This window comes from Arthrobacter horti (assembly GCF_030731045.1).
In the GTDB taxonomy this organism is placed as follows: Bacteria; Actinomycetota; Actinomycetes; order Actinomycetales; family Micrococcaceae; genus Arthrobacter_E; species Arthrobacter_E nanjingensis.
Map to the genome: position 1 here is coordinate 55,555 of NZ_JAVALS010000005.1, position 57,671 is coordinate 113,225.

Here is a 57,671-nt window from a genome sequence, read left to right on the forward strand (position 1 = left end):
AGCACCACGGTGTCCACGCGGCGGGTGCTCTCCAGGACTTCCGGGCCCTTGATCAGGATGCCGAGCTGGGCGCCGCGGCCGGTGCCGACCAAGAGCGCCGTAGGCGTGGCGAGGCCGAGGGCGCATGGGCAGGCGATGATCAGGACCGCGACGGCGGCGGTGAAGGCCGCGGCAACGGGCTGGCCGAGCAGGAGCCAGGCGGCGAGCGTCGCGAGGGCGATGCCGATGACCACGGGGACGAAGACCCCGGAGATGCGGTCCGCGAGGCGCTGGACCTCGGCCTTGCCGGACTGGGCTTCCTCCACCAGGCGGGCCATCTGGGCGAGCTGGGTGTCATTGCCGACGCGGGTGGCACGGACCAAGAGCCGGCCCGAGGTGTTGACGGTGGCTCCGGTGACAGCGTCGCCGGGTCCGACATCCACGGGGACGGACTCGCCGGTGATCATGGACGCGTCCACGGCGGAGGCGCCGTCCAGGACGGTGCCGTCGGTGGCGATCTTCTCGCCCGGGCGCACGACGAACTCCTCCCCCACGCGGAGGTCGTCCACCGGCACGCGGTGCTCGACGCCGTCGCGCAGGACGGTGACGTCCTTGGCTCCCAGCTCCATGAGGGCGCGGAGGGCGGCGCCCGCCTGGCGCTTGGAGCGCTTCTCGAAGTAGCGGCCGGCCAGGATGAACATGGTCACGCCGGCGGCGACTTCCAGGTAGATGTTGCCCGCACCGTCGCTCGGGGACACCGTGAATTCGAATTCGTGACGCATGCCCAGCATGCCGGCGGTGCCGAAGAAGAGGGCGTAGAGGGACCAGAGGTAGGCGGCCAAGGTGCCGACGGAGACCAGGGTGTCCATGGTCGCGGCGCCATGGCGGAGGTTGGCCCAGGCGGCCCGGTGGAACGGCCAGGCGCCCCAGAGGATGACGGGTGTGGCGAGGAGCAGGGAGACCCACTGCCAGCCGGTGAACTGGATGGCCGGGACCATGGAGAGCACGATCACCGGAACGGCCAGCGCGATGGAGACCTGGAGGCGGCGGCGCAGAGAGTTCAGTTCGGTGTCGTCCTGAGGTTTCTCCTCCTCATGGACGGTGGCGCCGTAGCCGGCCTGCTCCACAGTGTTGATGAGCAGCGCGACGTCGAAGCCGCCCGGGGCGGTCACGCGCGCCTTCTCGGTGGCGTAGTTGACCGTGGCCGCCACGCCGTTCACCTTGTTGAGCTTGCGCTCGATGCGGTTGGCACAGGACGCGCAGGTCATGCCCGTGATGTCGAGTTCCACCTCGGTGGCCGTGCTGCTCATCGTCGTTCCCCTCTCAACAGAATCATACCCCCTAGGGGTATTTCCTGTTCAACATACCCCCAGGGGGTATGCGAGGGCAAGGGGTGTCGTCGATCGATTGCTCCGAGGGTGTCGTTTTGAGCGCTCAGAACGTCACCTACGGAACAGTCGATGCGCGGCAGCGGCGCAGTCGCCATGCAGCGCACGTCTAGCGATTGTTTTGCCGCCCGATCCTGCGATCGACCATTCTGTGGAGGCCTCGTGCGCAGCGATGGTCCTGAGCAGCGTGATCTCGATAGTGATCGAATCCATTTGGAATAGGACCCGCGGTTTTTGAGAGTCAGCGTGGCTAATCTTGAGCCATGATCCGAGAATTGACCAGGAAACCATGGCCGGAACTAGCGTCGACTGCGCCGCTCTTACCCGGCGGTGCCAAGAAGTTCGTCCCTTCGCTCGTTGCCGTGCTTGAGGCCATAAGTGACGGACCAAACGGCCTGTCCCAGACAGTCGATCCCGAGCAAGTTCAAAGGCAAATCGGCGTCCTGGGGTTCACACAACGTGCAGGGGATTCAATCGAGCTGACGGCATCTGGCAAGGATTGGATCTCTACATCCAACATGCATGAACTCTTCCTCATCATGCATAGCCGTCTCGCCTACTTTGGCGAACTTCTCGCACGGGTCGCAACCAGTCCCGCCACCATTGAGGACCTGCGGCGTGATGCCAAAGACAGGTATCTGATGTCCTGGTCAAGTCTCGACCAGGTTCGTCGTCGCACGTCGTGGCTTCAAGCACTCGGCCTGATTGAACTTTGGCCCGACCATCTGTTTCGAGTCACCACCGTAGGAACGCAAGTACTTGAGGAAATCGACCTCGCCGACCCTAATGATATTCAGGCCGCGATACTCGAATCGCAGTCGTCAACATCTCTTCCGGCCACCCCACCGATACTTGCCGCAGCACTCGAAGAATGTGCTCCGTCAGCACGTTCGCTCAGCTGGTCGTACATGACCAAAAATCCGGTTGAAACCCTGAGCCTGATCACTCGCGAGGCGCTGCCTGGAGCGACGAAGGTGCAGATCTTGGAACAGGTGGCCCGCCACTGCGATATTAGCGAGAGTTCCGCAAAGAGCGCGGTCGACTCAGCCGGCTTGCTCGGACTCTACGAATTTACCGGTAAGCTCGAGGTCACTGCGACTCCGCTGGGCCGAGAATGGCTGGACAATGCTACGGAGCTCAACTTGGTTCGGTTGCTCCATCTTCGATTTCATGCGTTCGGAGAAGTCCTTCAGCACCTGAGTGAGTCCCCAAGATCTGCCGGGGAGATCCACCGCCGACTGTTCGCCCACACTGAGTCAGGTCCAAACCAGAGCCGAACCGCCAACGTACTGCGCCGATTGAGCGCTGCAGAAGCCGTCTCTTCGATCGGCTACTCTCGGTACATCATCACCGGGGTTGGGGCTGCGCTGCTGGCAGAACTTCCGATGGCAGATCTTGACCCGCTCTCGTCTGACGAGCGCCAAATGGCTGAATCGGGCGAACCCTCGGGCCAGGAGCTCGATGCTCTTGTTAATGAGCTTGAAGAGTCATCCCGGGACTCAGCACACCCGGAACGCTTTGAGAAGGCTTGCGCAGCAGCCTTCCTTCGCCTTGGAGTCGACGCGCAACACCTCGGTGGAGCAGGGCGCACAGACGTCGTTGTCACCGTCAGATCGGGCCTGCAAGTCGTCGCTCGAGCGATTGTAGATGCCAAGTCGTCGGCTGGTCAGCTCAATGAGAACTCGGTCAAGTTTGAGGTTCTCAAGGAACACGCCACAAAACACAAAGCCGGATCGATAGCGGTTATCGCCCCAACCTTCGATGGAAGCGGTCGACTCGTCGACTGGGCCGAGTCAAGCGGCGTGGTTCTTTTCACGGCCGCCGAACTCGGACTTCTCCTGCGCTCTCATGACGAATATCCCTTCTCTGCGTCTGAAGTTGCAAAGCTCCTCGAACCACAAGGACGCGAAGAAGTCCAGGCCGAGCGAGAGGAATCGTTCGCGCACCTGAATCTGTTTGGTGAAGTGCTCGATGAGCTGTCCGCCGAAGCGAAACAGCCGGACCCTGAGCCAATTTCGGCAAGAGACATTGGCCGGGCGATGCGCCGCACAGGGGCTTCCATCTCGGATGACTCAGTGGCTGCTGTCCTCAATTTCCTCTCAGTGCCCGAGATCATGGCTGTACAGACAGAACCAAAGGGAACGTATACGCTACCGTCGTCGCGCTCGGTCGCTGCCATGCGACTGCGCGCAATCGCACAGGTCATTGAGGGGAAGCCCATCGGAAAATCCGAGGCAACTCAACTCAATTAACGCGCGCGACTCTCATCGACTGCTCCGTACGATGCCGAAATCCCCCGAAAATCAGGGAGAACGGCGTCCTACGGAGCAGTCGATGAGTGGAAAGTGACCTACTCCCCCAGCACCTCGGCGGCCTCGAGCCACTCCATCTCCAGGGTCTCCTTCTCCTCCAGCACCTCGTTCAGCTGAACATTCAGAGAGCCGAGCGCGTCGAAGTCGCCCTTCTCCGACGCCGTGGCCATCTGCGCGTGCAGCTTCTCCTCCTGCTGGGACAGCTTGGACAGCTGGCGTTCCACGCGGTTGACCACCTTGCGTGCCTCGCGCTTCTCCGCCTCGCTGGCGCCCGACGCCGCCGCCCCGGCACTGGCTGCGGCGGCACCGGAGCCGCCACCCGCCGCCGTCGGCGATCCCTTCGCGGAGCCACCGCCCGCCAGCATCGCCTCGCGCAGCTCCAGGTACTGGTCCACGCCCCGCGGCAGGCCGCGCAGCTTGCCGTCACCCAGCAGCGCCAGCTGGTGGTCCGTGACGCGCTCCAGCAGGTAGCGGTCGTGGCTGACCACCACGAGCGTGCCGGGCCAGCCGTCCAGCACGTCCTCCACCGCGGCCAGGGTGTCCGTGTCCAGGTCGTTCGTGGGCTCGTCCAGCATCAGTACGTTCGGCTCCCCCACCAGCAGGCGCAGCAGCTGCAGACGCCGCCGCTCACCACCGGAGAGGTCCCTGATCTGCGTCCACTGCTTGGAGTTCGTGAAGCCCAGCTGCTCCACGAGCTGCCCGGCCGTGAGCTCCTTGCCGCCGATGGAGAAGGAGCGCTTCTCCCGCTCGATCAGCTCCACCACGCGCAGATCGTCCACCTCGGCCAGCTCGTGCACTTCCTGGCTCAGCACGGCCGGCACCACGGTCTTGCCGCGCTTGACCTTGCCGCTGGTGGGCTTCACCTCGCCGGAGAGCAGCCGCAGCAGCGTCGACTTGCCCGCGCCGTTCACGCCCACCAGGCCCAGGCGCTCGCCCGGCGCCAGGCGCAGCGTCACGTTGTCGAACAGCGGCGCCCCGGCGTCCTCCGCACCCGGCTCCATGCGCCGCGCCAGCGTCACGTTCTCCAGGTCCAGCACGTCCTTGCCCAGGCGCGCCGTCGCCATCTTGTTCAGCGCCAGCGTGTCACGCGGCGCCGGCACGTCCTCAATCAGCGCGTTCGCGGCCTCGATGCGGAACTTCGGCTTGGAGGTCCGGGCCGGGGCGCCGCGCCGCAGCCACGCGAGCTCCTTCTTCACCAGCTGCTGCCGCTTGGCCTCCACCACGGCGGCCGTCCGGTCACGCTCGGCGCGCGCCAGCACGTAGGCCGCATAGCCGCCTTCGAAGGGGTCCACGATCCCGTCGTGGACCTCCCAGGTCTTGGTGCAGATCTCATCCAGGAACCAGCGGTCGTGCGTGACCACCAGGAACGCGCCCTCATTGGCACGCCAGCGCGCCTTCAGGTGCCGTGCCAGCCAGGCCACGCCCTCGACGTCGAGGTGGTTGGTGGGCTCGTCCAGCATGATCACGTCGTGCTCGCCGATCAGCAGCTTGGCCAGCGCCACGCGGCGCTTCTGCCCGCCCGAGAGGCTGTGGACGTTGGCGTGCCAGTCGACGTCGCCCACCAGGCCGCCCATGATCTCGCGGATCTTGGGGTCGGCGGCCCACTCGTGGTCCGCCATGTCCCCCACGATCGCCTGGCCCACCGTGTCATCCGCGTCCAGCACATCCTGCTGGTCCAGGTACCCCACCCGCAGGCCGCGGCGCTGGGTGACCCGGCCGTCGTCGGGCGTCGCGCGCTGCGCCAGGAAGCGCATGAGCGTGGACTTGCCGTCGCCGTTGCGGCCCACGATGCCGATCCGGTCGCCGTCCTCCAGCCCCACCGTGACCCCGTCCAGGACGGTGCGGGTGCCGAAGGACACGGCGAGGTTCTCGCCGCCCAGAAGATGTGCCACAGTACTGCTTTCGCTTGAATCGATCGATGAATGTCTAGTGAACGGCGCTCAATGAACCCGGGCGCCCGCGCCCGGCGAGTCCACGGCCAACGCCGCGTGCCCCTCGTGCCGGAGCGCCTCCGCCAGGGCGTGTGCCGCAGACGCGTCCTCGCACAGGAACGCCAGCGTCGGCCCGGACCCGGACACCAGGCCCGCGAGCGCCCCAAGGGACTCCCCCAGGCCGAGCACGTCGCGCAGCTCCGGCGCGAGTTCGACGGCGGCCCGCTGGAGGTCGTTGACCATCAGCGTGGAGAGCGCATGGGCGTCCGCACTGCGCAGCGCGGCGAGGATGGCCGCGTCCACGGTGTGCGGCTCCGGAGCGTCGAAGCCTTCGGCGTCGCGCAACCGGTCAAGGGTCCGGAACACCTCCGGTGTGGACAGGCCGAACTCCGCCGGCACCACCACCCAGTGGACCAGGCCGTGCACCAGCGCCGTGGTGAGCTCATCGCCCACCCCCAGGCCCACGGCCGCACCGCCCAGCAGGCAGAACGGGACGTCGGCCCCCAGTTCGGTGCCCAGGGTCGCGAGCTCCTCACGGGTCAGTCCGCAGCCCCACAGTTCGTTGCACGCCACCAGCGTGGCCGCGGCGTCCGCCGAACCGCCCGCCATGCCGCCCGCCACCGGGATCCTCTTGGTGATCTCCAGGTCCAGGGCGGGCTCCAGACCGGCGTGCGCCGCCAGCAGCGCGGCCGCCCGGTGGGCCAGATTGCGTTCGTCCAGCGGGATGGAGTCCGGGTCCACGTCCAGACCGTCCGCGATGGTGACGCTCAGGCCGATCCCGGGATCCAGGCGCCGCGTGGCCCGCACGTCCTCCCGCAGGGAGACCGCCAGGAACACACTCGCCAGCGAGTGGTAGCCGTCCTCCCTGAGCGGCCCGACGTGCAGGGAGACGTTGATCTTCCCCGGCGCGGAGGCCAGGGCCGTGTCCCGGCTCATGCTTCCAGCGGGATCTTCGCCTCGGCGATCCGGGCGAAGGCCTTCACGTCCAGGACCTCGCCACGGGCGCTCGGGTCCACGTTCGCCAGGCGCAACAGGCGCTCGGCCTCGGCCCCGCTGCCGGCCCAGCCGGACAGGGCGGCGCGCAGGGTCTTGCGGCGCTGGGCGAAGGCGGCGTCGATGACGGCGAACACCTGTTCCCGGGACGCCCGCGTGGCGGGCGGGTCCTGCCGTTCGAACCCCACCAGGCCGGAATGGATCTTGGGCGCCGGCCAGAACACGTTCATGCCGATCACGCCGGCCTTGCGCATGGTGCCGTACCAGGCGGCCTTCACGGACGGCACGCCGTAGATCTTGGACCCGGGGCCGGCGGCGAGCCGGTCGGCCACCTCGTCCTGGACCATGACCAGGCCGTGGCGCAGGGACGGGAAGTGCTCCAGGAGGTGCAGGACCACTGGCACGGCCACGTTGTACGGCAGATTGGCCACCAGCGCCGTGGGATCGTGCGGCAGTTCCGTGACCTTCAGGGCGTCCTGGTTGATGAGCGTGAACCGCTCGGTGGCACCGGGGCGGAACTCCTCCACGGTGGTGGGCAGCTTCGCGGCCAGCACCGGGTCGATCTCCACGGCCACCACGCGCGCTGCGGCGTCGATCAGGCCGAGGGTCAGGCTGCCCAGGCCCGGGCCGACCTCCAGCACGGTCTCCGCGGGGTCCAGCTCGGCTGCTCCCACGATGCGCCGGATGGTGTTCCCATCGATCACGAAGTTCTGGCCCAGCGTCTTGGTGGGGCGCACGCCGATGCTCTCGGCCAGGCGCCGGATGTCCGCCGCGCCGAGCAGGGGTGCGGTCTGGGCTCCGGGATCCGGGGTCTGCGATGCGTCACTCACCCGTCAATCCTACCGAGCCCCGCCAAAACGACGACGGCGTCCGGCGCCTTCCGTGAAGAAGGCACCGGACGCCGTCGGTTCAGTCGGTCGACCGGGGGTCAGGCGGCCCAGCCGCAGCCCCACGGGGACAGCCCGCGCTGGGCGTAGACGCGGTTGGCGATGTCGATCTGCTGCGCGCGGGTCGCCAGGCTGGCGTTCGGGGCGTAGGCGCCACCGCCGTTGCCGAGCCAGGTCTGGATGTCGAACTGCAGGCCGCCGTAGTAACCGTTGCCAGTGTTGATGGCCCAGTTGCCACCGGACTCACACTGGGCGATGCGGTCCCACATGCCACCGTTGACGTTGCTGCCGCCGGCGGTGGTCACGGGACCGGCCGGAGCGGCCGGTGCGACCTTGGTGCCCACGTGGACCTCCTCGGAGACCGGCTGGGCCAGGACCTTGCTGGAGACCTGCGTGCGGGTGGCTTCCTTGCCATCGACGATCACCAGCCGGAAGGTCTTCTGCACGGAACCCTTGACGCCCTCCTTGGTCACTTTCTGGGTGCCCTGGTCCATCGAGCTGTCATCGATCTTGACGGTGTCGAAGTCGATGTCCTCGGTGGTGGTGGCGGTCTGGTCCTTGTCCACGTTGCTCACCTTGATGGTCATGTCCGAGGTGACAGGGGTGCTCGCGGGAAGCGCGGACACGTCGTTCTTCGCGAGGGTGACGTTGGCCTCCTTGAGGACGTCACCCACGGTGGCGGCGGTGGTGGTGAGCTTGCTGCCCTTGCCCCGGACGATCAGATTGACCTTCTTGGGGGTGGAGATGTTCAAGCTGCTGCCCTGGACGTTCAGCTCGGTGTCGGCCGGGAGGGAGACCCGTGCGGCGTCGGCGACGCCGAGCTGCTTGACGAGTCCACCGACGGTGCTCTCGTGGGTGTCCACCTCACGTGCCGCGCCGTCGAGGGTCACGGCCACGGACTTGGCCCGGTTGATCCTGACCTCGGTGCCGTTCTGCACGCCGCTGCTCAGAGCGGGCGTGACCTCATCACGGGAGGCGAGATCGATGTTCGCACTCTTCACAACCTGTTCGACGTTGCCGCCGAACGTCTGGACGGAGCTCACACGGCCGTCGAGGTTGATCTTCACGGTCTTGTTGTTGACCACGAATGCGAGGAGGCCTCCGACGAGCGCGAGTACCACCGCGATCTGGACACCGACCTTGACGGGGCTGATTTTGCCGCCTGTTGCGAAGAAATTGTTCACTGCTATCCGAACTACTGGTACGTCCGGGCACGGGGAATCGGGGCCTCGCAAGGCAAGACCTGATGGCGAGCGCATGTGTCAGACACACGCGTCACCACGTTTCACAACGAAGTGCTTTCGTCCGCAGGCCTTCCCCGACCCCGGCTGTCTGATATCCACTGTAACCGAAGCGTTATAAAACGGCCAAGCCCGCCGTCGTCCAGCGAGACCGGAATGTGATATTCCTCCCGCCTGGACGGTCGGTGAAACCGGTCGCGGGACGCTTTTGCGGCCCGGACGTTTCCACTGGTCAGAGGCCGCTTACCGGCTGTCAGTCCCAGCTGCCGTACGCGGCCACCGTGTTGCGCGCGACGTCGGCGCACAATTCGTCCAGATCAGCCTCCAAAGCCTCCGCCATGGCGCGCATCGTATAGGGAATCATGTAACTCGCGTTGGGGCGGCCGCGGTGCGGATGAGGGGTCAGGAACGGCGAGTCGGTCTCCACCAGGATCAGGTCACGGCGAGCCAGGCTGAGCGCCTGCCGCAGGTGGTCATTGGCTTTGAATCCCACGGGGCCGGCGAAGGACATGAACCAGCCGTGCTCATTGCAGATCGAGGCCAGGGACTCGTCGCCGGAGAAACAGTGGAACACCACGCGGGACGGCTGCTCCTCCTCGAGGAGAATACGGACCACGTCGTCGTGAGCGTCCCGGTCGTGGATCTGCAGCGTCAGGCCGAGCCGGCGGGCGATGTCGATGTGGCGGCGGAAGGAATAGTGCTGGATCGCCTGCTCCTCCTCACCCGCGGTGCGGAAGTAGTCCAGGCCGGTCTCCCCGATGGCGCGGACGCGGGGGTGGGCCGCGAGCGTCTCGATCTCCTCCAGGGCCGCCTCCAGTTCCCCGCGGGCCGCGTAGAGCGGGGCGTCATTGGGGTGGATCGCCAGCGCACCCAGCAAGCGGGAGTCCTCATCCAGGGCCTGCACGGTGAACCGGGCCGATTCGAGGTCGCACGCCACCTGCACGGCCGCCTGCACACCCACGGCCGCGGCCGCGTCCAGGGCGTCTTTAACGGAGACCTCCACCAGTCCGTCGCGGAAGTTCAGGTGAGTGTGGTTGTCCATGACCGGGACGGCGAGCGGCTCGGGCGCCGGCGGGTACTCCAGGCGCCTCTTGCGCCCCGACTCATCCTTCGCCGAGCGCACCGATCCGCCCGACGCGTCCGGGGCCGCGTCGTCGTCGGTCCAGCGGTAGGCGAGAGGAGTCTCAGAGGCGCACATAGGAACAAGGGTAGTTCCCCTGCGGCACCCTCCCCTGAGTAGACTGGGACGACAGTGAGCCCCGTCACAGCACGTCAGGCGCGTGCGGGGCTACGCGGCGGAGCATGGGGAGGTTTTCGTGGCCGAAGCGGTTTCCGGTGAGAGGTCCCGGGAGGATGTCCGGCCGTTGCCGTCCGGCGAGTTCGCGGCCGCGGCCCAGGCGATCCTGGACGCCGTCAACGGCGTGATCGACGGCAAACAGGAGACCGCCGCCACCGCTCTCATGGTCCTCCTCGCCCAGGGCCACCTTCTGCTGGAGGACGTCCCGGGCGTCGGGAAGACCATGCTGGCCAAGACCCTGGCCCGCGCCGTCCACGGCAGCGTCTCCCGCATCCAGTTCACCCCGGACCTGCTGCCCTCCGATGTCACGGGCGTGTCCATGTACAACCAGGCCACCGGCACGTTCGAATTCCGGCCCGGCCCGGTGTTCGCCAATCTGGTGATCGGGGACGAGATCAACCGGGCCTCCGCCAAGACCCAGTCCGCGCTCCTGGAGTGCATGGAGGAGAACCAGGTCAGCGTGGACGGGAAGATCTACCTCCTGAGCGCGCCGTTCATGGTCCTCGCCACCCAGAACCCTGTGGAGATGGAAGGCACCTTCCCGCTCCCGGAGGCCCAGCGGGACCGCTTCATGGCACGCATCGCCATGGGCTACCCGGACCGGGCCGCGGAGCTGGACATGCTCCAGGCCCATCAGAACAGCTCACCTCTTGAGCGGCTCAAGCCCGTGGTGGACACCGCCATGCTCCGCCGCATGATCAGCACGGTCCACGCCGTCCACGTCTCGGACCCGGTCCGCGAGTACGTGGTGGACCTCGGCCGTGCCACGCGGGAACATCCGGAGATCACCCTGGGAGCCAGCCCTCGCGCCATGCTGCACGTACTCCGCGCGGCCAAGGCACGCGCCGCGCTGGGCGGTCAGGAGTTCGTGCTCCCGGACGATGTGGCCGGCGTCGCGCACAGCGTGCTGTCCCACCGGCTGATGGTGGACCGCCGTGCGGCCCTGAACGGCCGCGACGCCGGCGCCATCCTCAAGGAGATCCTCCTCCGGCTCCCCGTTGATCCGGCGGCGGGCCGGGAGTCGGCCCGCCGTGCCGCCGGGGTCCGCTGAGAACCATCCGGAGCGGCTGATCAGCATGGCACTCACCGCACTGAAACCGTCCCGCATCCTCACCCGCAGGGGCATGGGGTTCCTCCTCACCGGGCTGGCGTGCCTGGCGGGCGCCGCGTTCATGGGGCGACGTGACCTGCTCTCGCTCTCCATCTTCCTGATGGCGCTGCCGATGCTGGCCGCGGCCGCGCTGAGCCGCCGCCAGGGGCGCTTCCGGGTGCGGCGCGAGTTCACTCCGGCGTCGGAAGGGGCGACGACCGTGCGCCTGACTGTGGAGTCGTTGCCGCGCGTCGTGGGCGGACCGGGTCCGGCCCGGCAGAGCGGAGCGCTCGAATCGACCATGCTGGAGCAGCTCCCGAAGGAACTCGGCGGTTCGCCTCGCTTTCAGTACCCGTCCCGGGGGTCCCGCGGCGGCCCGGTGTCCGCCTATGAGTACGTCCTGGTCCCACCGCATCGCGGGCTGTTCCGGGTGGGCGGCGTCCTCGCCGAGTTCCGGGACCCCTTCTCCCTGGCCCACCGCCGGCACCGGGTGGACCCCGGCACGGAACTGGCCGTGGCACCCGCCCTGGTGGACGCCTCACCCGGCCTCGTGGAGCTGGTCCGCGGGCATTCCGGGGCAGGGGTGGGCGGCAGCCAGTCCACCAGCTGGGTGGCGAGCGCCAGCGAGAACGACGTCATGGTGCGCGAGTACCGCCACGGGGACGCGCTGCGCCGGGTGCACTGGCCGTCCACGGCCCGGCGCGGCGAACTCATGGTGCGTCACGAGGAGGGCGGTGCCCTGCCCCGCGTGACGCTGGTCCTGGACCGCCGGGCGGCCGCGCACTCCGGCGGGGATCTGGCGGGCCTTCCGGTGCCTGCCGCGGCCGAGGCCCTGAGGACGTCCATCACCTTCGAATGGCAGATCAAGACCTGCCTCTCCCTCGCCGTCGGGCTGTCCGCCTGGGGCCACGAGCTCCAGCTGCTGGACCACGCCCTCTCCCCTGCGTTCCTCGGATCCCGGGGCACGGCGCGGCCGGAGGCCGGGCTGCTGAGGGCCGCCGACGTCCACGAATCCCTTCCCGGGCTGCTGGCCGCCGTGGAACTCGACGATCGGCCGCACCCTCTGGACGCCGGCGGGTCCGGGAACCTGGTGGTGGTGTTCACCGGCCGGCTGAGCCTGGCGGATGCTGAGGATCTCGCCGCCGGTGTCCTCTCCGGCCCCGGCGTGGAGTCCTCCTGGAGCGGGGCCGCCGGGCCGGTCCAGGCCACGGTGATCTCCTGCTGGCCCGGGCCTCCCGCGGCGCCCGTCAAGGAGCTGCTCGAGTCGTCCGGCTGGAGGGTCCTCTGGGCCCGGCCGGACTCGGATCCGGGGCAGGCGGAAGGTCCCCGGGAGCACACGCCATGACCGTCCAGCGCAGCACGGACCGCTTCCGGCCCGGGGCGGTGTACCTGCCAGTCAGCGTCTTCATCGCCTTCGCCCTCGCAATGGCCGCTGCGGGCCTGTCCGCAGTGATCTTCAGCTGGTCCTGGTACCTGCCGGTCCTGGCATGTCTACTGGCCACCACCGCGGTCACCGCGGGCACACGGTTCTTCACCGCCTCCGTCTGGATCCCCTACGCGGCAGGCCTGCTGGCTCTCGGGCTGGCACTCACCGCCGCATTCCAGAGCGGGACGGCGCTTCTGGGATTCCTCCCCACCCCGGGAAGCTGGAAGGGGTTCTGGGGCCTGCTCGGCGAGGCACTGAACACCGTGCAGCACGAGGTGGTGCCGGTCAATCCCGGGCCCGGCATCACGTATCTGACGGCTGCGACGGTGGGCGTGTTCGCCCTGGTCACAGACTGGATCGTTCTGCGGGCACGTACGCCGCTCGCCTCCGCGGGCCCCTTGCTGGCGGTGCTCCTGGTGCCGGCGTTCCTCAGTTACAGCAGCGTGGGATCGTGGGAATTCGCCGGGACGGCGCTGGGTTTCGTCATGATCCTGGCCGCCGCACGCCGCAGCCACCGGGCCGTGGATGCGGAGGAACGGCGCAGGAACAGTGGTCAGGACCAGGGATTCGGGGCCCCGCGGGGCGGGCTGGGCCCCGCCTGGGTCCTGAGCGCGGCGGCTGTGATCCTCACCCTGCTGCTCCCCCCTTTCATCCCCGGCTTCACGGACGGTGTGTTCCCGCAGGGCTCCCGCCTGGGTTCGCTGGGGCGGGCCAGCGGCCTGAACCCCCTGCTGTCCCTGAACAGCAACCTCCGCCAGACGGGCAACGGCACCGTGATCAGCCTCTTCACGGACGCACCCGGCGCCCCGTACCTCCGGCTGACCACCATCGACTCCTTCAGCGGGGACCGATGGGAGCCGGACAACCGGGACGCGTTCCTGCTCTCGCCCATCTCTCAGATGATCTCCGCCGGGTCCGGCGCTCCGGACGGCGACCACGGTTCGGTGCAGAGCGTCACCGAGATCCACACCGGGGACTTCACCAGCCCGTACCTGCTGGTCCCGCCGGGCACCGCCGATGTGTTCGGCGTGACCGGGGAGTGGGGCTATGACCCGGACAATCTGGCCGTGAAGAGCCGGGACACGGGAACCAGCGCCGCGCAGAACTTCCTGGCGGACTCCTCCGTCCCGGACTGGACCGCGGACGGTCTGCGGGCCCTGCCCCAGGCACGGATCGACGTGCCGGACCGCTTCCTGGCGCTCCCCCGCACGGTCCCTCCGCTGGTCAGCCAGACAGCCCAGCAGCTCACGCGGAACGCGGTGACCCCCTTCGACAAGGCCTTGGCGCTGCAGGACTACTTCCACGGCGCGGCGTTCAGCTACTCCATCACCGCACCCGCGGAGAAGGGGTACGACGGCACCGGCATGAACGTCCTGGAGCAGTTCCTGAAGGCCAAGAGCGGCTACTGCATCCACTACGCCACCGCCATGGCCGTCATGGCCCGGCTCGCCGGGATCCCCAGCAGGGTCGCCGTGGGGTTCGCGCCCGGTCACGCGACCGGGGAGGTCCGGCAGGGGCAGGGCGGCGGCAACACGATGGTGGGCTATTCTGTGGCCGCCAAGGACGCCCACGCCTGGCCCGAACTCTACTTCCAGGGCGCCGGATGGATCCGCTTCGAACCGACGCCGTCCCGGGGCGTGATCCCGGGCTACGCCTTCGGCCCCACACCCGCGGACCCCGGTGCCGACGTTCCGGTGGACCCCCGCCCCAGTGTGAGCACGGCGCCGCTTCCGGCCGGTCCCACCCCCACCGCCACGCCGACCCCCACCACCCAGGCCGCAGCCCGCCCGGTCTCCGCCTGGGAAGGGATCGACTGGCCCGAGCTGGGCTGGGGCCTCGCCGCCGGCGTCGTCGTCCTGCTGCTCGCCGCAGCGCCCCGGATGCTGCGGTCGCTCCAGCGACGACGGCGGCTCTCGCCACAGCAGACGGCCGCGGCCCTGAGCATCGGAGCCATGGAGGAGCTGCTCGCCACGGCGGCCGACCGCGGGATCCGGGCCGGGCCGGCGGAGACCCCGAGGTCGTTCGGCGCACGGCTGGCCAGGCCGCTCGGGCCCGATGGCCACGCCGCCGTGCAGGAGCTGGTGCGCGAATACGAACAGGCACGGTACGGTTCCCCCACGGCGGAGGCGGACCCGGGCCCCGACGCCGCGGCCGCCACCGCGGCCGGGAGGATCGCCGCCGTCGGGCAGGAGCTCGACGCCGGCGCCGGGCCGGTCACCAGGGCGCGCGCCCGCTGGTTCCCGCCCTCGCTGTTCCGGCGCGGCTGAGCTCAGCAGGCGCTGAGCCGCACCCTATTTAACGGGCTGATTTAACGGGCAGAGCCCCCACCGTCACCGGTGGGGGCTCAGCTTCGCAGAGGAGACTCTGCGTCGCGGCCGCGGATCAGACCGCGTACGGGTCGGCGATGCCGATGTACTGCGTGGTGGTGTACTCGGCGATGCCTTCGGCGCCGCCTTCACGGCCCAGACCGGACTGCTTCACGCCACCGAACGGGGCCGCGGCGTTGGAGATGACACCGGCGTTGAAGCCGACCATGCCGAACTCGATCTGCTCGGCCACGCGGAACATGCGGGCGTAGTCACGGGTGTAGACGTAGGACGCCAGGCCGTACTCGCTCGCGTTCGCCAGCTTGATGGCCTGCTCCTCGGAGGAGAACGTGGTGACCGGGGCCACCGGGCCGAAGATCTCGGAGAGGAGGATGTCGGCGTCGTTCGGGACGTTGGACAGGACGGTGGGGGCGTAGAAGTAGCCGTCACCCTCCACCGCGGCACCGCCGGTGGCGACGGTCGCGCCCTGGGCCACGGCCGCCTCGACCAGTGCGTGGACGTCGGCGCGGGCGCCGGAGTCGATGAGCGGACCCACGTTGGTCTCGGTCTCGGTGCCGCGGCCGGTGTTCAGGGCGCCCATGGCGGCGGCGAACTTGGCGGTGAACTCCTCGGCCACGGACTCGTGGACCAGGAAGCGGTTGGCGGCGGTGCAGGCCTCGCCCATGTTGCGCATCTTGGCGGCCATGGCGCCCTCGACGGCCTTGTCCAGATCAGCGTCCTCGAAGACCAGGAACGGGGCGTTGCCACCGAGCTCCATGGAGGTGCGCAGGACGTTGTTGGCGGCATCGGAGATGAGGCGCTTGCCCACCGCGGTGGACCCGGTGAAGGAGACCTTGCGGAGGCGGGAGTCCTTCATGATGGGGCCGGAGATGGAGGAGGCGCTGGACGAGGACACCACGTTCACCACGCCCGCGGGGACGCCGGCCTCGATCAGGGTGGCCACGAACAGCTGCGTGGTCAGCGGGGTGAACTTGGCGGGCTTGATCACCATGGTGCAGCCGGCGGCGATGGCCGGTGCGATCTTGCGGGTGGCCATGGCCAGCGGGAAGTTCCAGGGCGTGATCAGCAGGCACGGGCCCACCGGCTTGCGCTGCACCAGGATCTTGTTCTTGCCCTCGGGGGTGGTGAGGTAGCGGCCGTAGTCTCGGACGGTCTCCTCGGAGAACCAGCGCAGGAACTCGGCGCCGTAGGTGACCTCACCGCGGGCCTCGGCGAGCGGCTTGCCCATCTCGAGGGTCATCAGGAGGGCGAAGTCCTCGGCACGTTCGGTCACCAGATCGAAGGCACGGCGCAGGATCTCGGCACGCTCGCGCGGGGCGGTGCGGGCCCAGGAGGCCTGGACGGCGTCCGCGGCGTCGAGGGCGGCCATGGCGTCCTCGCTGGTGCCGTCGGCGATGCTCAGCAGGACCTTGCCGGTGGCCGGATCCTCGACGTCGAAGGTCTTGCCGGAGGAGGAGGCGCGCCATTCACCGTTGATGAACAGACCGGTGGGGACCTTGGCGAGGAGCTCGGCCTCGCGCTCGGCGGTGATCGCGGAAGTCATGGTGACTCCTTCAATGCTTGGGGGTGGGGACCAATGGGCCTTCCCGGAAGACCCTTCCCTGCCAAGCTATCGCCGCCCTGTGACGCACGTCTACGCAAGGGTGCACTAGCGATCCCCCGGTTCACTGTGCAGATGCACAGCGTTCCCTGTCCCCGCGAGAGTGCTCTTCATCGCAGTCGCATCGCCTCGCACTGCGATCTTCTGCCCTTTCGCGGAGAGCGGGGGTCAGGAGCGGGCCGCGAGGACCGCCTGATACAGCTCGCGCTTGCTCACACCCTGGGCCTCCGCGACGACAGCGACCGCCTCCTTGAGCCGCATGCCGCCCTCGGTGAGGGCCGCGACGGCGTCGAGCTGGTCCTCCGGCCGGCTCGCCTCGGGTGCGCCCGCGCCGCCGACCACGACGGCGATCTCGCCGCGCACCTCGCCGGAGGCCGCCCAGTCGAGCAGTTCCCCGAGAGATCCGCGGATCACTTCCTCATAGGTCTTGGTCAGCTCGCGGCACACGGCGGCGCCGCGTCCGGTCCCGAACACCTCGGCGAGCGCGCCCAGCATCGCCTCCAGCCGGTGCGGAGCCTCGAAGAACACCATGGTGCGCCGTTCGGCGGCCAGGTCCCGGAGGGTGGAGAGGCGCTCCCCGTTCTTGCGGGGCAGGAAGCCTTCGAAGGTGAAGCGGTCGGTCGGCAGCCCGGAGAGCGCCAGGGCGGTCAGCACGGCGGAGGGGCCCGGCACGGCCGTGACCAGGACACCGGCCTCGACGGCGGCGGAGACCAGGCGGAAGCCCGGGTCGGAGACGGCGGGCATGCCGGCGTCGGAGACCACCAGGATGGTCTGGCCGTCCCGGACCATCTCCAGCAGTTCCTCGGCGCGCTCCCGTTCGTTGTGCTCGTGGTAGCTGATGACCCGTCCGGACACCGTCAGGCCCAGGCCCTGGACCAGCCGGTGCAGGCGGCGGGTGTCCTCGGCGGCCACCACATCCGCACTCTCCAGGAGTTCGCAGAGCCGGGGCGACGCATCGCCCAGATTTCCGATCGGGGTGGCCGCCAGGACCACCCGCCCCTCACCCTGCACCGCGCTCTCAGACATGGGATCCAGGGTACCGCTGTGGAAGGCCCGGCCGGTCCACGCGTACCGCCCGGTAGCATGACTACGTGACGCAGACCGATCCCGCCGCACTTCAGGACGGCACCGCAGGTGCCCCCTCGGCCGGGCCGGACTCCACCACCGGCTCCGGGCGGCCGCTCGCCCTGCGAAGCCGCCGGCGTCGTCGTCCGTCCGCACCGGGAACCTCCGGCTGGATCCTGGACCCCCGCGAGGCGTTCACAGAAGCCTCGCTCCGCGAGCGCCTCCTCGGCCCCGTGCAGTCCTGGCGTGACTACTCCCCCAGCCTGCGGCTCTGGTTCTGGCTGGGCCCCGTCCTCACGGCGGTCCTGGGCGGAGTGCTGCGCTTCGTCCGCCTCGGCGATCCGCACTCCCTGGTGTTCGACGAGACCTACTACGTCAAGGACGCCTACTCGCTGCTCCAGTCCGGCTTTGAACGCAATTGGGCCGGTGAGGCCAACGCCGCATTCAACAGGGGCGACCCCAGCCTGATCCAGAGCAGCGCCGAATACGTGGTCCACCCGCCCCTGGGCAAGTGGATGATCGCCTGGGGCATGGACCTCTTCGGCCAGGGGAACACCTTCGGCTCGCGCTTCTCCTCCGCCGTGGTGGGCACCCTGTCCATCCTGATCCTGGCCCTCGTGGCCCAGAAGCTCTTCTCCTCCGTCACCCTCGGCACCGTGGCGGGCCTTCTCATCGCCGTGGACGGCACGCACCTGGTCATGTCCCGGATCGGGATCCTGGACATCTTCCTGGAGTTCTGGGTCCTGGTGGTGTTCGCGTTCCTGCTGCTGGACCGCCAGGACGGACGACGGCGGCTGGCCGCCCGCCTGGCGCGCCTCGCCGCCGCGTCGCCCACCGGCGTCCCGGACGACGCCGTGCTGCGCTGGGGCCCCGGGCTGGGCTTCCGCTGGTGGCGGCTTGCGGCGTCGGCGGCCATGGGTGCTGCCGTGGGCATCAAGTGGTCCGGGCTGTTCTTCCTGGCCGTGTTCGGCCTGCTCATGGTCCTGTGGGACATGAACGCCCGGCGCGTGGCCGGTGTGAAGCACTGGGCCGTGGGCGCCACGGTCCGGGACGGCATCCCGGCGTTCTTCCTCTACCTGGGCACCGCCACGGCCGTCTACCTCTCCACCTGGACCGGCTGGTTCCTCAGCTCCGACGCCTACAACCGGCGCTGGGCGGAGCAGAATCCCGGGCAGGGCGTCCTGTGGCTCCCGGCTCCGCTGCGGTCTCTGTGGCAGTACCACGAGCAGGCGTACGCCTTCCACCAGAGCCTGTCCGCGGACCACCCGTACAAGGCCAGTTCCTGGACCTGGCTGGTGCTGGGCCGCCCCACGTCCTTCTACTACCAGTCCCCGCAGTGCGGCGCCGCCAAGTGCTCGGAGGCCATCCTCAGTGTCGGCAACCCGCTCATCTGGTGGGGCGGCACGATCGCCCTGGTGGTGCTCCTGTTCGTCTGGGCCGGCCGCCGCGACTGGCGGGCCGGGGCCATCCTGGCCGGCATGGCGGGCGGCTACCTGCCCTGGTTCATGTACCCGGACCGCACCACCTTCTTCTTCTACGCCGTGGCCTTCGAACCGTTCCTGATCCTGGCGCTGTGCTACGGGCTGGGGCTGTTCCTGGGCAAGCGCCAGGACCCGCCGTGGCGACGGCGGGCGGGCTTCCTGGTGGTGGCGGTCTTCCTGGCCGCCGTGCTGGCCCTCTCCGCCTTCTTCTACCCCATCTGGACGGCTGAGACCATCAGCTACAACGACTGGCATCTGCGCATGTGGATGCCCTCCTGGATCTGACACCCGGATCCGAGACGACAGGAACCGCACCCCTGATGAGCACCTTGACCGAGTTCACCACCCCGCTGCTGTCCGATCTGGACCCGGCCTGGAATGTCACGGACATCCTGCTGGAACGTGTCCGGGCCACCCCGGACCGCCCGGTGTACGCGGTGCATGACACTGCCCGGAAGAGCACCGCCCAGAACAGCGGCACCGCCCGGCCGGCCGGTGAGCTGGACGGCTGGAGCACCCTGAGCGCCGAGGAGTTCCTGCGCAGGGTCCGCGCCCTGTCGAAGGGACTCATCGCGGGCGGCCTGGAGCCGGGCGACGCCGTGGCCGTCATGTCCCGCACCCGCTTCGAGTGGACCCTGGCCGACTTCGCCATCTGGCATGCCGGCGGTGTGACCGTGCCGATCTACGAGACCTCCTCGGCCAGCCAGATCGAATGGATCCTGGAGGACTCCGGGGCCCGGCGGGTCTTCGTCGAGGACGCCGCGAAGGCGGAACTCGTGACCGCGGTCGCGGAGGGCTCGGAGCTGCTGGGCAGCACTCCCCTGCAGGTCATCAGAATGGACGACGGCGGGGCGCTCCCCACGCTGCAGAGCGTCGCCAATGCGGGAACCGGCGTCTCCGACGCCGAGCTGGAGCGGCACCGCAGCGCCGCGTCCCTCGCGGACACTGCCTCGATCGTCTACACCTCCGGCACCACCGGAAAGCCGAAGGGCTGCGAGATCAGCCACGGCAACTTCGCCCTGGTGGCGGAGAACATCGTGCCCACGCTGGGCGAGTTCACGCTCGCCCCAGGCGCCCGCACCCTGATGTTCCTGCCGCTGGCCCACGTCCTGGCGCGCGCCGTGCAGGTCATCTGCCTGCACGCCGGGATTCTGGTGGGGCACAGCAGCTCGGCCGCGGAACTCATGACGGACATGCAGACCCTGAAGCCCACCTTCCTGCTCGCTGTGCCGCGGATCTTCGAGAAGGTCCTGGCCGGAGCCGAGCAGAAGGCCGTGTCCTCCGGGAAGGGGAGGCTGTTCCAGCAGGCGTTCAGCACCGCCGTCGACTTCGCCCGTGCCACCCAGCAGCGGGAGCAGGGCCACGGAGACGGCCCGGGGCTCGCACTCCGGCTGCGGCACCGGGTCTTCGACCGGCTTCTCTACCCCAGGGTCCGTGCGGCCTTCGGCGGCCGGATCACCCACACCGTCTCCGGCGCCAGTGTGCTGAACCGGCACGAGTCGGAGTTCTTCCTGGGTGCCGGGATCCCCATTCTGGAGGGTTACGGCCTGACGGAGACCACCGCCCCGGCCGCCGTGAACCTGCCGGCCCGCAACCGCCTCGGCACCGTGGGTCTGCCCATCCCCGGCACGTCCGTGCGGATCGCGGAGGACGGGGAGGTGCTCATCAAGGGCATCGGTGTCTTCAAGGGCTACCACAACAACCCGCAGGCGGACTTCGACGCCTTCGTGGACGGCTGGTTCGCCACGGGTGATCTGGGCTCCCTGGACGCTGACGGATACCTGACCATCACGGGCCGCAAGAAGGACCTGATCGTCACGGCCGGTGGGAAGAACGTGGCGCCGGAACCGCTCGAGGAGACCATCCGGCAGAACCCCCTGGTGGAGCACGTGGTGGTCATCGGGGAAGGCAGGCCGTTCGTGTCCGCCCTGATCGCCCTGGACCCGGAGGGCGTCACCGCCTGGGGCGGGCAGCACGGCCATCCGGACCTCACCCCGGCCCAGGCCGCGGAACTGCCCGCGGTGCGCGAGTCCCTGCAGCACTCCGTGGACCAGGCCAACACCCAGGTCTCCAAGGCGGAGAGCATCCGCAAGTTCGCCGTCCTGGACGCCGAACTGTCTGTGGACTCTGGGCACCTGACCCCGTCGCTGAAGCTGCGGCGCGACGCCGTCGTCACCGACTTCTCCACCGAGATCGAACGGCTCTACGCCAAGTAGCCGCCCGCCGCGCAGGGCCGCCTGGCCCGGAACGACGAAGGAGCCCGCCCCGTGACCGGGGCGGGCTCCTTGTTCAAGGACAGGTGACGCTCACTCCCCCGCGACGGCGGCCTGCTGGGCTGCCAGCCGCTCGGCGATGACCGTCTTGCGGGCCTCACGGCGCCGCTTGGTGGGCCAGGTGACGATCAGGGTCACCAAAGCGGTCAGGAACACCAGACCGCCGATGGTGGCGGCGGCGTCCATCCAGAACTGGCCCGGGAACAGCCGGATCAGCGTGTCCTGCAAGGAGAACGTCCACGTGCCGTTGGCGAAGAAGATCTCGTGGAAGTCCGTGAAGAAGCGGTCCCAGCCCAGGAAGCCCAGCACGCCGAGCGTCAGGATCAGCACCAGCGTCACGATCGAGGCGGAGAAGAAGGCGTGACGGAGGGAACCGTCCCGGCGGCTGCCCAGGTACCAGATGGCGATGACGGCCAGGACGGCCAGGAAGCCGCCGACCGTCCACGTGGTCATGGTGACGGCCTTGACGTCCGCCATATGGGAGATCTCCGCGTCCCGGAACAGCTTGGACCCGCTGGCGGTGACCAGGTCACCGAGGTAACGCGGTCCGGAGAAGTTGCTCAGGTAGTCCACCGCGTAGGAGCCGTACGTGATGCGGTCCTCCTGGCTGAAGCCGTAGCCGTCCGCCGGGAACCCCGGGCGGATGTACTCGAGCCACAGGAAGAGCGGAGTGGCCACCACGCGGACCGCGGTGATCAGCAGCAGGAGGGGCAGGAAGACCGCGGAGAGCACCTTGACCACCCGGGGACCGACCGGTTTGGCCGCCAAGGCTGCGTCCCGCGCGGCCTGACGGCGCTGCACCTCGTCCTCGGGCCCTCTGAGGCTGAGAGCGCTCGTGGGGAGCTTCTCCTGATGAGGCGTCGGCGTCCCGGACACGGCCGGGTCCTCCGGATGCGCGACGGCGGGCACGCCGCCCTCTTCGCCGGCGGCCGGCGCCTCGTCCGCGAGGAACTGCGGACTGTCATCCGCCAAGGGGACCTTGGGCGAACGGGCCGCCGCGCCGTCGTCGTCGGGTGCCTGCTCCCCCGGGCTCTGAACACCGGAGTCCCGGGGGTCTGAAGCCTCGCCGTCAGGGTCGGCGTCGCCGGAGGGCGAGTCACCGGAGGGCGAGTCACCGGAGGGCAAGTCACCGGAGGGCAAGTCACCGGAGGCCTTGGCACCCTTCATCCAGTCGAACGCGGGTTCCTCGGAATCTTGGGCGGCGTCCCACTCGGGTTCGTTCGGATTCTTCTCGCTCACGGTCTTCCACTTCTCGTCCGGCCTGTCCATCAGGCTGCAAGGGGCACTTGGTTCTTGAGTAAAAGTACCCGGCAACCCTGTCAAGAAGAGGCAAGCCGGCGGCGTGGTCGCTGATCAGTGGCCGGATTGTTGCGTGAGCGTTATGCACCGAAGGGGCGGGTGTCTCCACCCGCCCCTTCAGGGATCACTTGACCACGGTGCCGTACTGGGCCCACGGGATGTTCCAGTCGCCGTAGCCTTCGTCCGGCCGGATGGGCGGGCCTGCAGTGTTCTTGAAGCGGACCACATCGCCGGGCTTCATATTGGTGAAGAACCAGTCCGCGTCGGCCGGGAGCAGACCCACACAACCGTGGGAGATGTTGCGCTGTCCGATGGCCTGGACACCGCCGTCCAGGACCTGGTGGACGTACACGCCGCTCCAGGTCAGACGGTTGGCGTAATTCACATCGGTGGGCTTGTAGTACCGCGGGTCGCCCGGCTTCAGGCCGATGCTCTCCGCGGTGAAGTGGGAGACCCGCTGCTGCTCGAGGATCACGGTGTCACCGGAAGGCGACGGCATGTCGTCCGCGCCGGTGCTGACCGGCGCCGAGTGCACCACCTTGCCGTCCTCGTAGACGTTCATCGTGAGGGCCTCGCCGTCCACCACGGCCACCCTCTGCGGACCGACCTTGAAGGTGCTCGTCTTGGCGAAGTTGCCGATCTGACCATTGCCGAACGGCACACCGAACAGCTGCTGGTCCAGGGTCACGGTGCTGCCGGAGGCCCACAGGGTCTCCGGACGGATGCGCACCAGGGTGTCCGAGTACCAGTGCCACTTGACCTTCTGCCCCGCACTCGAGGTGACGGTCACGGCCTTCTCGATCCCGGCCTTGAACTGATCGCCCACCGGCTCGGAGAAGGTCAGCTGAATCGGCTGGCCGGCGCCGATGGTGTCGCCGAGGGTGCCGACCAGAAGTGTGGTGTCCGCCTCGTTCTTGGTGACCACGGTGGTGAAGCTGCTGCTCTTGGCCACGGCGTCCCCGTGTTCGTCCACGGCGCTGTAGCTCAGCGTGTACTTCGTGTTGAACGCGAGCTTGGCCGTGGCCTTCCACGTGGTGTTCCCGGAACCGTAGCTGCCGGCCACCGGGGTGCCGCCCGCGGGGACCAGCCGCACGTCCTTGAGAGTGCCGTACAACGCGCTGATCACGGGCGCCGTCACCGGGTTGACCTCCTTGGCACCGTCCACGGGCTCGACGCTCAGCTGGACGGGCTTGGCGGGGGCCTGCGTGGTGGGGGCGGCGGACGGCCCGGCCAGGAAGGTCGTCTTGCCGAGCCACTGGGGCGCGGTGAGAGCGCCGATGCCGCCCAACACGATGACGGCCCCGAGAATGCAGAGACCGACGATCTTGCCGACGCGGCCCTTGCGAGGACTGGAGTTCATGGATTCCCCCGGAGAGGGTGGTCCGGGCGCCCGGACACACCTCGATGGTCAGTGGTTTCTATCAGACCATTTTAGAACGGCCGTGGCCCCCGTCCCGACGAGGAACAGGGGCCACGACGCGACTCAGTACCGGTAGTGATCCGGCTTGAACGGGCCGGCCACGTCCACGTCCAGGTACTCGGCCTGTTCCTTGGAGAGCTCGGTCAGCTCCACACCCAGGGCGTCCAGGTGGAGGCGGGCCACCTTCTCGTCCAGGATCTTCGGCAGCACGTAGACCTGGTTCTCGTACTCGCGCTCACCCTCCGGCTGGTCCTTCTTGGTCCAGAGCTCGATCTGGGCGATCGTCTGGTTGCTGAAGGAGTTGCTCATGACGAAGGACGGGTGGCCCGTGGCGTTGCCCAGGTTCAGGAGGCGGCCTTCGGAGAGCACGATGATGGAGCGCTCGTTCTCCGTGCCGGAGTCGAAGACCCACTCGTGGACCTGCGGCTTGATCTCCACGCGCTTCACGCCGCGGATGCGGGCCAGGCCGGCCATGTCGATCTCGTTGTCGAAGTGGCCGATGTTGCCCACGATGGCCTTGTCCTTCATCCCGGCCATGTCGGAGGCCATGATGACGTCCTTGTTGCCGGTGGTGGTGATGAAGAGGTCACCCTCGGTCAGGACGTTCTCCAGCTTCGCCACCTGGTAGCCGTCCATGGCGGCCTGCAACGCACAGATCGGGTCGATCTCGGTGACGATCACGCGGGCGCCCTGGCCGCGCATGGCCTCCGCGGCGCCCTTTCCGACGTCGCCGTAGCCGCAGACGACGGCGACCTTGCCGCCGATCAGGACGTCGGTGGCGCGGTTGATGCCGTCCGGGAGGGAGTGGCGGATGCCGTACTTGTTGTCGAACTTGCTCTTGGTCACCGAGTCGTTGACGTTGATGGCCGGGAAGAGCAGGCGGCCCTGCTCGGCGAGCTGGTACAGGCGGTGCACGCCCGTGGTGGTCTCCTCCGTGACGCCCTTGATGCGGGCGGCCAGGCGGGTGAACTTCTGCGGGTCGGCGGCCAGGGAGGCGCGCAGGACGTCCAGGATGATCCGGTACTCCTCCGGGTCCTCCTCGGTGGCGCCCGGGACAGCGCCGGCGGCCTCGAACTCCACACCCTTGTGCAGCAGGAGGGTGGCGTCGCCGCCGTCGTCCAGGATCATGTTGGGGCCCAGCTCGGGGTTCGTCTCGGCGCCCGGCCAGGTGAGGATCTGCTCGGCCGTCCACCAGTACTCCTGAAGGGTCTCACCCTTCCAGGCGAAGACCGGGACGCCCTGGGGATCCTCCGGGGTTCCGGTGCCCACCACGATGGCGGCGGCGGCCTCGTCCTGGGTGGAGAAGATGTTGCAGCTGGCCCAGCGGACCTCGGCGCCCAGGGCGGTGAGGGTCTCGATCAGAACGGCGGTCTGGACCGTCATGTGCAGGGAGCCGGCGATGCGGGCGCCCTTGAGCGGCTGGCTCTCGCCGAACTCGGCACGCAGCGCCATGAGACCGGGCATCTCGTGCTCGGCCAGGCGGATCTGGTGGCGGCCGGCCTCGGCCAGGGAGATGTCGGCGATCTTGTAATCGAACGTCATGGGGCGGTCTTTCCGTTCTGCGTCAGCGGGGTGGTGAAGTATCGGGAGGCTCAGTCGGCGGAGCGGGAGGCGTCGCGCAGGGCGTCCGGAAGCAGCAGGGGGATGCCGTCCTCGATCGGGTAGCGGGGGGCATCGGCCCCGGTCCCGGCGACCAGCTCACCGCCCTCCTGGTGCAGCGGTTCCCCGTTCTCGGGGCTGCGCAGGATGCTCAACAGCTCAGGTCTCAGCAAGGACATGTGTCGCTCCAAAAAATCATCGGCCATGCCACGTCGGCAAGGCGGCCAGTCCCAGACTACCCGCCGGACGGCTCAGGACCCGAGGCGATGACGGCCGGAGAGGCCTCTCAGAAGACCAGGGATCAGGGCTCGCGCAGGGCGCGCAGGTGACCTCGCCGCGTGCCCTCGGCACCGGCCGGGGGTTCCAGCAGCGGCGGGCGCAGACGCTGCGGAATGACGGCGTCGTCGATCGATTCCGGGGCGTCCGGGCGCTCCTCGCGCACGGCGTCCGCCAGCGCGGACAGTTCGTCCCCTTCCGGGCGCACCAAGCGCCGCTCCGTGTCCGCGGTGCCCGGGAGGGCGATGCGCAGCACTTCCCAGCCGCGCGGGACGGTCAGGCGCTGGGCGTGCTGGACGCAGAGGTCGTAGCTGTGGGGCTCGGGGTAGACGGCCAACGGGCCCAGAACCGCGGTCGAATCCGCGTACACGTACGTCAACGTCGCCATCGCCGCTTCACGGCAGGCCGAACGCGAACACATCCTCAGGGCACCCACAACGCACCAGAGTACCGCGTCCGCCGGCCATTTCGGCGCAAGGGCTCCCTCAGGTCTAGAGTCGATGCATGCGGTCCGGTCCAGACGTCCCTTCGTCCAGCTTCTCCTTCCCGGAGGACGGCAGCGGCGCGGCCTCCCGGCGGGACTTCCGGCACCGCCGCCGCAACCGCCATGGGCGCGGGTTCCGCGGCGACGTCTTCCTCCCCACCCTGCCCGGGTACCGGACCCGCTCCGACCGTTTCGACGACATGGTCCTGGACACCGCGGAGCGCCTGCACGATTTGCAGGGCAAGATCCTGGACGGCGTGCTGTTCGCGGTGGAGGAGATCCCCCCGGGCCTTGAGGAGCTCCTGGCGAACGGCCTTCCGGCGCCCCTCGGGAACAGCACCCCCGCGCTCGGCGAGGAACCGGCCCGCGTGACGGTCTACCGGCGCGTGGTGGAGCAGAACTGCCCGGTCAAGGAGCAGCTCCCGGACCTGGTCCACGATGTGGTGGTGGAGCACACCGCCCAGTTGCTCGGAGTGGCCCCGGAGACCTTGGACCCGTACTACCACCGGGGGTTCTGAGACGCTGAGCGCCCGCTGAACCACGCCGCGAGCGCGGTGCGGTTCCCCACCTCGGCCTTCGCCATCGCCCGGCCCACGTGGTTCTCCACGGTCCGCTCCGAGAGCACCAGCCGGTGGGCGATCGCGGCGTTGCTCAGGCCATCGGCCACGAGTGCGGCCACCTCGGTCTCACGCGGTGTCAGGTCTCCCGGGCTGCGGGCATCCACGGCGCGGAGCTCGTCCGCGGCGTCGGCGAATGCCAGCCGCTCCCCCGCCGCCCACAGGGCGTCCACCTCGGCCGCAGGCAGGGCACGCAGCGCCGTCTCCCGGATCAGGGCCATGTCCTTCATGGTCACCGGGTGGTACCTCCCGCCGGCCCCTTGACGGCGGCTCGCGGACCCGGCCGCCCGCAGTGCCGCGCGGAGATCCTGAGTCAGCGCCAGGGAGGCGAGACGACCCAGGGCGATCCCCATGAGCGAGATGTCGCCGATCCGCCGGAACCGGTCGATGGCGTCGAACAGGCGGCGCCGGGCCGCCGTCGTCCGTCCCAGTTCTGACACCGCCAGCCCCGCATAGGTCTGGATCTGTCCCTGTGACCACACGTCGCCGGCCTCCTCCGCCAGGCTGAGCGCCCTCTCCAGCACGGCCAGCCCCTCCTCATTCCGCCCGGCGAGAACCAGGCCGGTCCCCCGGGTGCCGATGGCCCGTGACTGCCCCGCCACGTCGCCGAGCGCCACATACCTCTCGAGCGCCCGGGCGCCGGAGTCCCGGGAAGCATCGAAGTGACCGGCCAGGAAATTCGCGACGGCGCCGAAGAAGTGGGCGGAGGCGGCCGCGTCCCCGTCCGCTGGGAGCAACCGGAGCGCCTCCGCGAGGGCCTCCAGGGCGTCCTCCCAGCGCTGGTTGCTGATCAGCATCCAGACCCGCGTGAGCAGCACGGCACCGCGCGCCTCGTCCGGGTCCGGCCGCGCCGTGAGGAAGCGGCCGGTCCGTTGCAGGCATTCGTCCTGCGCCACCCGGAACCAGAGCTCGCCCGTGGCCGCCAGCAGCTCCATGCCACGGCGCACGTCCGCCGCCAGGGCGTGGTCCAGGGCCGTACGGAGTTCTGGGAGCAGGTCCGTCGCGGAAGCGTACCCGGAGCGCTGCATCACCGACGGGTAGACGCCGGAGCCGAAGCGGCGGTGCAGCCAGTTCAGGTGACGGTCCCGTGCGGCGGCGAGTTCCCCGGGCGCGGCCATGCGGGAACGGGCGAAATCACGCACACTCTCGAGTTCGCGGAACCTCGTGGCCCCGCGGTCCGTGGACGTCTGGAGCAGCGAACGGGACACCAGATCCTCCAGATCGGACAGGGTGGCGCCCGCCACATCGGCCGCCGACGACGCGGAGAACGGGCTCGCGAACACCGAGGCGTTCACCAGCACGGAGGCCAGGTGCGGGCTCAGCTCCCGGGTGCTCGCCTCGATGCAGGCCGTCAGCGTCCGGTGCCGCTCCGGGTTCGCACTGTTCACGCCGAGCGCCTCGAAGGAGCCTTCCAGGAGCGGCAGCATCTCCCCTGGTGTCAGGACCTTCATGCGCGCCGCCGCCAGCTCCAGCGCCAGCGGGAGCCTGTCGAGGCGGCGGCAGAGCTCCCGCGCCGCGCTCCGCGCACCCTCATCATCGGGGAAGGCGGGGCGCACCGACCGGGCACGGTCCCAGAACAGCCGCTCGGCGTCGTCGTCGCTGAGCGGACCCACCAGCACCAGATGCTCACCGACGACGCCGGCCGGCCGGCGGCTGGTGAGCATCAGGGTCACGGACTCCACCTGGGTCAGGACCACCGTGGCGAACTCCGTCACCGGCGCCAGGACGTCCTCCGCGTTGTCCAGGACCAGGAGCCTCGGCTCACCGGAATCCAGCCACCACGCAACCTCGGACAGCGCCCCTGGGCCCGTGGCGCCGCGCAGCCCGGCGGCCTCTGACACGGCCGGAGCGATCGGTGCGCCGTCCGGAAGCCCGGTCAGGTCCACGTAGACCACCCTCCGCCGGTCCTGCCGGGCGGCCTCGATGGCCAGGCGGGTCTTCCCGGAACCGCCCGGCCCGGTCAGGGTCACCAGGCGGTACCCGGCGAGGGCGCCGAGCACGGCGCGCACCTCTCCGTCCCGCCCGATGAAGCGGCTGACAGGCGCCGGAATCCGTCCGGTGGGGAGCGTCCCGCTGCTCATGCCCCCAGTATCCGGCCCGGAACGGACCGCGTCCATGGATCTGAGTGGCGCTTGAGTACCGCCCAGGTGGTTCCCCCGACGCGGGAGGGAGGCCTGCGCGCGAGGCTGAAGACATCAGAGGGCACCACCGGAGGAGGCAACCGTCATGAACACTTTCGACGCCGACGTCGTCATGGTCGGAGGAGGCCCCAGCGGGCTGGCCGCCGCGTGCGCCCTGGCACCGCATGGCCGGTCCGCGGTGATCGTGGACGAGGCGCTGGACCACACGCTGGCGTCCCGGGCCCCGACCGTCCACGCCGGGACGCTCGGTGTGCTGGCGCGGATCGGGTGCGCCGAGGAACTGATCGCGGAGGGGACACGCGCCGGCACGTTCCGGATGCGCAACCGCACCACCGTCCTCACCACACAGCCGATGCACAGCCTGCCCGGCCCGTACCGCTTCGCGGTGATCATCCCCCAGCACCGCACCGAGGCGATCCTGCGGGCCCGTGCCGAGACGCTCGGGGTCCGCTTCGTGAAAGGGCGGGCGAGCGGCGTGGTGCAGGACGGGACCGGGGTGCGGATCCTGCTCGACGGCGGCGGGGTGGTCACCGGGCGCTTCCTGGTGGCCGCGGACGGCATGAGGAGCACCATCCGCCAGGCTGTGGGCATACCCTACCCGGAGACCGCCGCGTCACGGGGCGACCGTGAACCGATGCTGATCGCGGACGTCCGTCCTGGCCAGGTGCCCGAGGAGCCTGTCATCGTCATGAGCAGCGGGGCCCTGGTCCTGCTGCCCCTGCCCGGCGGGATTCTCCGCATCATCATGAACGCCGCCCCGGAGGCCGGAGTATCCGATCTGGAGATCCTGCGGCGTGAGTTCCTGGCCCGCCGGCCGAAAGGGATGGACTTCGAGGTGGGTGAGGTGGTGTGGTTGTCGCGATTCAACGTCACCCACCGATTGGCGGATACCTTCCGCTCGGGCCGGGTGCTGCTGGCGGGCGACGCCGGTCACGTGCACAGTCCGGCGGGCGGCCAGGGCATGAACCTCGGTATCCGGGACGGCGTGTACGCGGCGGAGGCCCTGGACCGGTCCCTGCGCGCGGAGGAGCGCGGAGAGCCGTGGGAGGCGCCCCTGGACGCCTATGCCCAGGACCGTCGGGAGGCGGCCGCGGCCGTGATCGGCCTGACGAACAGGATGATGTCCATGCTCATGGCGCCACCGGTGGCACGGCCTCTGCGCGATCTGATGCTGTGGACGCTCTCCCACACCGCAGCGCCCCGGAAGCAGGCCCTGGCGCTGTCCGGGCTGCTGGACACGGGACCAGTGTTCGTCGACGCACCGGCCGGGGCGATGACGAACAGCTGAGCCGGGCCGCCGAGCCGAGCCGCCGAGTCGAACCCCCGCAGCCCCTCCGCTGAAACAGTGGGTTTCCGTTGAGACAGTGGTTTAAACCCACTGTCTCAACGGAAACCCACTGTTTCACGGGACGTCCCGGAGGAGTCCTTGTACCAAGAGTGCCTCAGTGCCCCAGACGCACCGGGAGGCTGTCCAGGCCGGCGCTGGAGGCTGGGGCGGCCACCACGCTCACCCCGGTCCCCTTGTCCTGGGTCTGAACCAGGGAGACGTAGGCCGGGTCGCCCGAGGCGGAGAGCAGGTAGCCGACCACGGGGGAACCCCCGGCCGATGCCGGGACGTCCGCCGTGGTGGTGGTTCCCGCGGCCAGCGTGACCTTCGCCGCCTGCTGCACGGCGCCGTCGGCCGTGATGGGACGGTAACTGACCTCCGCGGTGCCGCGAGGTGCACCGAACTCCAGGATGGAGCCGCCGCCCGCCGGCACGCCGATCAGCTGCGAGGTGCCGATCGCGGGGGTCGAGGGGGCCCAGGCGAAGTCAGTGGGCTTCTTGGCATCGGTGCCACGCACCACCCTGGCCGACGCCAGCACGGACGCGTCCGAGGTCACGGACACCGTGTAGTCGCCGTCCGGCAGGCTGTTCAAGGGCACCAGGGACACCGTCCCGGCCGGAACGTTCACCACCCCTTGCGCCAGAGCCTGCTGGCCGCTCTTGCCGTAGACCTTCAGCTGCACCACGGCGTCCTGCTCCCCCGGAACGGCCAGTGCCAGTGCCGGGACGGCGTCCTCGAAACCACTCCCCAGGCGTCCCGCTGCCGCGTTCCCTGACAGGGACAGGCCGGTGACCACCTGGCTGGTGCCGGGGTGGGCCGTGGGAGCGATGAAGTCGACGCCGCCAGGGGTGAGGCCACGCAGCACACTCTGCTGGATGGTCGCCGCCACCGGGCCGCCCGTGCTCATGACGTGCACGGCCAGGGCGTTCTGCTCCGGCGCCAGACCGGCGAGCACCAGGGAGCGGGACTGACCTGGGGCGATCGAAAGGCCACGGCTTCCCGGCGCCTTGATCTGGCCCTTGTCGCCGAAGAGCTCCAGGTTGACGGTGGCGGCCGTTGTGCCGGGGTTGGACAGGTTCAGCACCGCGGTCCGGCCCACCTGCGTGGACGCGCCGAGGAGCCACGCGTCACTGCTGGGGGCCAGGCAGCTCGCCGCCGCCAGGCCCTGGAGGTCACCGTCGCCGGCCGTGTAGGAGAGGACCGCGGTTCCCTGTGTGGCCTGTCCGTCCAGGGTCCCGGACTGCAGCACCTGGCCCGCGGCGGGCGCCTGGTCCGGCGCGATCACGGCCTTCTGGTCCGGCAGCCCAGAGGCGGCGCCGTCCGTGGCAGGGCTGGCTTTGCTGAGTTCCCTCAGGCTGTTCCCGTCCAGGCCGCGGATCCGGCTCGCCGGGGTCCGGCCGTCGGGCGCGGTGAGCGTCAGACCCCGGAACACCGAGCTCGCGCTGCTCGATTCAGGGCTGAACTGGGCGTCCGTCCCGTCCCCGCTCCCGGCAACGAGCCGCGGCGGAGCCGGGCAGACGGACAGCGAGTCGCCGGCCGGCACCGCCACGGATGCCTGCGGCACGGGCCCGCCGGAGGACCTCGGCGCGAGGCTGCCCAGGGCCGCCACCGCGGCCACGAGGGCCACAGACGCCACGCCGGCGGTCCCTCCGGCCACGGCCTTCGCGATCACGCGGGCCTTACGGGGGTCTTTGACAGGGGTCGTTTCACTCATCGTCCGGCCTTCCTCAGGCTCGCCTCGTCACGGACCATCCTCACCTTGCCGGGCCGTTCGGGAATGGGTACCGCCAGGAGTGCGGTCAGCAGGAACACCACCAAGGGCACCAGCTGCAGCGCGGGCGTCCACGCGTTCCCGTGCGTCACCACCAGGTGGCCGCCCGCAGCGGGCAGCTCGAAGGACTGCTGCCAGCCCACCGTGCCCGGCGTCAGCGTCTTCCCATCCAGGGTTGCGCTCCACTCGGGGTCGCTGCGCTCCGCGAGCACCAGCTTCCGCCCGGCCGCGCCGGGGGCCAGCTGCGTGTCCACGCCCACGGGCCCGCCGGGGAGCTGACGCTCCACTGCACCGGCGGCGGTCAGGACGCGGACCCGGTTCACCGTGTCGGAGTCCTTCAGCGGCGGCTGGTCCATGTCCCGGACGCGCCAGAGCCATCCCGCGTCGGTGGGCCCGACGGCGGCGAGGCCCGGCACGGCGTCGATGCGGCTGGCGGTCAGCTGCGCGGCGTCGTCGTTGCCCTTGAACACCACGAACCCGGCGCCGAGCTTCTCCAGCTGCGGGCGCGGATCCACGCCCTGACCGGCCACGATGGTGGCGACAGCGGTGCGCAGCGATGCCGTTGCGTCGTCGTCCGCGGCGAGCGCGCCGGTGCCGGGCCTGATGGTCTGGGCGCCGGCGATCGCGGAGAGCGAGTCGAGTGTGGTCCCGGAACCGCGCACCAGGGCGCCCGCGTAGCCGCCGCCGTTCAGCTCGGTCACCACGAGGGTGCGTGTCTGCTCGGGTCCGCGTCCGCGGTCCACCGCGGTGGCGGGGATGCGTGGGGCGGTGTCGGTGTGAATCAGTCGGGCGGCGCCGTACTGGTCACCCTTCGCTGCCGGGCCGATGCCGAGATTGCCGGTCAGCCAGCTCCAGGAGCCGATCGCCGGTCCAAGGAGGACCACCAGGGTCACCACGGACACCAGTGCCATGCGCCAGGGCGCCCGGCGGTGCTCGGCGGCCCGGCGGCGCTGCAGCGCACGGTCAGCACCCGCGACGGCCGCCAGCAGCAGAGCGCAGAAGGCCACCGAGACCGCAGGGCCGGAGAAGGCCGGCACCACGACGTCGCCGTCGGCCGCTGCCGGGATGCCCGCCAGGGCCCAGCCCGCGGCCAGGAACACCGCGGCCGCGAAGAGCGCCAGCATGGAGACCCGTCCGCGGCGTCCCGGGACCAAGGCGCCCCAGACGGCCAGGAGAAGCACCGGCGCGGCGATGACGATCGCCAGGACCAGCGCCCACGGGACACCCGCCGGGAGCCAGCCGAAGCCGGGCACCGCGGCCTGTGCGGGGAACGCGAGAGGCTGTCCCAGGAGCTGCTGCCACAGCGGCGCCGCCTGGAATCCGAGCGGCAGGCCAGGGTCCCCGAGGAGCGCCACCGGACGTGTCAGGGCCGCGACGGCGAACGGCAGGAAGAGGGCCACCGGCGGCACCAGGGTCCACCAGAGGGTTCGCCCACGGCGGCCGAGCAGCAGGGCGAACACGAGCACCAGGATCAGCGACGGAAGCAGCAGCGCCGGAGCACTGGCCGTCAGCGCGGCCAGCAGGAGCCCGGCCCATGCGGCCGCGGTCCAGGAGACGGTGCCTCCCACGCCGGCCTTGCCGGGCAGCGGGCCCTGCGGCAGGGCGAGTCCCGCTTCCACGGCCTCCGCCCGGCGGTCGCGGGCCGATCCGGTGGCGCGGATGAGAGCCAGGAACGCCCAGGGGGCGATCACGTGCACCAGGACGGCGCCCAGGCGGCCCTGGTTCAGGCCGACGAACAGGACAGGGGCGGTTCCCCACAGGAGTGCCGCCAGGAACCAGGTACGACGGCGGCGGCTCACGGCCGCGGCCAGGAACCAGGCGCCGGCGGCGGCGAGGGGCATGGCGGCGAGCAGGGTCGACTGCACCACGGAGGCGGTCTGACCGCCGTTGAGGACGGCGAGGAGCCACAGGACGTATCCGAACGGGTCTCCGTGCCCGGAGTATCCGGCTTGCAGCGTGATCCAGGTCCGGCCGGCGTTGTCCCACACCTCGCCGAGGCGGTCCGAGAGCGGCAGGAGTGCCCCGCCCGCCTGCGGCCCGCCCAGGACCGGGAAAAGGCCCACCAGGGCGATCGCCGCCGTGATCACGACGGCCGCGATGAGGCCCCAGCCGGCGAAGGCCCGGCCGGGCGCCGCCAGGGCGGAGAAGTCATCCTGGCTGTCGCCGCTCGGTTCGGCGGCGAGGCCGGTGGAGCTGTACGGCGCGTCCAGAAGTTCGTCCGCGCCCAAGGTCTCCATGAGGGACCTCCGGTGTGCCCAGACCTCGGCCCGCGGGGTCTGGAGGCGCTTGACCGAGCCGCGGGGGTTCCGGCGTGTCCTGGCCGCCACTTTGCGGCTCCGGGCCAGGGCCACCGGGTGGGATACGCCCCGGACCGCACCGCTGAGCTGCTGGAAGCCGTACCCGGGGTCCTTCATGGCCACCGCCATCAGGAAGCGGCCCACGGACGCCAGCAGCGTGCCGAGGACCAGGAACGGGATCTTCCACCCGGAGGCGTGCTTGAGGCGCAGATACACCTGGGAGCTGCGCGCGGCGGCCGGGGTGCCCAGGGCGTGCGGACGGTTCCGCACGTGGAACATGCGGGCCTCCGGCACGAACGCCACGTTGTTGCCGGCCAGCCAGTTGCGCCAGCAGAGGTCCACGTCGTCGCCCGTGCCGGGCAGGGCCGGGTCGAAGCCTTCGAAGGCGTCCCAGACGTCGCGGCGCACCAGCATGCCGGCGGAGTTCACGGCGAAGCGGTCACGCAGCTGGTCGTACTGGCCCTGGTCCAGTTCGTCGGCCTCGATCAGGGTGAGGCGCTCGGCCCAGGTGCTGACTGCCAGGCCGGCGTCCACCAGTTTCCGGGGCGCGTCCCAGTCGAGCTGCTTGCAGCCGGCGATGGTGACGTTGGATGAACGCTCCACCGCCTCCAGCAGGCGTTCCAGCGCATCCGGTGCCGGTGCGGCGTCGTCGTGCAGCAGCCAGACCCACTCCTGCCCGTCCGCCGCGGCCAGTCCGGTCCGCACCCGGTCCGCGAGGGCCAGCCCCGCGTGCACGGCCCGGCCGAAGCCGAGGCGGGGATGCCGGAAGAGCGTCACATTCTCATTCCCGAGGGCTTCCTCCAGAAGCCGTCCGGATCCGTCCGATGAGGCCGCATCCACTCCGATGCAGAGGTCCGCGGGACGGCTCTGCCGGGAAAGTGCGGCCAGGGTCCTGGGCAGGTAGGGACTGCCGTGGTGGGAGACCACCACGGCAGTGACCCGTGCATTGAGGTGAATCAGACTGCTCGCTTCCTGAGACGACGGCGCTCGCGCTCGGACAGTCCACCCCAGATGCCGAAACGTTCATCGTTGGACAGTGCGTACTCCAGGCACTGCTGGCGCACGGTGCACGCCGCGCAGACCTTCTTGGCGTCCCGCGTGGAGCCGCCCTTCTCCGGGAAGAACGCCTCCGGATCGGTCTGGGCGCACAGGGATTCGGCCTGCCAGCTGAGCTCGGATTCATCGCCCACCTCGCGTCCCGGGAGGATCGTGAGGATACCGGACAGGTCCGTGCCCTCCGGCCGTGCGAACAGCTCCAGCGGCGGGTCGAGTTCGTCCTCGCTGCCCTCCTCCGGAGCTTCCGGCTCGTGTGCCGTCAGGAACGCCGTGGCCTGATCCTCCAGGGACCGCGCCGTGTCCTGCCGGAAGCGCTGGGCGCCCTCCGGGTCGGCCGGGTCAAGGAACCAGTCCTCCGGGACGGCCCGGGCGGCCTGAAGGGCCGCCGGCGCCTGGTTGAAGCCTTCGTCTTGGATACGCTCTGTCTGCCCCATTGCGCCTCTCCTCGATCTGGACGACCGCCGGATGGTCGGCTTGGCGGAAGGAGTGCCCTCAGGCGTGAATCCGCGCCAGGCCTTGGCGGTCTGCAGTTACTAATTACACGCGTGTAACTAGGAGAAGGTCAAGCGGCTTGAGATAATACTCAGCACATCGGGGTTTTCCCCGGCGCGCCACGCCCGGGCTGCGAACGCCCCGACATACGAAGGATCTTACACTCGCATGACCACTGTGCTCAGGAGCCTGCTGCAAGACTTCCGCGAAGGCCGCACGCTGCCCTCCGGCGCCCCCCGTCTGACCTGGTACGGGCCGGGTGGCGAGCGGGTGGAGCTGTCCGGCAAGGTTCTGGACAACTGGGTGGCCAAGAGCGGGAATCTGCTGCAGGACGAGCTCGACGGCGGCCCCGGGGTGAGCATCTCGCTGGCACTTCCGGCGCATTGGAAGTCGTTCGTGCTGGTGCTCGCGGCCATGGACCTCGGCATGCTGGCCCGGCTGGACGGGGACGCCCTGGAGGATGCGGACATGACCGCGACGGCGGATGAAGCGCTCGTGGGGCGCGCCGGCGAGGTGGACACCCAGCTCATCGCGGTGGCCCTGGGCGCGCTCTCGCCGCGCTGGCCCGGGGAGCTGCCGTCCGGCGTCGTCGATTACGCGGGCGCCGTGCGTGGGCACGGCGACGTGTTCCAGCCGTGGATGGACGCGGACCCCACGCAGGCGGTGCTGAGCACGGGCGGCCGGGAGATCGACGACGCCGGCCTGCGCACCTTCGCGACGGAGGCCGCGGACGGCGTGCGCCTCCTGGTCCACGCCGGGGACGGCCTCCCGGCGGCCCTGGCGGCCGCCCTGGGCGCCTGGCTGGCCGGCGGCTCCGTGGTCCTGGTGCACCCGGAGGTGGACGTCACTCCCCGGCTCAGGGAGAGCGAGAAGATCAGCGCTTGACGTTGCCCTCGATCAGCTCGTGATCATGGTCGTAGCCGGGCTCCTCGTCGAGTTCCTTGTTGAAGACCAGGAAGCGGTAGGCGAAGAAGCGGACCACGGTGGCCACCACGATGCCCAGCACACCGGCCAGGAACAGCACGTTCTTGTCATCGATGTGCAGCCAGTACTTGGCCGCGGCCGTGAAGCCGGTGGAGATGGCGATGCCGATGCCGTTGATCAGCAGGAACATCACGAATTCCCGCACCACATTGGGCTGGCGGCGGTGCCGGAAGGTCCAGAAGCGGTTGGCGAGCCAGGAGAAGATCGTGGCCACGCAGCCGCTGATGAAACGGGCCTTGGCTTCGGCGCCGCTCATGGGGCCATGCATGAGCCACAGGGCCAGTCCGTTGTCGATCACGAAGGCGATCCCGCCGACTGCGCCGAACTTGGCCACTTCCCGCCAGAAGAGGGATGCCAGGCCTCTGACGCGCTCAGCGAGTTTGTTCACGATTTGGTCCTCCACGGCCTGGCTGGGTTTCACGGGGCCCGAACGGTGGGCCAGTGGTATATCTTAGCGCCGCGAAACAGTGTGCGGCCTTTCCGCAAGCTGGCCGCCGGCCGGGGCGCCAGCGGACCGACCGGCCGTTTTCGGTAGGATTGGCAGGTGACTTTCCCAGTAGTAGGTGTGATCGGTGGCGGCCAGCTGGCCCGGATGATGGCCCCGGAGGCCGTCGAGCTCGGCGTGGAACTGCGCGTCCTGGCGGAGGGCCCGGACGTGTCCGCGGTGGCCGCCGTGAAGACCACCCCCATCGGTGACTACCGCGATCTGGACGCCCTGAAGGAATTCGCCCGCGACGTCGACGTCCTCACCTTCGACCACGAGCACGTCCCCACCGGCCACCTGCACGCCCTGATCGCGGACGGCGTCAACGTCCAGCCGCGCCCGGAGGCCCTGGTCCACGCCCAGGACAAGATCGTCATGCGTACCGCCGTGGACCGCCTGGGCCTGCCCAATCCGGAGTGGGCCGCCGTGTCCTCCGTGGCTGAGCTGGAGGCCTTCGGCGACAAGATCGGCTGGCCGGTGGTCCTGAAGACCCCCCGTGGCGGATACGACGGCAAGGGCGTCCGGATCGTCGACGACGCCGCGGCCGCCGCGGACTGCGCCGAGTGGTTCGAGTCCATGTCGCCGCTGCTGGCCGAAGCCAAGGTGGAGTTCTCCCGTGAGCTCTCCGTGCTGGTGGGCCGCTCCCCGAGCGGCGAGGAGCGCGCCTGGCCCGTGGCCCACACCATCCAGGTGGACGGCGTGTGTGACGAGGTCATCGTCCCGGCCCCCGGCCTGGACCCCGCCGTCGCCGAGGCCGCGGAGGCCGCCGCCCTGCGCATCGCCGCCGAGCTGGGCGTCACCGGCGTCATGGCCGCCGAACTCTTCGAGACCCCGGGCCACGGCGAGGGCTTCCTGATCAACGAGCTGGCCATGCGCCCGCACAACACCGGCCACTGGACTCAGGACGGCTCCGTGACCAGCCAGTTCGAGCAGCACCTGCGGGCCGTGCTGGACCTCCCCCTCGGCGCCACCGGTGTGCTGGGCGGCGTGGCCGTCATGAAGAACTTCCTGGGCGGCGCCAACCAGGACATCTACTCCGCCATGCCGGCCGCCCTGGCCGCCGTCCCCGGCGCCAAGGTCCACAACTACGGCAAGTCCGTGCGCCCGGGCCGCAAGATCGGCCACGTGAACATCGTCGCCGCGGACGCCTCCCAGGCGGAGGAGCTGCGCGAGCAGGCCGGCCGGGTGGCCGCGATCCTGCGCGACGGCGTCGCGCCCTGAGCATCTCCTGACCGTCCCCCGACCGCTGATCCCCCACGAACGATCGGAAGCACCATGAACAACAACGCCCCCCTGGTAGGACTCGTCATGGGTTCGGACTCCGACTGGCCCGTCATGGAGGCGGCCGCGGAGGCGCTGCACGAGTTCGGCATCCCGTTCGAGGCGGACGTCGTCTCCGCCCACCGCATGCCGGTGGAGATGATCGAGTATGGCCGCCGCGCCCATGAGCGTGGCCTGCGGGTCATCATCGCCGGTGCGGGCGGGGCCGCCCACCTGCCTGGCATGCTGGCCTCCGTGACCCCGCTCCCCGTGATCGGCGTGCCAGTCCCGCTGAAGACCCTGGACGGCATGGACTCGCTGCTCTCCATCGTGCAGATGCCCGCCGGCGTGCCGGTGGCCACCGTGTCCATCGGCGGCGCCCGCAATGCCGGCCTGCTGGCCGTGCGCATGCTGGCCTCCGGCACGGACGAGCTGGCCGAGCGCCTCCGTGCGGCGCTGCTCGAGTTCTCCGAGGGCCTGAACGCCACCGCGTCCGCCAAGGGCGCCACACTGCGGGCGAAGGCGGCGGAGGTGTTCGGCGCTCCCGGAGTCCCCCTCGGCTCGGCGGACGAGGCCCGGGCCTAGGGGGCGCGCATGAGCCGCATGCGCCTGACCGATCCCCTCCACGAACCCCAGAACGCCGTCCCCGGTGACCGGGTGCGCCGTGCCTGGGCCCTCATCGTCCTGACCCTGCTCATCCCCGGGGCGGCGCAGCTCGTAGCCGGGAACAAGAGGTTCGGACGCCTGGCGCTCCGGGTGACCCTGACGGTCTGGGCACTGCTCCTTCTGACCGTGATCATCGCACTGGTCAACCGCGGCTTCCTGGTGTCGTTACTGGCCCATCCCGTGGTGCTCGCGATCCTGCCGTTCCTCCTGCTGGCACTGATGGCCGGCTGGGTGGTGGTCTGGGTCAACACCTTCCGGCTCTGCCGGCTGGCCATCCTCCCGCCGCGCTGGCGCGGTCCGGTGGCGGGCGTCCTGGTGGTACTGATGGTGCTCAGCGGCGGCGCGCTGGGCTACGGCGCCTACCTGCTCAACGTAGCCCGCGGAACGCTCAATGACGTGTTCGACGCCGGCCGCCCGCCGTTCGACCCGGTGGACGGCCGCTACAACATCGCCCTGCTGGGCGGCGACGCGGGTGCCGGCCGCACCGGCCTGCGCCCGGACAGCATGTCCGTCATCAGCATCGACGCCACCACCGGCGCCTCCGCGATCATCTCGGTGCCGCGCTCCCTTCAGTATGCCCGCTTCCCGGCGGACTCCCCCATGCACAAGTTCTACCCGGACGGTTTCAACAACTGCGATCCTGATCCGCTGAACTGCCTGCTCAACGCGGTGTACACGGACGCCACGGACAACCACAAGGACCTTTACGGTGCCGGGAAGAACGCCGGGGCGGAGGCCACCAAGGATGCGATCTCCGGGACGCTGGGGATCACCATCCAGGCCTACGCCCTGATCGACATGGACGGTTTCGCGCAGCTCATCGACGCGATGGGCGGGGTCAAGATGCGGGTGGGCGCGTGGGTGCCCATCAGCGGAGGCATGCTCCCGGGCAGCGACACCCGGCACGTCAAGCCGGACGGCTGGATCAAGCCGGGCAATCAGACGCTCAACGGCTTCCAGGCGCAGTGGTTCGCCCGCTCCCGTGAGAACGTGGACGACTTCGCCCGCGTCCAGCGCCAGCAGTGCGTCCAGCAGGCCATGCTCAAGCAGCTGGACCCGACCACCGTGATCACCAAGTTCGAGGCCATCGCCAAGGCAGGCGCGCACGTGGTGGACACGGACATCCCGCAAGGCCAGCTGGGCGGCTTCGTAGACCTGACCGGCAAGGCGAAGGGCCAGGCGAGCGTCCGCATGACGGTCGGCCCGCCGGACTTCCCGGCCGGTTTCAGCCTGGCCGATCCGGACTTCGATCTGATCCACCAGCGCGTCAAGGCGCTGCTTGCCAAGGCGACCGGGGACACCAAGGCCTCGGCGGCCACGGCGCCGTCCGGTACGGTGAGTGAGGACGGCACGCCGCTGTCCGCCGTCGCGGTCTCCGGTGGCGCCCAGGCATCCGGTCCGCTGGCCACCGCCGTACAGCCCAAGGCGGCGGACCAGCTCCCCCCGGACTTCCCGCTGAGCACCACCCGACCGGACGGTGACACCATCACGGAGGCCTACCTGAATTCGCTCTACGACGCCCAGGATTACGAGATGCTGGACATCCTGCTGGCCAAGAACGGCAACTGCGCCGCCCTCTGACGCCCGCATCCGCCGTCACCCGCACCGAAAGGAAGACCGCCATGTTCCGTCTGGACAACGAGCTGCGTCCGTATGCCTGGGGATCCCCCACGGCCATCGCCGGGCTGCTCGGGCGCACCCCCTCGGGCGGCCCGGAAGCGGAGCTGTGGCTCGGGGCCCATCCCGATTCGCCATCCCGGCTGGACGACGGCGCGCGGCTGGATGAGCTGATCGCGCAGGATCCCGTGCACTTCCTGGGGCAGGAGAGTGTGGACCGCTTCGGTGCACGGCTGCCGTTCCTGATGAAGGTGCTGGCGGCCGCCGAGCCGCTGTCCTTGCAGGTCCACCCGAGCCTGGAGCAGGCCGGTGCGGGTTTCGCGCGGGATGAGGCGGCGGGTGTCCCGCGCGGCAGCGCCACGCGGAACTACAAGGATGAGAACCACAAACCGGAGATGATCCTGGCCCTCACCCCGTTCCGCGCGCTGTGCGGTTTCCGCCCCCTGGCGGAAGCAGCGGAACTGTTCCGCCTGCTGGCCGAGCGGCTGGGCACGACGGCGGGCCGAGAGTTCGCGGATCGCGTCTCGCGTCTTCTGAGCGGCGAAGGCGGCCAGCTCCGAGAGGCGTTCCGGGCCATCATGGACGGCGACGGCGGCCAGCCTGAGGCGGGCGAGGGGCTCGCCGTCGTGGTCTCCGGGATGGAGGCGGGCGAGGGCTGGCACGCGCCGCTCGCTGCGGCGGCCGCGCTGCACGCGAAGTACCCGGGTGACCCGGGCGTCCTGGTGTCGCTGCTGCTGAACCTGGTGGATCTGGAGCCCGGGCAGGCCGTCTATCTGCCGGCCGGCAACGTCCACGCTTATCTGGAGGGCCTCGGCATCGAGGTCATGGCGAGCTCGGACAATGTCCTGCGCGGCGGACTGACGCCCAAGCACGTGGATGTCCCGGAGCTGCTGGCCACCGTGGATTTCCGGCCGCTGCCGGTGCCGTTCCTGCAGGCGGCGGAGTCCGAGCTGGGTGAGAGGGTCTTCACTCCCCCGTTCGAAGAGTTCTCCGTCCAGGAGCTGCTCCTGTCCGGCGCGCCGGCCTCGGATGCGTCGCACGACGGGACCGTCAGCGTCCATCAGCGGGGCGCCGCGATCATCCTGGTGACAGACGGGTCGCTGCGGCTGGACGGTCCGCAGGGCGAGATGATCCTGGAACGAGGGCAGAGCGCGTTCCTGCCGGATGCGGACGCCCCGGTCAACGCCCACCCGCACGGCCCCGAGGGCGCCCGCGCGTTCGTGGCGACCACCGGGCTCGGCACCGGCAAGAGCACCCGATCAACCACTGTGGAGGCCTGACACGCCATGAAGTACTTCCTGCACACCGACCACTGGGCGCGCGCCCAGGAGGCCCTTGGGCACCGAGTGCACCGGCGGGCGGGCGAGGGCTGGGAATTCCTGGCCATCGAGGACAGCAACCCCGCTGGCAAGCTGCTGTACCTGCCGTACGGGCCGGTGGCGGAGTCGCTGCGGTCCTTCGACCAGGCGCTGGTGGCGGCGCGCGAGCTGGCCCGTGATTGCGGGGCAGTGTTTTTGCGCTGTGAGCCGGTGCAGGCCGGATTGCCCGAAGAGGGCTACGAGCCACTGCTCGAGGCCCGTGGACTGCGCCGTGCGCCGTCCAACCAGCAGCCCGAGCTGAGCTGGGTGGTGGATCTGGACGCATCCGAGCAGGAGATCCTGGCGGACATGAAGTCCACCAACAGGAACCTGTACCGGAACATCCACAAGAAGGGCGTGACGTTCCGCAAGAGCACCGACCCCGCGGATCTGGACATCCTGCTCGGATTCCTGCACGCGACGGCCGCCCGGAACGGCTTCAAGGCGCAGAGCGACGACTATCTGCGGACCGTGGCGGAAAACCTGCTGCCTGCCGGCGCCGGTGCGCTGTTCATCGCGGAACTGGAGGGCACACCGATCGCGGCGGCGTTCACCTATGACTCGGAGGACACCCGGGTCTACGCGCACGCGGCACTGGATGACACCCACCGCAAGCTGAGTGCCGGCATCCCGTTGGTGGTCACGCTGATCATGGACGCCAAGGAGTCCGGCCTGGCGCATGTGGACCTGTGGGGCATCGCACCGGAGGGACAGCCGGATCACCAGTGGGCCGGGTTCACGTCCTTCAAGAAGTCCTTTGGCGGGCACGCCGTGTCCTACCCGGGCACCTGGGACCTCCCCGTGGACAAGCCCCGCTACTACGCGTACACGGGTCTGCGGACCGCGCGCGGTTACGCCCGGAAGGGCTTGGCCTGGGCGCGGACGGCGCCGGGAAAGGCGCGGGAGCTGGTGGCTGCTGCGCGCACGACGGCGCGTGGGAACGGGTCTGCGGACGGCACGAACTAGCGTCCCTCAAGCCAGACACAGAACGGCCCCCGGTGACCACGTCACCGGGGGCCGTTCTCAGCACTGACGGATCAGCGCCACGGGCTTACGGGCGGCCCCAGCTCTCCCACTTGCTCGCGTGGTGCTCGGCGTCGACGAAACGGACGGTGCCGGACTTGGCGCGCATCACGATGGACTGCGTGACCACGCGGTCCTTCTGGTAGCGGACGCCGCGCAGCAGGTCGCCGTCGGTGATGCCGGTGGCGGCGAAGTAGCAGTTGTCGCTGGTGACCAGGTCATTGGTGGTCAGCACGCGGTCCAGGTCGTGACCGGCGTCGATCGCCTTCTGCTTCTCCTCATCGCTGGTGGGCCACAGACGGCCCTGGATGACTCCGCCCAGAGCCTTGATGGCGCAGGCCGCCACCACACCCTCCGGGGTTCCGCCGATGCCCATCAGGGCGTCGACGCCGGTGCCGGAACGAGCCGCGGCGATGGCGCCGGCCACGTCGCCGTCCAGGATGAACTTGGTGCGGGCGCCGGCGGCGCGGATCTCCTCCACCAGCGGCTTGTGGCGGTCACGGTCCAGGACACACACGGTGACCTGGCTGACCTTGACGCCCTTGGCCTTGGCGATCAGGTGCAGGTTCTGCTTGACCGGCAGGCGCAGATCCACCAGGTCCGCGGCCTCGGGGCCGGTGACGAGCTTCTCCATGTAGAACACGGCGGACGGGTCGAACATGGAACCACGCTCGGCCACGGCCAGCACGGCCAGGGCGTTGTTGATGCCCAGGGCGGTGAGGCGCGTGCCGTCGATCGGATCCACGGCCACATCGCACTCGGGGCCGGTGCCGTCGCCCACCTGCTCGCCGTTGAACAGCATCGGGGCTTCGTCCTTCTCGCCCTCACCGATGACCACCACACCGTTGAAGTGGACCGTCTTGAGGAAGGAGCGCATGGCATCCACCGCGGCGCCGTCGGCCTTGTTCTTGTCGCCGAAGCCCACCCAGTGGCCACCCGCGATCGCGGCGGCCTCCGTGACGCGCACCAGTTCCAGCGCGAGGTTGCGGTCCGGTTCGTCGTTGCCGACGGCGAGGTCCGGGGAGATCGTCGAATACTTGCTAGCGCTGGAAGGTGCGGCCACCGTGTACCTCTTCATTGAGTCTGTGAAAGGTGCGAGCCCTGGCGGTGCCCCGCCGGGGAGAGGTCGGTCCTCGCTTCGATCATAGTCCGCCGGCTCTCCCCGGTGCCTTGATGTGACAGGTACAACAGCTCCCGCGACTGTCGGCACCCGTTTAGCGCATACCCAGGTGGATAAGGGACCATGGAAGGGTGAGTGAACCCGTGCAGCGCCCCCAGACCGCCACCGACACCCCCTCGGCCGGCTCCGGCGGAGCCCCTGTCACGGAACACACCCCCGTCGCAGAACACCAGCACCCCGGAACCACTCCCCTGCCCGGCGACCCCGGATTCAAGGCCGTCCTCTCCAAGAACGCCGCCAAACGTGCCAATGCCTCCGTGATCGGCATGATCCTGGCCCTTCTGGTGTCTCTGGCCTGCATCCTCCCGGTCATCCTCCTCAACGCCCAGCCGCAGCAGGGCCCCATCACCCCGCCCGTCGACGTCGCCGGGGTCTCCCGGAACGCCGCCTCGGTGGCCGGCTTCACGCCCTCCGTACCCGAGCTGCCGGACGGCTGGAAAGCCAACTACGCACGCTGGAACTCGGGCACCGCGGACGGCGTGCCCGCCTGGGAGGTCGGATTCCTGTCCCCAAGTCAGGGCTTCGTCGGTCTGACGCAGACCGTCAAGGGCAACCCCACCTGGGTGACCCAGCAGGCGGAGAACGCTCCCGTCACCGGCACGCGGACCATCGCGGGTCACGACTGGACCCTCCGCGACAAGGGCAAGGGCCCCAAGACCCTGGTCCTCGACTACCGCGGCTACACGCTCATCCTGAACGGCACCGCGGAACTGAAGGAGTTCGACGTCGTCGGCGCCGCCGTGCTGAAGGCCGTGGACGCGTCTCCTGCCGTCAAGTCCGTCCCCACGCCGCGCCCCAGCGCGTAGAGTAGGCGGCGTGACTTCCGCGCTGACACCGTCCCAGGCCTGGCACAAGCTCGTCGAGGGCAACGGCCGCTTCATCGCCGGCACGTCCTCGCATCCCAACCAGGACGCCAACCGCAGAAGCTCCCTGGTGAACAGCCAGAGCCCCTTCACCATGATCTTCGGCTGCTCCGACTCCCGCCTCGCCGCAGAGATCATTTTCGACCTGGGCCTCGGCGACGCCTTCGTCATCCGCACCGCGGGCCAGGTGCTCGACGACGCGGTGCTGGGCACGCTGGAATACGGCGTGGACGTCCTGGAGATCCCCCTGATCGTGGTGCTGGGGCATGACTCCTGCGGCGCCGTCACGGCCACCAAGGAGGCCGTGGACTCCGGGGACATGCCCGGCGGGTACATCCGCAACCTGGTGGAACGCATCACCCCGTCCGTCCTGGCGTCGCTGCGCCGCGGCGAGACCGAGGTCAATGACATGGTGGTGGAGCACACCCGCCAGGTCGCCGACCGCCTGGTGGAGCGTTCCGCGTCCATCCGGGCCGCCGTCGAGTCCGGCCGCACGGCCGTGGTGGGCATGGCCTACCGCCTCGAGGAGGGCCGCGCGGACCTGGTGTCCGGCGTGGGCGCCTTCGAGGACTGACGCGAGTTTCAGCGCCGCCGTCGCGCGTCCTAAAGTAGGACGTATGACTTCCACTGCTGCTGAAGCAAACACCCAAGAGTTCCGCATCGAGCACGACACCATGGGCGAGGTCCGCGTTCCCGTGAACGCCCTCTACAAGGCCCAGACTCAGCGTGCCGTGGAGAACTTCCCCATCTCCGGCAAGACCCTGGAGCGCAAGCACATCGAGGCCCTGGCCCGTGTGAAGAAGGCCGCAGCCCGTGCCAACGCGGAGCTCGGCGTGATCGATGGAGATCTCGCCGACGCCATCGCAGACGCCGCGGACCGCGTGGCCGCCGGCGAGTTCGACGATCAGTTCCCGATCGACGTCTTCCAGACCGGTTCCGGCACCTCCTCCAACATGAACATGAACGAGGTGCTGGCCGAACTGGCCACCCGTTCCTTCGCCGCCCAGGGCAGCGACCGCGTGGTGCACCCCAACGACCACGTGAACGCCTCGCAGTCCTCCAACGACGTGTTCCCCACCTCCGTGCACGTGGCCGCGACCAACGCGCTGCTGAACGACCTGGTGCCGTCCCTGACCTACCTCGCCGCCTCCCTGTCCCGCAAGGCCGCGGAATTCAAGGACATCGTCAAGTCCGGCCGCACCCACCTCATGGACGCCACCCCGGTCACCCTCGGCCAGGAGTTCGGCGGCTACGAGGCCCAGATCCGCTACGGCATCGAGCGCATCCACGCCTCCCTGCCGCGCGTCGCCGAGGTCCCCCAGGGCGGCACCGCCGTGGGCACCGGCATCAACACCCCGGACGGCTTCCCGCAGCGCGTCATCGCCCTCATCGCCGAGGACACCGCGCTTCCGATCACGGAGGCCCGCAACCACTTCGAGGCCCAGGCCAACCGCGACGGCCTGATCGAGGTCTCCGGCCAGCTGCGCACCATCGCCTACTCCATCATGAAGATCAGCAACGACCTTCGCTGGATGGGTTCCGGCCCCAACACGGGCCTGGGCGAGATCGCCATCCCGGACCTGCAGCCGGGCTCCTCCATCATGCCGGGCAAGGTCAACCCCGTCATCTGCGAGGCCGCCATCATGGTCGCCGCCCAGGTCATCGGCAACGACGCCACCATCGCCCTGTCCTCCACCAATGGCGCCTTCGAGCTGAACGTGGGCATCCCGGTCATGGCCGCGAACCTGCTCGAGTCCATCCGCCTGCTCTCCAGCACCACCCGTGTGATGGCGGACAAGATGATCGACGGCATCACCGCCAACGTGGAGCGCGCCCGCTTCCTGGCCGAGGCCTCCCCGTCCATCGTCACCCCGCTGAACAAGTACATCGGGTACGAGAACGCGGCCAAGATCGCCAAGACCGCCGTCAAGGAGGGCCTGACCATCCGCCAGGCCACCGAGAAGCTCGGCTTCGTCGGCGAGGGCGAAGGCAAGGTCACGGAGTCCGTGCTCGACGCTGCACTCGACGTCACCACGATGACCGGAAAGTACTGAGGCTTCCGGCTGACTGCCTGAACGACGACGGCGGGTGCCCACCCGCCGTCGTCGGCGTTTCCTGCCCCGTTCTCCCCGAGAGCCCAGCACCAGGAGCCCCCTGTGCCCACCGCCGCCACCCCGGTCCGCATCCCCCTCACCGTGGCGAGCGCCCTGCGCTCACCACGGCAGCTGACCCGCGAGGTCCTGGCCGGGATGGTCACCACCCTGGCCCTGGTCCCGGAGGTCATCTCCTTCTCCATCGTGGCCGGTGTGGACCCTATGGTCAGCCTGGTGGCGTCCATCGTCCTGTCCGTGGCCATGACCTTCCTGGGCGGGAGGCCCGGCGTGATCACCGCGGCGGCCGGCTCCGTGGCGCTCGTCATCGCCCCGCTGGTCCACGAGCGAGGCGTGCAGTACGTCCTGCCCACCGTGATTCTGGCGGGGATCATCCAGATCGTGTTCGGCCTCGCCGGCCTGGCGCGCCTGATGCGGTTCATCCCGCGGTCCGTGATGATCGGCTTCGTCAACGCCCTGGGAGTCCTCATCTTCATGGCACAGGTGCGCCACGTGGTCGACGTGCCCTGGCTCGCCTATGTGCTCTTTGCGGCGACGCTCGTGATCATCGTGGCGGTGCCCCGCTTCACCCAGGCCATCCCGTCGCCGCTCGTGGCGCTCGTCCTGGTCACCGCGGTCGTGATCATCACCGGGCTCAGCGTGCCGGACGTCTCCGGCGAGGGGCCCCTGACGGGTGCCTTGCCCGGGCTCACCCCGTTCCAGGTGCCACTGACGCTTCAGACCCTCCAGCTCATCCTCCCGACCGCCCTGAGCGTGGCCTTCGTCGGCCTCATGGAGTCTCTCCTGACCGCGAAACTGGTGGATGACCTCACCGACTCCCGCTCGCACAAGGGGCGCGAATCGTGGGCCCTGGGAGTGTCCAACATCCTGGCTGGGTTCTACGGCGGCATCGCCGGGTGCGCCATGATCGGGCAGACCGTGCTCAATGTGAAGACCGGACGCGCCCGGACCCGCATCTCCACCTTCGTGGCCGGCGTGTTCCTGCTGGCCCTGGTCACGGGGCTGAGCTCCGTCATGGGGCGGATCCCCATGGTGGCCCTGGCGGCCGTCATGATGGTCGTGGCCATCACCACGGTGGACTGGCACAGCCTCAGGCCCTCCACGCTGCGGCGGATGCCCCTGCCGGAGACGGTCGTCATGGCCGTCACAGTCGCCGTCGTGGTCGTCTCCGGGAACCTCGCGTACGGCGTGCTGGTGGGCGTCGTCCTGGCAATGGTGCTGTTCGCGCGCCGGGTCGCGCATGTGATCGGCGTGGAGCGCGTGATGCACGACGGCGGGGCCACTGCCCGCTACACCGTGACAGGACCTCTGTTCTTCGGCAGCAGCAACGACCTGGTGGATCAGTTCGCCTACGCCGACGACCCGGCGTCCGTGACCATCGATCTGAGCCGCGCCCAGATCTGGGACGCGTCCACTGTGGCGGCGCTGGACTCGGTCGAAACGAAGTACCGCGCCCACGGCGTGTCCGTCTCCATCGAGGGCCTGGACGAACGCAGCAGCGGCTTCCACCGAAGGCTCAGCGGGCACCTGGGCGCCTGAGCCTGTGCCCGTCAGGCGGGCAGTACCATTGCCAGCGCCGCGCCCGCGATCATGAAGGGGCCGAACGGGATGGTGCTGTCCCGCTTGGCCCGGCGCGTGACGAGGAGGGCTGCGGACACCACGCCCCCCAGCACGAAGGCCAGGAGCGCGCCCAGCAGCACCTGCCACCAGCCCACGTAGCCCAGGTACATCCCGAGCACCCCGGCGAGTTTCACGTCGCCGAACCCCATGCCGGCCGGGTAGATGATCCGCAGCAGCAGGTACCCCAGCCAGGAGACCGCTCCCCCGGCCAGGACCCGGAGGCCCCACACACCCCAGAGCGGCGCCGCGAGGTCCTCACGCTGTGCCGCGAAGGCCGCTGCGAAGCCTGGTGAGTCCGGGGTGGGCAGGCTGAATCCGCCGGGAGAGAACACCTGCGTGGAATGCGGCGCATAGGTGACCCAGCCCGGCTGCGATGCCGCGATCCCGGCGCACACGCACGCTGCCAGCAGCAGGCCCCCGGCGGTCCAGGCCCACGGGAACACGATCCGGTTGGGTAGAAGCTTGGTCTTCGCGTCGATCCACGCCAGTCGCGACCCGGCGTAGAGGAAGGCCGCGCAGAGCAGCACGAGCAGAATCGCCGCAGCCACGGACCAGCCGCTTCCCAGTCCCCAGAGCTGTGCCATCTTCGTCAGCATGGCCCTGACTCTAGTGACCGTCCGGGCCGTGCGGAAATCTCCCGTCCACAGCCTCCGTCCCCGGCCCGCGAAGTGACAGCTGACGCCCATAAAGCCGCGGCGATTTCAGGGCGTCAGATGTCACCTCGCGACATACTCCGACGCGGGAGGACACGTGTTACCGCCTGCTCCCGGCCTCGGCGACACCGGTTGTCCTCCCGAGGGGCGTTCGCCCGGCTAAACTCCCCTCATGTTGACCCTCGAGGAGATCTTCCCGCCGTTCGGCCTGCGTCTGCGCACCCCACGTCTGGAGCTCCGGATCCTCCAGGACGGGGACCTTCCCGAACTCATGGTCGCCGTGGACGCAGGCATCCACGAACCGGGGCAGTCGCCGTTCTCCGTTCCATGGTCGGAGGCACCTGCCGAGGAACTCCCCGCGAACATGGCCCGTTTCCACTGGGGAACGCGCAGCGGGTTCACCCCGGAGAAATGGGAACTCGCCTTCGGGGTCTGGTTCGAGGGGGCCCTGATCGGTTCCCAGTCGCTCACGGCCCACGACTTCGCCAAACGCCGGGCAGTGGAGAGTGGCTCCTGGCTCCGGAAGGACTTCCAGGGCTGGGGTATCGGCAAGGAGATGCGCGCCGCGATCCTGTTGTACGCCTTCGACTTCCTGGGAGCGTCGATGGCGGAATCCAGCGCCATGACCTGGAACAGACGATCGCTCGGAGTCTCCTACGCTCTGGGGTACCTGGACAACGGACTCCGCCGTGAGTACGACTCCCAGGGCGGTGCCACGGAGGTCCAGCATCTCCGGCTCGATGCTCAGAACCTTCTCCGCCCGGCCTGGACCTTGGACGTCGCCGGCCATGAGGCGTTCGCACGCTTCGTCGGCCTCACGCCGCCCGCGAAGTAACAGCTGACGCCCCTAAGACTGCGTTTTAGGGGCGTCAGCTGCGCACTCGCGAGGGCAGGGGCAGGGGCAGGTGGATCAGATCTCCGCGCCCTCCAGCAGCTCCGTGACCAGCGCCGCGATCGGCGAGCGCTCGCTGCGCGTCAGCGTCATGTGCGCGAACAGCGGGTGGCCCTTGAGAGTCTCGACGACGGCGGCGATGCCGTCGTGCCGTCCGACGCGCAGATTGTCGCGCTGCGCGACGTCGTGCGTGAGAACGATCTTGGAGTTCTGGCCCATGCGGCTCATGACCGTCAGCAGGACGTTCTTCTCCAGCGACTGCGCCTCGTCCACGATCACGAAGGAGTCGTGCAGGGAGCGGCCACGGATGTGGGTCAGCGGCAGGACCTCCAGCATGCCGCGGTCCATGACCTCCTCCACCACCTCCTGGGACACCAGGGCGCCCAGGGTGTCGAACACGGCCTGGGCCCACGGATTCATCTTCTCCGCCTCGGACCCCGGCAGGTAGCCGAGCTCCTGGCCGCCCACGGCGTACAGCGGGCGGAAGACCACCACCTTGCGGTGCTCCTGACGCTCCAGAACCGCCTCCAGGCCGGCACAGAGGGCCAGCGCGGACTTACCGGTGCCCGCACGGCCACCCAGGGAGACGATCCCCACGGACTGGTCCATCAGCATGTCGATGGCCAGGCGCTGCTCGGCGGAGCGGCCGTGCAGCCCGAACACGTCGCGGTCCCCCTTGACCAGGCGCACCTGCTTGTCGGCGCCGACCCGGCCCAGGGCGGATCCGCGCGGGGACAGCAGCACCAGCCCGGTGTTGACCGGAAGTTCGGCGGCGGCGGGGACCAGCACCGGCTCGTGCCCGTAGAGGGTGGTCACCTCCTCCTCCGTGACGTCCAGCTCGGCGAGCCCGGTCCAGCCGGTGTCCTTGACCAGCTCATTCCGGTATTCGTCCGCGGCCAGGCCCATGGCGGATGCCTTGACGCGCATCGGCAGGTCCTTGGACACCACCGTGACGTTGCGCCCCTCATCGGCGAGGTTCTTCGCCACGGCCAGGATCCGCGCGTCGTTGTCTCCGGAGCGGAAGCCGGCGGGGAGCACCTCGGCGCTGACGTGGTTGAGCTCCACACGCAGGGTGCCGCCCTCGGTGCCGAGCGGGATGGGGTGGTTCAGGCTGCCATGCTCCACGCGGAGATCGTCCAGCAGGCGGAGCGCCTTCCGGGCGAAGTACCCCAGCTCGGGGTCGTGGCGTTTGCCCTCGAGTTCGGCGATGACCACCACGGGGACGATCACCTCGTGCTCGGCGAAACGCAGGAGAGCCCGCGGATCGGAGAGGAGCACGGAGGTGTCGATGACATAGCTGCGGCCGCTCGGGGCCGGCTGGGAGGGTTGCGCCGCGGCGGATCGGGCTCGCGTGGTGCGAGAGGCAGCTTTCTTCGCGGTCGTCACTTCGGAAATAGCCACTTCAACTCCAGCCCCGGGCCGTGCGCCCGGTGTCTCCAGGTGAGGCGGGCGGCCTGGAAGCCGGTCCCGGCCTCCCTAACAGCTGGTGCGATTCCTCGCTCCATGGATGGCCTCCCGTGGCGCCGGGAGGGGTTTCCCGGCGTTAGGACCACGCTAACCCCGGGCACCCCCGTCAGGGACGCGCCACGGCATCGCCGCGATTAACTTTCTGTGAACGACGACGGCGGGTGCGCCGCCGCGCCGCGCTCACCGGGGTTGGATGCTCAGTTGTGGTGGCTTCGGGCGCCGTGGAGCCGCCACGACTGAGCACTCAACGGCAAGTGGATAGGCTGGCGGGATGACTGAGACGAACATCGAGGACTGGGCGGGTCGGCTCTACCACGGGGAGCAAACGGTGCTTCGGCGCACCCTTGAGACGGATCTGCCGATGCTGAGGGATTGGTGGAATGAGCCCGGAACCGCCGTCTTCCAGCGGGCGACGATCCTGCCTCGCACCGATGAGGACATGAATGCCATGTTCACGGCGTGGAACCGGAATGAGACCACGGCCGGCTTCGGGCTTTCGATCGCCGACGCCGCGGATCCGGAGCTCCTGCTCGGCCACGTGGGCGCGTGGGGCCTCGGATCACCGGCGCGGGTCGCGACACTGGGAATCGTGGTGGGGCCGCAGTTCCGCGGGCGCGGGGTGGGCACGGACGCTCTCCGGACGGCGTTCCGGATCCTGTTCGACGAGCTCGGCGCCCACAAGATCCAGCTTCAGGTGTTCGGTTTCAATCACCGGGCCATCGGCGTGTACCGGCGCCTCGGCATGACGGTGGAGGGCAGGATCCGCGACGCCGTCTTCCATGCCGGGACCTTCCACGACGAGGTCCACATGGGCATCCTGGAGAACGAATACCGGGCGCTTCCACCCCGGAACATCCCGGCTCCCTGAGTTGAGTGCTCAGTTGTGGTGACTTGGAACGCCCGCAGGCAGCCACAACTGAGCACTCAACGCGAACGGGTTCAGGCCCCGAAGCGGCGCTGGCGTCCCGCGTAGTCGCGGAGGGCGCGCAGGAAGTCGACCTTCCGGAACGCCGGCCAGAGCGCCTCACAGAAGTAGAACTCGCTGTACGCGCTCTGCCACATGAGGAAGCCGGAGAGCCGCTGCTCTCCCGAGGTGCGGATGACCAGATCCGGGTCAGGCTGCCCGGCGGTGTAGAGGAACTTCTCGATGTCATCCGCGCAGAAGCTCTCGGAGAGGCTCTCCAGGCTCTCGCCCCGCCCAGCGGCGTCCTTCATCAGGGCCCGGACGGCGTCCACGATCTCCCGGCGGCCGCCGTACCCGACGGCGACGTTGACGTGGACCGCTTCCCGCACGGGAGTCTTGTGGGTGAGCCGGCTGAGACGTTCGGCCAGGTAGCCCGGAAGGAGTTCCGGCGCCCCCATGGCATGGACCGAGATGTGCTCGTCCTCGTCCAGGCGGTCCAAGGTGTTGGCGATGATGGCCATGAGCTCGTCCAGTTCCTCGGAGGAGCGGCTCATATTGTCCGTGGAGAGCATGTAGAGCGTGACCACCTTGACGCCCAGCTCCTGGCACCAGTGCAGGAACTCCAGGATCTTGTCCGCGCCGGCCTGGTGACCCTGGCTGGTCGGGGCCCCGAACTGACGGGCCCAGCGACGGTTGCCATCCACCATGACGCCGACGTGCGCCGGGATGCGGTCCTTGCTCAGCCCCCGCTCCAAGCGGCGCTCGTACATGCCGTAGAGGAAGTCCCGCACACTCATCCGGCTGCTCCTCAATACTCCCGTTCACGCGTACCCGCGCCGCGGGACTACCGGCTCCAAGATTACCGCTTTGAACCGGGAAGATCCCGGCACGCGGTTACTCTCCAGTAACCTACGCTGGCGTAAGTTAGCATGGAACCATGCCCTCCGCAGCGGAAACCCGGCCTCTCCCCACCTCCGGCACGGGGCTCGCTCGCGCCGAACTGCTGGCCATCAAGCCCGCCTGGCGCGGCTGGATCCACGCCGCCTCCGCCCCGCTGACATTGGCCGCAGGGATCGTCCTGGTCTGCCTGGCACCCACTCCGGACCGGAAGATCGCCTCCGCCGTCTACGCCCTGACGGGACTGATGCTGTTCACCGTGAGCGCCGTGTACCACCGGGGGAACTGGAAGCCGCGGACCAAGGCGATCCTGAAGCGCCTGGACCACACCAACATCATGCTGGTGATCGCCGGAAGCTACACCCCGCTGTCCTGGACGCTGCTGGACCGGCCCACAGCCACGCTGATCCTCTGGCTCGTCTGGAGCGGCGCGCTCGCCGGAGTCGCCTTCCGCCTGCTCTGGATCCACGCACCGCGCTGGCTCTATGTGCCCATCTATGTGGCGCTCGGCTGCGGCGCCCTGGTCTTCCTCCCCCAGTTCTTCGCCGCAAGCGCGGCCGCCGCCATCCTCATGTGCGCCGGGGGCGCCTTCTATATCGCCGGAGCGGTCTTCTACGGTCTCAAGCGGCCCAACTTCAGCTACCGGGTCTTCGGCTTCCACGAGCTCTTCCACGCCTTCACCGTCCTCGGCTTCAGCTGCCATCTGGTGGCGATCTTCCTCAGCGTCCTCGGCTGAGCCTCGGGCAGCCGATGGGCAACCGGCCGATGTGGCCTGATTGACACCTCCATGTGATCCGCTCCATACTTTTGGAGTGAACCTGTCAGACAGCACGACAGCCGGACAGTCGGGAAGGCTACGACCGCAAGCCCGTCCGCTCGCCCGGGTGAGTGCTCAGGAGGCCGTCCTCGCCCAGCTCCGCGGAGACATCGAAGGCGGCCGCATCGCCGTCGGGAGCAAGCTCCCGTCCGAGGCCGCGCTGGCCGGCACTTACGGCGTGAGCCGCTCCGTGATCCGCGAAGCTCTGCGCTCCTGTGCCGCCCTGGGCCTGACGGAGACCCGCACCGGCAAGGGCACATTCGTGATCGCGGATCGCGTGTCCTCCGATCTGGTCCTGGGCCGGTACTCCGCCCGGGATCTGACCGAGGCCCGCCCCCACATCGAAGTCCCCGCCGCGGCCCTGGCCGCTGAACGCCACAGCGCCGAGGACCTGGACCTGCTCCGCAGCATCCTCACGGACATGCTGGCCGAGGACGATGTGGAGGCGTGGGTGGCCCTGGACTCCGCCTTCCACCTCCAGGTGGCGCGGGCCAGTCGCAACAAGGTCTTCGAAAGCGTGGTCAGTGACCTCCGCGAAGCGCTGGTCAAGCAGTCCAGCACCCTGAACCTCGTGGCCGACCGCGAAGGCACCTCCAACCGGGAGCACCGGGAGATCCTGGAGGCCATCGAATCCGGCTCCCCGGAGCGCGCCGCCCGCGCCATGGCCGACCACCTCGCGGCCGTGTCCGCGGCGCTGAGCTCCCTCGAGAACCGATGACCCACCCGTCCACCACCTTCCGGAAGGCAGCACCCATGCCCGTCCTCCCCGCCCATGTGCCCGTGGCCGCCCTGACGCGCGACGAGCGCGTGGAAGGCGTCCACTACGGCTCCGTCGCCGTCACCGGCACCGACGGGGCGCTGCTCTCCGGCGCCGGCGACCCCGGTGCCCCGTTCTACCCGCGCTCGGCGCTCAAGCCCTTCCAGGCGGTCGCCATGGTCCTGGCCGGGCTCCAGCTGCCGGCGCCGCTCATGGCGCTCGCCGCCGCGAGCCACAGCGGCGGGGCCGAACACCGCGCCGGCACGCAGGAGATCCTGCGCCTGCACGGTCTCACCGCGGACGCCCTGGCCAACACCGTGGACCTGCCGTACGGCGGCCCGGAACGCGAGGCCTGGCTGCGGGAGGGCGGCGTCGCCGATCGCGTCTGTCAGAACTGCTCCGGCAAGCACGCCGCGATGGTGGGCACGTGCACCCTGAACGGCTGGCCGGTGGAGGGCTACCTGAACCCCGCACACCCGATGCAGCAGCTCGTCATGCGCACCGTCGCCGCCCTCACCGGCGAGGAGCCCGCCCAGTGGTCCACGGACGGCTGCGGCACCCCGCTTCCCGCCCTGAGCCTGACCGCCATGGCCCGCGGCTACGGCCGGATGGCCCGCCTCGCCGCCGCCCCGGAGACCGCAGAGGACGACGTCGAGCGCGCGGCCGCCGTCGTCGCCCGCGCCATGATGCAACACCCCGAGATGGTGGCCGGAGAGGGCCGCGATGTCACCGCCCTCATGCGCGCCCTGCCCGGCGCACTGGCGAAGGACGGCTTCGAGGGCGTCCAGCTGATCGGGCTGCCGGACGGCAGCGCGGTCGCCGTGAAGATCTCCGACGGCGGGGACCGGGCGCGCATGCCGGTCGCCGTCCAGGCGCTCCAGACCCTCGGTGTCGACACCGAACCGCTGTCCGCCATCGCCTCCTCCCCCGTCCTGGGCGGCGGCGTGGTGCGCGGCAGCCTCGATGCGCTTCCCTCCGTCCTCGCCTCAGCCCAGCAGCGTTAAGGAACATCATGACCATTGCCCCCGCCCCCGTCACCGACGAATCCGCCAAGGAAGGCTTCCGCCTGGAGCACGACCTCCTGGGCAACCGCAATGTGCCCGCGGACGCCTACTGGGGCGTCCACACGCTGCGCGCCGTGGAGAACTTCCCCATCACCGGGCGTCCCCTCTCGACCAACCCGCACCTGGTCCACGCCCTGGCGGCCGTGAAGCTGGCCGCGGCCCGCGCCAACCGGGAACTGGGCCGACTGGATGCTGAGCGCGGCGACGCCATCGAGGCCGCCTGTCAGGACGTGATGGCCGGCAAGCTGGACGAGCAGTTCGTGGTGGACGTGATCCAGGGCGGCGCCGGGACGTCGTCGAACATGAACGCCAATGAGGTCATCGCCAACCGCGCCCTGGAGATCCTGGGCAAGCCGCGCGGCGACTACGCCACGCTGCACCCGAACGACCACGTGAACCTCAGCCAGTCGACCAACGACGTGTACCCCACCGCGGTCCGCGTGGCCACGGCCCACGGCATCGAGGGTCTGCTGAACGCTCTGGAGGAACTCCAGGGCGCCTTCCGGGATAAGTCCCAGGAGTTCCGCACCGTGGTCAAGATGGGGCGCACCCAGCTCCAGGACGCCGTGCCCATGACCCTGGGCCAGGAGTTCGGCAGCTTCGCCGTCACCATCGGCGAGGACCGCGAGCGTCTGCGGGAATCCTCCCGGCTCATGTACGAGATCAACCTGGGCGCCACGGCCATCGGCACCGGGCTGAACGCCCCGGCCGGCTACGCCGAGCTGGCCTGCCGCCACGTGGCCGAGGCGACAGGGCTGCCGCTCGTCACCGCCGTGGACCTGATCGAAGCCACGAGCGACATGGGTGCGTTCGTGCACCTCTCCGGAGTGCTCAAGCGCGTGGCCGTGAAGCTGTCCAAGATCTGCAACGACCTCCGGCTGCTCTCCAGCGGTCCCCGCGCGGGCCTGGGCGAGATCAACCTCCCGGCCGTGCAGTCCGGATCCTCCATCATGCCCGGCAAGATCAACCCGGTGATCCCGGAGGT

46 protein-coding genes (2 of these 46 only partly in view) are annotated in these 57,671 nt (G+C 69.6%); 24 read left to right on the top strand and 22 right to left on the bottom strand.

What is annotated here, in order from left to right; genetic code table 11:
- On the bottom strand, positions 1–1,289 hold the 5' portion of the coding sequence (locus tag Q9R02_RS09280) for a heavy metal translocating P-type ATPase (protein WP_305996393.1). Its footprint begins 940 nt before the window's first position; only the first 1,289 of its 2,229 coding nucleotides appear in the window; it begins with the start codon at positions 1,287–1,289; its stop codon lies off the left edge, out of view.
- Positions 1,290–1,630: 341 nt separating this feature from the next.
- On the opposite strand from Q9R02_RS09280, the gene Q9R02_RS09285 reads away from it, so the two are divergent.
- Positions 1,631–3,619 (top strand): hypothetical protein, encoded by a 1,989-nt coding sequence (locus tag Q9R02_RS09285; protein ID WP_305996394.1) that lies wholly within the window; start codon positions 1,631–1,633, stop codon positions 3,617–3,619.
- A gap of 98 nt (positions 3,620–3,717) precedes the next feature.
- Here the strand turns inward: Q9R02_RS09285 and Q9R02_RS09290 are convergent, their stop codons facing one another.
- The 5 genes from Q9R02_RS09290 to Q9R02_RS09310 form a co-directional block, all read right to left on the bottom strand.
- Entirely contained in the window at positions 3,718–5,571 is a 1,854-nt protein-coding gene (locus tag Q9R02_RS09290; protein WP_305996395.1) for an ABC-F family ATP-binding cassette domain-containing protein, read from the bottom strand.
- A 48-nt stretch (positions 5,572–5,619) separates the two neighbouring features.
- Positions 5,620–6,546, bottom strand: a complete 927-nt coding sequence (locus Q9R02_RS09295; RefSeq protein ID WP_305996396.1) for a 4-(cytidine 5'-diphospho)-2-C-methyl-D-erythritol kinase — start codon at positions 6,544–6,546, stop codon at positions 5,620–5,622.
- Positions 6,543–7,433 carry a 16S rRNA (adenine(1518)-N(6)/adenine(1519)-N(6))-dimethyltransferase RsmA gene (gene rsmA, locus Q9R02_RS09300; RefSeq protein ID WP_305996397.1) on the bottom strand — a complete coding sequence of 297 codons (891 nt, stop codon included), beginning with the start codon at positions 7,431–7,433 and terminating at the stop codon, positions 6,543–6,545. The genes Q9R02_RS09295 and rsmA overlap by 4 nt, the downstream gene beginning before the upstream one ends.
- 98 nt (positions 7,434–7,531) lie before the next feature.
- Positions 7,532–8,674, bottom strand: a complete 1,143-nt coding sequence (locus Q9R02_RS09305; protein WP_305996398.1) for a resuscitation-promoting factor — start codon at positions 8,672–8,674, stop codon at positions 7,532–7,534.
- Positions 8,675–8,984: 310 nt separating this feature from the next.
- Positions 8,985–9,929, bottom strand: coding sequence for a TatD family hydrolase (locus tag Q9R02_RS09310; protein WP_305996399.1), 945 nt, complete (start codon positions 9,927–9,929; stop codon positions 8,985–8,987).
- Between the two features lie 118 nt (positions 9,930–10,047).
- On the opposite strand from Q9R02_RS09310, the gene Q9R02_RS09315 reads away from it, so the two are divergent.
- The 3 genes from Q9R02_RS09315 to Q9R02_RS09325 are packed head-to-tail and all read left to right on the top strand — an operon-like array spanning position 10,048 to position 14,811.
- Positions 10,048–11,079, top strand: a complete 1,032-nt coding sequence (locus Q9R02_RS09315) for an AAA family ATPase (RefSeq protein WP_425279247.1) — start codon at positions 10,048–10,050, stop codon at positions 11,077–11,079.
- Between the two features lie 25 nt (positions 11,080–11,104).
- On the top strand, positions 11,105–12,463 hold the full coding sequence (locus Q9R02_RS09320) for a DUF58 domain-containing protein (protein WP_305996400.1): 1,359 nt from the start codon (positions 11,105–11,107) through the stop codon (positions 12,461–12,463).
- Complete coding sequence (locus tag Q9R02_RS09325) at positions 12,460–14,811, top strand: transglutaminase TgpA family protein (RefSeq protein WP_305996401.1); 2,352 nt, start codon at positions 12,460–12,462, stop codon at positions 14,809–14,811. Before Q9R02_RS09320 ends, Q9R02_RS09325 begins: the two co-directional genes overlap by 4 nt.
- Before the next feature lie 115 nt (positions 14,812–14,926).
- Here the strand turns inward: Q9R02_RS09325 and Q9R02_RS09330 are convergent, their stop codons facing one another.
- Positions 14,927–16,414 carry an NAD-dependent succinate-semialdehyde dehydrogenase gene (locus Q9R02_RS09330; protein ID WP_305996402.1) on the bottom strand — a complete coding sequence of 496 codons (1,488 nt, stop codon included), beginning with the start codon at positions 16,412–16,414 and terminating at the stop codon, positions 14,927–14,929.
- 225 nt (positions 16,415–16,639) lie between these two features.
- A complete protein-coding gene (rsmI, locus tag Q9R02_RS09335) occupies positions 16,640–17,497 on the bottom strand; it encodes a 16S rRNA (cytidine(1402)-2'-O)-methyltransferase (RefSeq protein WP_305996403.1) in 858 nt (285 codons plus the stop codon).
- Between the two features lie 65 nt (positions 17,498–17,562).
- Between rsmI and Q9R02_RS09340 the strand changes: the two genes are divergently transcribed.
- Positions 17,563–19,302 (top strand): dolichyl-phosphate-mannose--protein mannosyltransferase, encoded by a 1,740-nt coding sequence (locus Q9R02_RS09340; RefSeq protein ID WP_425279248.1) that lies wholly within the window; start codon positions 17,563–17,565, stop codon positions 19,300–19,302.
- A gap of 44 nt (positions 19,303–19,346) precedes the next feature.
- On the top strand, positions 19,347–21,233 hold the full coding sequence (locus tag Q9R02_RS09345) for an AMP-dependent synthetase/ligase (protein WP_305996528.1): 1,887 nt from the start codon (positions 19,347–19,349) through the stop codon (positions 21,231–21,233).
- Between the two features lie 90 nt (positions 21,234–21,323).
- On the opposite strand, the gene Q9R02_RS09350 is transcribed toward Q9R02_RS09345, so the two are convergent.
- The 5 genes from Q9R02_RS09350 to Q9R02_RS09370 form a co-directional block, all read right to left on the bottom strand.
- Entirely contained in the window at positions 21,324–22,529 is a 1,206-nt protein-coding gene (locus Q9R02_RS09350) for a TIGR01906 family membrane protein (RefSeq protein WP_305996404.1), read from the bottom strand.
- 184 nt (positions 22,530–22,713) lie between these two features.
- Entirely contained in the window at positions 22,714–23,949 is a 1,236-nt protein-coding gene (locus tag Q9R02_RS09355) for a L,D-transpeptidase (RefSeq protein ID WP_305996405.1), read from the bottom strand.
- A 123-nt stretch (positions 23,950–24,072) separates the two neighbouring features.
- Positions 24,073–25,551 (bottom strand): adenosylhomocysteinase, encoded by a 1,479-nt coding sequence (gene ahcY, locus Q9R02_RS09360; protein WP_305996406.1) that lies wholly within the window; start codon positions 25,549–25,551, stop codon positions 24,073–24,075.
- A gap of 50 nt (positions 25,552–25,601) precedes the next feature.
- The gene (locus Q9R02_RS09365; protein ID WP_305996407.1) at positions 25,602–25,787 is read right to left on the bottom strand and encodes a Trm112 family protein; all 186 of its coding nucleotides are present in this window, start codon (positions 25,785–25,787) and stop codon (positions 25,602–25,604) included.
- A 122-nt stretch (positions 25,788–25,909) separates the two neighbouring features.
- Positions 25,910–26,320: a DUF3499 domain-containing protein gene (locus Q9R02_RS09370; protein WP_305996408.1), complete on the bottom strand. Its 411-nt coding sequence runs from the start codon at positions 26,318–26,320 to the stop codon at positions 25,910–25,912.
- Between the two features lie 68 nt (positions 26,321–26,388).
- Between Q9R02_RS09370 and Q9R02_RS09375 the strand changes: the two genes are divergently transcribed.
- A complete protein-coding gene (locus tag Q9R02_RS09375; RefSeq protein ID WP_305996409.1) occupies positions 26,389–26,886 on the top strand; it encodes a metallopeptidase family protein in 498 nt (165 codons plus the stop codon).
- On the opposite strand, the gene Q9R02_RS09380 is transcribed toward Q9R02_RS09375, so the two are convergent.
- On the bottom strand, positions 26,868–29,066 hold the full coding sequence (locus Q9R02_RS09380; protein ID WP_305996410.1) for an ATP-binding protein: 2,199 nt from the start codon (positions 29,064–29,066) through the stop codon (positions 26,868–26,870). The two genes, Q9R02_RS09375 and Q9R02_RS09380, sit on opposite strands and share 19 nt — an antisense overlap.
- A 145-nt stretch (positions 29,067–29,211) precedes the next feature.
- On the opposite strand from Q9R02_RS09380, the gene Q9R02_RS09385 reads away from it, so the two are divergent.
- Complete coding sequence (locus tag Q9R02_RS09385; RefSeq protein ID WP_305996411.1) at positions 29,212–30,414, top strand: FAD-dependent oxidoreductase; 1,203 nt, start codon at positions 29,212–29,214, stop codon at positions 30,412–30,414.
- Positions 30,415–30,568: 154 nt separating this feature from the next.
- On the opposite strand, the gene Q9R02_RS09390 is transcribed toward Q9R02_RS09385, so the two are convergent.
- From Q9R02_RS09390 to Q9R02_RS09400, 3 genes are read right to left on the bottom strand one after another with little or no spacing between them, the layout of a single operon-like run.
- Positions 30,569–32,167, bottom strand: a complete 1,599-nt coding sequence (locus tag Q9R02_RS09390; protein ID WP_305996412.1) for a DUF5719 family protein — start codon at positions 32,165–32,167, stop codon at positions 30,569–30,571.
- On the bottom strand, positions 32,164–35,451 hold the full coding sequence (locus Q9R02_RS09395) for a glycosyltransferase family 2 protein (protein WP_305996413.1): 3,288 nt from the start codon (positions 35,449–35,451) through the stop codon (positions 32,164–32,166). Before Q9R02_RS09395 ends, Q9R02_RS09390 begins: the two co-directional genes overlap by 4 nt.
- A gap of 26 nt (positions 35,452–35,477) precedes the next feature.
- Positions 35,478–36,011 (bottom strand): WhiB family transcriptional regulator, encoded by a 534-nt coding sequence (locus Q9R02_RS09400; protein ID WP_305996414.1) that lies wholly within the window; start codon positions 36,009–36,011, stop codon positions 35,478–35,480.
- Between the two features lie 226 nt (positions 36,012–36,237).
- Here Q9R02_RS09400 and Q9R02_RS09405 point away from each other — a divergent pair, with 226 nt between their 5' ends.
- On the top strand, positions 36,238–36,954 hold the full coding sequence (locus Q9R02_RS09405; RefSeq protein WP_305996415.1) for a TIGR03089 family protein: 717 nt from the start codon (positions 36,238–36,240) through the stop codon (positions 36,952–36,954).
- Here Q9R02_RS09405 and Q9R02_RS09410 read toward each other — a convergent pair.
- Positions 36,944–37,444, bottom strand: a complete 501-nt coding sequence (locus tag Q9R02_RS09410) for a GtrA family protein (RefSeq protein WP_305996529.1) — start codon at positions 37,442–37,444, stop codon at positions 36,944–36,946. The two genes, Q9R02_RS09405 and Q9R02_RS09410, sit on opposite strands and share 11 nt — an antisense overlap.
- 153 nt (positions 37,445–37,597) lie before the next feature.
- Between Q9R02_RS09410 and Q9R02_RS09415 the strand changes: the two genes are divergently transcribed.
- The 5 genes from Q9R02_RS09415 to Q9R02_RS09435 are packed head-to-tail and all read left to right on the top strand — an operon-like array spanning position 37,598 to position 43,404.
- Positions 37,598–38,758: a 5-(carboxyamino)imidazole ribonucleotide synthase gene (locus Q9R02_RS09415; RefSeq protein ID WP_305996416.1), complete on the top strand. Its 1,161-nt coding sequence runs from the start codon at positions 37,598–37,600 to the stop codon at positions 38,756–38,758.
- A gap of 54 nt (positions 38,759–38,812) precedes the next feature.
- Positions 38,813–39,382 (top strand): 5-(carboxyamino)imidazole ribonucleotide mutase, encoded by a 570-nt coding sequence (gene purE, locus Q9R02_RS09420; RefSeq protein WP_305996417.1) that lies wholly within the window; start codon positions 38,813–38,815, stop codon positions 39,380–39,382.
- 9 nt (positions 39,383–39,391) lie between these two features.
- Positions 39,392–41,044: an LCP family protein gene (locus Q9R02_RS09425; protein ID WP_305996418.1), complete on the top strand. Its 1,653-nt coding sequence runs from the start codon at positions 39,392–39,394 to the stop codon at positions 41,042–41,044.
- Positions 41,045–41,085: 41 nt separating this feature from the next.
- Positions 41,086–42,360 (top strand): mannose-6-phosphate isomerase, class I, encoded by a 1,275-nt coding sequence (gene manA, locus Q9R02_RS09430; protein ID WP_305996419.1) that lies wholly within the window; start codon positions 41,086–41,088, stop codon positions 42,358–42,360.
- A 6-nt stretch (positions 42,361–42,366) separates the two neighbouring features.
- Positions 42,367–43,404 carry a lipid II:glycine glycyltransferase FemX gene (locus Q9R02_RS09435; RefSeq protein WP_305996420.1) on the top strand — a complete coding sequence of 346 codons (1,038 nt, stop codon included), beginning with the start codon at positions 42,367–42,369 and terminating at the stop codon, positions 43,402–43,404.
- Between the two features lie 85 nt (positions 43,405–43,489).
- Here the strand turns inward: Q9R02_RS09435 and glpX are convergent, their stop codons facing one another.
- Positions 43,490–44,539 carry a class II fructose-bisphosphatase gene (gene glpX / locus Q9R02_RS09440; RefSeq protein WP_342006911.1) on the bottom strand — a complete coding sequence of 350 codons (1,050 nt, stop codon included), beginning with the start codon at positions 44,537–44,539 and terminating at the stop codon, positions 43,490–43,492.
- A 173-nt stretch (positions 44,540–44,712) separates the two neighbouring features.
- Here glpX and Q9R02_RS09445 point away from each other — a divergent pair, with 173 nt between their 5' ends.
- The 4 genes from Q9R02_RS09445 (at position 44,713) to Q9R02_RS09460 (ending at position 49,154) form a co-directional block, all read left to right on the top strand.
- The gene (locus Q9R02_RS09445; protein WP_305996422.1) at positions 44,713–45,447 is read left to right on the top strand and encodes a DUF4245 domain-containing protein; all 735 of its coding nucleotides are present in this window, start codon (positions 44,713–44,715) and stop codon (positions 45,445–45,447) included.
- 10 nt (positions 45,448–45,457) lie between these two features.
- Positions 45,458–46,078 carry a carbonic anhydrase gene (locus Q9R02_RS09450; protein ID WP_305996423.1) on the top strand — a complete coding sequence of 207 codons (621 nt, stop codon included), beginning with the start codon at positions 45,458–45,460 and terminating at the stop codon, positions 46,076–46,078.
- 43 nt (positions 46,079–46,121) lie between these two features.
- A complete protein-coding gene (locus Q9R02_RS09455) occupies positions 46,122–47,558 on the top strand; it encodes a class II fumarate hydratase (RefSeq protein WP_305996424.1) in 1,437 nt (478 codons plus the stop codon).
- A 102-nt stretch (positions 47,559–47,660) separates the two neighbouring features.
- A complete protein-coding gene (locus tag Q9R02_RS09460; protein ID WP_305996425.1) occupies positions 47,661–49,154 on the top strand; it encodes a SulP family inorganic anion transporter in 1,494 nt (497 codons plus the stop codon).
- Between the two features lie 11 nt (positions 49,155–49,165).
- Here the strand turns inward: Q9R02_RS09460 and Q9R02_RS09465 are convergent, their stop codons facing one another.
- On the bottom strand, positions 49,166–49,831 hold the full coding sequence (locus tag Q9R02_RS09465; RefSeq protein ID WP_305996426.1) for a prepilin peptidase: 666 nt from the start codon (positions 49,829–49,831) through the stop codon (positions 49,166–49,168).
- A 229-nt stretch (positions 49,832–50,060) separates the two neighbouring features.
- On the opposite strand from Q9R02_RS09465, the gene Q9R02_RS09470 reads away from it, so the two are divergent.
- Positions 50,061–50,723 (top strand): GNAT family N-acetyltransferase, encoded by a 663-nt coding sequence (locus Q9R02_RS09470; protein ID WP_305996427.1) that lies wholly within the window; start codon positions 50,061–50,063, stop codon positions 50,721–50,723.
- A 75-nt stretch (positions 50,724–50,798) separates the two neighbouring features.
- Here Q9R02_RS09470 and phoH2 read toward each other — a convergent pair whose 3' ends face one another.
- Entirely contained in the window at positions 50,799–52,070 is a 1,272-nt protein-coding gene (phoH2, locus tag Q9R02_RS09475) for an RNA 5'-3' helicase PhoH2 (protein ID WP_425279254.1), read from the bottom strand.
- A gap of 448 nt (positions 52,071–52,518) precedes the next feature.
- Here phoH2 and Q9R02_RS09480 point away from each other — a divergent pair, with 448 nt between their 5' ends.
- Positions 52,519–53,115, top strand: a complete 597-nt coding sequence (locus tag Q9R02_RS09480) for a GNAT family N-acetyltransferase (protein WP_305996429.1) — start codon at positions 52,519–52,521, stop codon at positions 53,113–53,115.
- Between the two features lie 71 nt (positions 53,116–53,186).
- Here Q9R02_RS09480 and Q9R02_RS09485 read toward each other — a convergent pair whose 3' ends face one another.
- Entirely contained in the window at positions 53,187–53,948 is a 762-nt protein-coding gene (locus Q9R02_RS09485) for an isoprenyl transferase (RefSeq protein ID WP_305996430.1), read from the bottom strand.
- A 140-nt stretch (positions 53,949–54,088) separates the two neighbouring features.
- Here Q9R02_RS09485 and trhA point away from each other — a divergent pair, with 140 nt between their 5' ends.
- The 4 genes from trhA to Q9R02_RS09505 all read left to right on the top strand — a co-directional run.
- Complete coding sequence (gene trhA / locus Q9R02_RS09490; protein WP_305996431.1) at positions 54,089–54,784, top strand: PAQR family membrane homeostasis protein TrhA; 696 nt, start codon at positions 54,089–54,091, stop codon at positions 54,782–54,784.
- 76 nt (positions 54,785–54,860) lie between these two features.
- Positions 54,861–55,583 carry a FadR/GntR family transcriptional regulator gene (locus tag Q9R02_RS09495; RefSeq protein WP_305996432.1) on the top strand — a complete coding sequence of 241 codons (723 nt, stop codon included), beginning with the start codon at positions 54,861–54,863 and terminating at the stop codon, positions 55,581–55,583.
- Between the two features lie 35 nt (positions 55,584–55,618).
- A complete protein-coding gene (locus Q9R02_RS09500) occupies positions 55,619–56,626 on the top strand; it encodes an asparaginase (protein ID WP_305996433.1) in 1,008 nt (335 codons plus the stop codon).
- A gap of 8 nt (positions 56,627–56,634) precedes the next feature.
- On the top strand, positions 56,635–57,671 hold the 5' portion of the coding sequence (locus Q9R02_RS09505; protein WP_305996434.1) for an aspartate ammonia-lyase. Its footprint extends 400 nt past the window's final position; only the first 1,037 of its 1,437 coding nucleotides appear in the window; its start codon is at positions 56,635–56,637; the stop codon falls past the right edge of the window.

Excerpts from the sequence above, each read along its gene's own strand:
- Q9R02_RS09285 (WP_305996394.1), top strand. The coding sequence starts at position 1,631 with ATGATCCGAGAATTGACCAGGAAACCATGGCCGGAACTAGCGTCGACT.
- Q9R02_RS09295 (WP_305996396.1), bottom strand. The coding sequence starts at position 6,546 with ATGAGCCGGGACACGGCCCTGGCCTCCGCGCCGGGGAAGATCAACGTC.
- Q9R02_RS09310 (WP_305996399.1), bottom strand. The coding sequence starts at position 9,929 with ATGTGCGCCTCTGAGACTCCTCTCGCCTACCGCTGGACCGACGACGAC.
- Q9R02_RS09320 (WP_305996400.1), top strand. The coding sequence starts at position 11,105 with ATGGCACTCACCGCACTGAAACCGTCCCGCATCCTCACCCGCAGGGGC.
- Q9R02_RS09325 (WP_305996401.1), top strand. The coding sequence starts at position 12,460 with ATGACCGTCCAGCGCAGCACGGACCGCTTCCGGCCCGGGGCGGTGTAC.
- Q9R02_RS09330 (WP_305996402.1), bottom strand. The coding sequence starts at position 16,414 with ATGACTTCCGCGATCACCGCCGAGCGCGAGGCCGAGCTCCTCGCCAAG.
- rsmI (WP_305996403.1), bottom strand. The coding sequence starts at position 17,497 with ATGTCTGAGAGCGCGGTGCAGGGTGAGGGGCGGGTGGTCCTGGCGGCC.
- Q9R02_RS09355 (WP_305996405.1), bottom strand. The coding sequence starts at position 23,949 with ATGAACTCCAGTCCTCGCAAGGGCCGCGTCGGCAAGATCGTCGGTCTC.
- ahcY (WP_305996406.1), bottom strand. The coding sequence starts at position 25,551 with ATGACGTTCGATTACAAGATCGCCGACATCTCCCTGGCCGAGGCCGGC.
- Q9R02_RS09365 (WP_305996407.1), bottom strand. The coding sequence starts at position 25,787 with ATGTCCTTGCTGAGACCTGAGCTGTTGAGCATCCTGCGCAGCCCCGAG.
- Q9R02_RS09375 (WP_305996409.1), top strand. The coding sequence starts at position 26,389 with ATGCGGTCCGGTCCAGACGTCCCTTCGTCCAGCTTCTCCTTCCCGGAG.
- Q9R02_RS09380 (WP_305996410.1), bottom strand. The coding sequence starts at position 29,066 with ATGAGCAGCGGGACGCTCCCCACCGGACGGATTCCGGCGCCTGTCAGC.
- Q9R02_RS09385 (WP_305996411.1), top strand. The coding sequence starts at position 29,212 with ATGAACACTTTCGACGCCGACGTCGTCATGGTCGGAGGAGGCCCCAGC.
- Q9R02_RS09390 (WP_305996412.1), bottom strand. The coding sequence starts at position 32,167 with ATGAGTGAAACGACCCCTGTCAAAGACCCCCGTAAGGCCCGCGTGATC.
- Q9R02_RS09400 (WP_305996414.1), bottom strand. The coding sequence starts at position 36,011 with ATGGGGCAGACAGAGCGTATCCAAGACGAAGGCTTCAACCAGGCGCCG.
- Q9R02_RS09405 (WP_305996415.1), top strand. The coding sequence starts at position 36,238 with ATGACCACTGTGCTCAGGAGCCTGCTGCAAGACTTCCGCGAAGGCCGC.
- purE (WP_305996417.1), top strand. The coding sequence starts at position 38,813 with ATGAACAACAACGCCCCCCTGGTAGGACTCGTCATGGGTTCGGACTCC.
- Q9R02_RS09425 (WP_305996418.1), top strand. The coding sequence starts at position 39,392 with ATGAGCCGCATGCGCCTGACCGATCCCCTCCACGAACCCCAGAACGCC.
- manA (WP_305996419.1), top strand. The coding sequence starts at position 41,086 with ATGTTCCGTCTGGACAACGAGCTGCGTCCGTATGCCTGGGGATCCCCC.
- Q9R02_RS09435 (WP_305996420.1), top strand. The coding sequence starts at position 42,367 with ATGAAGTACTTCCTGCACACCGACCACTGGGCGCGCGCCCAGGAGGCC.
- glpX (WP_342006911.1), bottom strand. The coding sequence starts at position 44,539 with ATGAAGAGGTACACGGTGGCCGCACCTTCCAGCGCTAGCAAGTATTCG.
- Q9R02_RS09455 (WP_305996424.1), top strand. The coding sequence starts at position 46,122 with ATGACTTCCACTGCTGCTGAAGCAAACACCCAAGAGTTCCGCATCGAG.
- Q9R02_RS09465 (WP_305996426.1), bottom strand. The coding sequence starts at position 49,831 with ATGCTGACGAAGATGGCACAGCTCTGGGGACTGGGAAGCGGCTGGTCC.
- Q9R02_RS09470 (WP_305996427.1), top strand. The coding sequence starts at position 50,061 with ATGTTGACCCTCGAGGAGATCTTCCCGCCGTTCGGCCTGCGTCTGCGC.
- Q9R02_RS09480 (WP_305996429.1), top strand. The coding sequence starts at position 52,519 with ATGACTGAGACGAACATCGAGGACTGGGCGGGTCGGCTCTACCACGGG.
- Q9R02_RS09485 (WP_305996430.1), bottom strand. The coding sequence starts at position 53,948 with ATGAGTGTGCGGGACTTCCTCTACGGCATGTACGAGCGCCGCTTGGAG.
- trhA (WP_305996431.1), top strand. The coding sequence starts at position 54,089 with ATGCCCTCCGCAGCGGAAACCCGGCCTCTCCCCACCTCCGGCACGGGG.
- Q9R02_RS09500 (WP_305996433.1), top strand. The coding sequence starts at position 55,619 with ATGCCCGTCCTCCCCGCCCATGTGCCCGTGGCCGCCCTGACGCGCGAC.